The organism is Micromonospora sp. C95 (assembly GCF_018070465.1).
Lineage (GTDB): Bacteria > Actinomycetota > Actinomycetes > Mycobacteriales > Micromonosporaceae > Micromonospora.
This window is the reverse complement of record NZ_JAGPXT010000001.1, coordinates 57672-115342: the sequence shown is the minus strand read 5'-3', so window position 1 is coordinate 115342 and position 57671 is coordinate 57672. Positions and strand designations below refer to the sequence as shown.

The window sequence follows — 57671 nt, the reverse complement described above, 5'->3', positions numbered from 1 at the left end:
GTTGGCGTCCGTCGCCCTGCATCGGTACGAACCCGCATTGCAGTGCGGCGGTGGCGAGGAGATGGTCCTCGTGGCGTCGCAGGGTGAGGCACCGGGTCATGCCGCGTATCCGCAGCGGCACGATGAGAACACCGGCCGGGGTGAGTTGGTCGAGCCAGGCCGGTGGCAGGTCCGGTGTCTCCACGGAGACGATGATGGCGTCATACGGGGCGGCGGGCGGGTGTGCGTACTCGCCGTCGCCGTGTACCACCGTGACCTGCCGGTAGCCGGCCCGGTCCAAGCCGGTGCGGGCGCGGTCGGTGACGTCGGCGTCGATGTCGACGGTGACGACTGTGCCGTCGGTGCCGACGACGTCGGCGATCAGCGCGGCGTTGTAGCCGCCGGAACCCACTTCAAGGACCCGGGCGCCGGGCGCCGGCCTGGCTTGCTCCAGCATGTAGGCCTGCAGCCACGGCGCGGAGATCGAACTCGTCGCGCGTCCGTCCGGGCCGCGTCTGGTGATGACAACGTCGTCGGCGTACGCGGCGTCGATGCCGACGCCGGTCGCGAACAGATGTCGCGGCACCCGACGAAACGCCGCCTCCACCGCCGGAGAGGTGATCCACCGGCCGGCGAGGAGCTGGTCGGCGAGCCGGGCGCGGGCCTCATCGGCGGAGACGGTGTCGAGCGCGGAACCAGCCATGGGTTGACCTCCGTGAGCGGGACGTCGGTGGGATGCGGATGCGCGGCGACAATATCGGGCGCATGTGACAAAACGCTCCTGGCTTGGAGTCGCCCTGTGGGGAGGTCAACGCACCCGCCGCCCTACCAGCGGAGGCGTGAGCGCCTGGCTGCCGCCACCAGCCTTACCGGGCAGGGCGTGAAGTCGACAGGGAACTTCGGCATTCCGTGACTGACCTGAACTTCAGTAGCGCCCCTAGCGATACATGCATCATCTCGGCGGTCTTCTCGGAAGCGGGATTCAACGTTTGGTTTGGCTGTTGCGTAACACGGTTGCGGCCAGGTCGAGTGCCGACGAGAGAGTGCGGTGGGCCGGTTCCGGAAGGTGTCCAAGGCCGAGGCCGCTTGCGTTGATCATCTGCTGTAGCGGGCCGTGGTGTTCGGGACCGATGGCTGGGTGGTTGAGGAGATCGCGCGCCGGGTTGGCGTCCTGCTGCTGGATTACCTCTGTGGCCAGACGATCGATCAGTTCGGCTGCAACGGTTGTGGAAAGGTCGAGGGCGGTGAGGACGAGGCGGGTGCGAAATACCGAGAGTCCGGAGCCTGGCGCCATGGTTGAGGCTCGGTCGATCAGTTCTCGGTCGGCTCGGCTTTGATCGCCGGCGGTGGCTGCGCTCCAGGTATGTAGGAGATCGCGTACCAGTTCCTCCCACGGGTGCTCGATCGTGGTGCGGTTGAGGATGGCGGTAGCTGCGGGGGTGTTTCCCTGGATGAGCTGGGCCACGACGGCGACCTGTCGCCCGTCGCGCAAAGTGTCCCCGATTCCGTCGAAGCGTTGAATATGCGTCATGGCGTCGGTCCATCGGCCGGTGATGGTGAGGGCGCGGGTTCCGTCGGAGAGTAGAACGTTGCGGAGCCAGTGGGTGATCTGTGCGCGTTCTTCGGCCTCCGCAGGGAGCTGCCGGGGATGTATCTCCAACCCGCTGATGACAACGGGGTCGCTGTCGACGACCGCCTGGTAGAGATCGGTGAGCAGGCGGTGCGCACTTTCTCCGTCGCCGGCGCGGATGCGGAGGCGGGCGAGATTGACGACTGGTTCGAGAGCGAACCGGGCGGTGTACCCGTTGAGAGGGGCGCGGCTGAGGTAGAGGTTCGCGTGGCGGTGGCACCAGAGTTCGGCGAGTTCTGCGGCGGCGCAGTCGGAGGCGACGAGAGCGGCTCCGTTGAACACCATCGACGCCTTCTCCGGGTCGTGTTCGCGGTGTGCGAGCCCGGCGAGCCCGGCGAGTCGCGTTACCCGTGCGTCGAGCGGTTTTGCTGGTGGGCGTTTGCGGGCGACGAGGGGGAATCGGGCGGCGATTGTAGGGACGACGGGCATGGTGTCCTCATCTGCTGCGGAAGGGCCGTGCCTCGGGGCGCGAGGAGGTGCGGTGGCCTGCCGTGGTGCACTGCAGGCCGGCCGCGCTCGCATCGGGTCGCCGGGGCGGGGGCTGCGACCCCGGCGGCGCGCGGTCAGAAAGAGATGGTGAGGACCGTGTCGGGTCGGCTGATGTCGCCGGTCTGGACCGGTTCGGTTCCCGCGCGGTGGGCGGTGACGGTGGGCTTGTTGGGGCGGCCTGCCTCGTCCCACTGGTCGAGCAGGTCGGTCAGTTCCGCGGCGAGCTTGTCGGCCTCGGGCCCGTTGGCGATGGCGCCGAGTTCGTGCTGGCCGTCGCCGGTGTCTTGGAAGGCGAGGTAGGCGATGGTGCCGCCGTGGTAGATGGCGGCTCCGGCCCATCGGTAGGCGGGGGTGACAAGTGCGCTGGTGTGGGCGGTGTCGCCTGCGCGGAGACGGCCGAACGGCTTGTTGGCGTTCACGAGGAGCCACAGGTCGAGGTGGCCGACGGGGTCGTCGTCGGTGACCTGGATGCCGGTCCAGCGTTCGTACCGGGGGTGGTTCAGGGTGTGGGCGAGGGCGGCGCGGTCGGGTTGGTCGCCGGCGTCGAGTTTGAGGACCACGTCGGAGGCCAGGCGGGTGTGCTGGTCGGTGTGCTCGGCCGTACCGCGCATGGGTACGAACCCGCAGACCAGCGGTGTCGTGGTGCTGACCAGGGTCGTAGGGCCGGTGCGGTCGAAGGCGAAGCACCGGGTCAGGCCGCTCTCGTGCAGGCGCAGGGGTAGGACGATCCGGCCGTGGTCGGCGAGTTGACTCCACCAGGCTGCCTGGATGTCCCACGCTCCGGCGGTGATGATGGCCCGGTCGTACGGGGCGGATTCGGGGTGACCGAAGGCTCCGTCGCCGCAGATCACCTCGACGGCCTCGTAGCCGGCGCGGTCGAGGCTGGCGCGGGCACCGTCGGCGAGGTCCTGGTCGAGTTCGATCGTCGTGACTGTGCCGCCGGGGTTGGTCAGCTCGGCGAGGAGGGCGGCGTTGATGCCGGTGGCCGCGCCGATCTCCAGGACGTGGTCTCCGGGTTGCGGGTCGAGTTGTTCGAGCATGTCCGCGACGAGGCTGGGGCTCGATGCCGACGACAGCGCCGCGCCGTGGGGGTCGCGTTTGGTGACGATCTGACGGCGGGTGTAGACGGTTTCCAGATCGACGCCGGGAAGGAACTGCTCCCGGGGCACCGTCCGGAATGCCTGCTCGACAGGGGCGGAGCGGATGTGGCCGCGCTGTTTGAGGGTGGTGACGAGCTGTTCGCGTAGCGCGGCTGCGTTGGGGCCGTCAACTTCGGTTTGGGAGGAGTTCACTGCTTTTACCCTACTGTCGGTTGTCCCGGCGGAGCGGTCGCCGGGTGGGATGTCGGACGTGTGGAAGGCGACGTGTATGGCGGCTGTGGCCAGCAGCCAGGTATCGGTGGCCGAGATGCCGAGCCGGTTGAACAGGAACAGGACGTGGTGGGTCAGCACGCCGCGCAGGTCGCGGGTCAGTACGCCGTTCCGGTCGAGGAACTTGAGGTCTCGGCCCGCCTGCTCGTGTGCCCTCGGCCATGCAGGAGTGGTGCTCAACGGGCTGCGTGGCGTGTCGTCGCTGGCGGTGACCAGACGCTGCACGGCGGCGATCAGCGTGGGGCTCGGCGCGGGTGTGTGAGGTTGGTGCCGGCGGGTGGTGATATGCCGCCAGACATCGCCCTGTTCGGAGAATTCGAGGCCGGCGGCGCGCATGAGGCGGGTGGCGAGCAGCACGCCCAGCTCTCGTCGGTGGTCGCCGCCGCCGGCGAGGTGGCCGAGGATGTGGCGGCTGTCGGCGTGGAAGAGGGTGTGGGCGATCGTCATCGCGTCCTCGCCGCCGAAGGCGTACGCCTCCGCCCGGTAGACGGGCTCGGCGACATCGCGGATCCGGTCGTCGGCGGTGATGCCGGCGAGCAGGGCGTAGACCGGGGGGAGCCGACCGCCGGGCAGCAGCCGCAGCCGCCACGTCTCGGACTTGCGGACGAACCAGAACGCACGGATCACGCCGTCGTCTTCGGCGGCGACGAGCGCGGGGGCGAGCCGGTCCGCGGCGTACTTCTCAGCAGTCCGCCAGTTCGTGAAGGTCAGATTCACCTGGCGCCACCGGCTGACCGGCCCTGTGTCCGTTGGTGCCTCGGTGTCGGGATCGAGGTCCATGACGCTCTCCTCGTCTAGTTGATCAGCAGGCTCGTGGACCAGTGGATGTCGGTGCCCGTAGCGAAGGTGTGCAGGGTCAGGGCGATGCCGGCGGGACCTGAGATCAAGCCGGACGGCGCGGGGGTGGGGTTGGTGGCGTGCTGGATCAGCAGGCGCATCAGCTGGGGCACGGCGGCGGACAGGCTGGTGTCGCGGGCATCGGCGGCGGCGTACCAGAGTGTCGCGGCGAGTCCTGCCCAGCCGTGGCACAGCGCCGGGTCGATGATCCGGCTGAGCTGGACGGGGTCGGCCAGGCAGCGGGCCAGCGCGTCTTCTGCCGCCTGCCGCCGGGCAGGGTCGCCGAGGGCGATCCCGGCGAGCTGCTGGGCCCGGGCGATACCGGGGGTGCCGTAGCACCAGGACGGCCGCGCCGGGCCGTTCACCGCGGGCTGCCCGGCATGCAACTCCGCAACCGTGATCTTTTCGGGCCACCATGGGCCCGCCGGGCTCACCTGCTGCCACCTGTCCAGCCACGAGCAGATCCGGCCGATCGCCTCGATCTGGCCCGGCACCCGGATGTCCTGACGCAGTGCCAGAGCCAGCAGGGCCAGGGGACCGGTGATGCCGTGCGCCATGCCGACGTTGGCATGCCCGCCCCGCTCAGGGCCCTCGGCATTGGGTGGGTCTGTGCTCCACCAGCCCGGCGCGAGCCGGCCTGCCTCGTCGTCGGCGTCGACCGGCTCGGTGAGCCGCACCAGGTATGCCAGTACCCGGCGCAGCAGGTCGCCGCCAGGGTGACGGCGCAGCAGGTGGGCTCCCAGGCCGGTCAGCCCGCGGACGAGGTCGAACTCCGACAGCGCGGGCCGGGCGCCGACTCCGAGGCGCGCCTCGGAGTCGGCCAGCCGACGCTCGGCAAGGTCCGCGACGGCGTGGTCCAGGGCGTCCAGGGCAGCTGGTCGGGCGTGTGGCATGGCCGTGGTCAGGGCATGGGTGACAGCGGGTACACCGAACCACAGCCCCGCCCCGGTGCCGTTGTTCAGCGTCTCCGCGCTCGCGCGGCGCAGCCACGCACGGACCGGCTCCCATCCACCGTGCCCCGTCTGCGCGCGTACCCCGTGCAGGATCGCCACGCCGGCGGCCCCTTTGGACAGCGATTGGCCATACCAGCGCGTGCTTCGCGGCCCGTAGTCGACACCGGTGGGTTGGGCAGGCGGCTCGGTCAGGGTGTCGGTGATGCACGAGGCCGTCGTCTCGGCCGCTCGTCGCAGTGGCGTGGCACGCAGGGTGACGGTCATCGGCCAGCTCCTGTAATGCGATCACGGCGACGTACCGCCGCCAGCGCGATGTGGCGGGCGAGCCGATACGTGACCTGCTCGGCAGCCTCGTCCGGGCCGTGCGTGCGAACGAAATGCAGATGCATCAGCGACGTGAGCACCCCTGCGGGAGTCAGAGCACCGGCGGAGGCCGACAACGCGTCGGTGTACCGGGCGGCGGCCCGGGAACGTTCCCGCCACGCGTGCTGAACCGGCTCCGGTAACGACGTCGGATCGAGGGTGACCGCCTGGCGCAGGACGCCTCGGTCGATCGGCGCCCGGCCGGGGTGTTCCGGCCGGGCGACAAACCACTGGCACCCGTCGTCGCGGCTGCCGAGCATCGCGGCGGCCAGGTCGATCATGCTCGCGGCGGTCAGTGCCTGCGGGTCGAGCCGGGATTCGTCCTTCGTCGCCATCTGGGTCACGGCGGCGCGGGAGTCCGCGGCGAACAGCTCCTCGGCGGCAGACATGGCTGGGCCGTCGCCGTACCGGCCGGTCTCGGGACGGTAGGTGTCCAGGCGCAGATCACCCGCGAGTCCCTGCTGCCGAAGCGCGGCAGCCCACCGGCCGACTCTGACTGCCGCCTGACCGTAGTCGTACGTGTGTAGCCGGAGCCGCAGGTGCGGGTATGGGCGGCGCATGCGGATGAACCACCACATCGGCGGCTCGGGCCAGTCAGCGAACAGCGCCGGCAGCCCTCGCCGCAGCACCAACTCCATCATCGACGGCTCGACGGTGAGCGATCCAGACAGCAACCCGCTCTCGCCCGGCGCAACCGGGTCCGCTGGTGCAGGAGGCGGCCACGAGCCTCGGGCAGCGACCGCGGCGGGAGCTGTGGCCGGAGCGGCTGTGGAGGCGACCGGTACGACGATTTCGTGCGCGCGGCCGGACAGCCATCCGAAGTCCTCCAGCCCCGCCGCCTCGACGATGGTGACCGCCGCGTCGCTGTTGGCGTCCAGGTGGGCGCGCAACAGCGACCGGTCCATGGCCTGATCGAGGTCGAGCCGCAGTCGCTGGTCGCCGCTGCCGACCTGCACCCATCTCGGCAGCCGTAGCCTCTCGCGCAGCGCTTCCCATGCCGCCGACCATTCGCCGTCGCTGACAGCTGGGGCGGGCAGCCGCGCCGGGTCGATCCGCCACCGCGCCGCGGACAGGAGAACCCGGCCGTACCGCAGGGCGGGTCGAAACGGCAGACAGGACGCCGCGCCCCAGTCGAACGGCTTGAGTCGAGCGTCCGAGGCTCGCGGTAGCTCGACGAGGAATCGGGCGAGCAGCGGCATGGTGTGTACGGCGGCGGCGTGCGCCACGGTGGGCTCGACCACCCGACGCCGCGACATCGACACCAGAACCAACCGATCGCCGCCGGCTGCCATGCCGAGGTCGTCGAGGCCGATCACGTTGTCGGCAGCAGGGCGGTGCTCGGCAATGCTGACCAGCCACGGGAGTACCTGCGGGGACCTGAGCACGTTCTGGGCATGCAGCTTGCGCGGCGGGAAGCTCACCTGCGCCGGCATGGCCCCTTCCACCGCGGCCGGCAGGCGCGCGAACTCCCGACGCATCCACTCGCGCTCGGCATACGGCAGCACGTCGAGGAAGCGGCCACTCGTCGCCATCGCCGAGCGGCCTATACCCGTCACCGCGACCAGGAACCGGCCTTCCTCCAGCGCGCGTAACGACACCGCGCGCACCTCCGCCGACACGTCAACATGCGGACTGACAAGTCTCTCGCCGTGGGCTGGGCCGGCGAGGGCCCGCACGGCGGCATCATCGAGGACCACCTCACGGACACCGTCGATCAGCGCCTGCTGCGCCAACGCCATCAAGCGCTCATCCCGACCGGACAGTGGCACCGCCGGGGAATCGATGCTGCCGAAGTGCTCCGGGTAGCCCAGACCGGCCACCGGATCGACCACCTCGGCAAGCGGCACCACCGCCGCCATCCCGTACCGATCGACAAACCGGGCCTGGTAAGCGCGCCACTCCGGCCGCCCCGTCGGATGCGGCGTCAACCGACGCAGCACCTCCACCGACGCGATGACCTCCGCGGCGACCTGATGCGGCACCACAACCTGATCCGCGAGCCGGACATCCACCGCCAACGGCTGCCGAGCCACCGCCAACTCCCGCATCCGAGCGGCCAGCCCACGCACGTCTGCCGCCCGGCCTGCGGTGGCACCGAGGCGACCGTGCAGCGCCCGAAGCTCCTGAACCATCTGCCCGCCGGGGTCGGTATGAGGGATGGCGTCAAGCTGGTCCAAGACGTGCTTGATCGGGTCGGCGCAGGTAGACGGCGGCCGCAGGGCAGATATCAACACGCCCTGATCGACCAGGTCGACCACCAGCGCCTCAGCCGACGTACGCGGGAAGTCCGGGTAGCTGGCGGCGACCTTGTCGACCAGGTCAGCCCACAGCACCGGCCCGCAGGCCAGCGACATCGCCAGCCGCACCGCCTCGGTACGCCTCACCGAGAACGCGCCCCCGGTGACTGCGCAGGCATGGGGCCGGCACTCCACGACGATCCGAAGCCCAGACACCCGCGCCAGGTTGTTCGCCTGGACGTACAGGCCACGGCGTACCTTCGGATCGGCCTCAAGCTGCGCGACCAGCGACGCCAGCCACTCCGCGTCCGGGCGTACACGCACCGCCGACCGCTCTGACGACGTCACTGCGGCTACCGTGTCGAAACGCAACGTCGCCACTCCCGAGAACAACCCGAAGGGCGTCGCCCGTCGCCGAGCGCGGACCAGGTACCGCGCCAACGCCAACGCCAACCGCCACCCTTGGCCAGCGTCGAACCTTCCGCCAGCGAGAGCCGCCTCTACACGGTCGGCGAATCCGGGACTCGCCACCCAGACCGCTTCCGCCATCCCGACCTGACGCCAGGTCGCCCGCAGCCAGGCTTCGACACCGGCAGGATCGTGTCGGTGCGACCAGGGCACCCCATGATCCGGCCACACATGAGCTGCGATGCGGACGGTGGCGGCATCAACAGTGCGAAACATGACACCTTCCTGCCGTCAACACTTCCCTGCGAGGCCCTGCCTTCGTGGGACGCCGGTTCCGGCGGGCGCACGGGGGACCGCCCGCCGGAACCGACTGAAGTGCGGCGACTAGCAGTCGCTGCCCTTCACGGTGTCGCAGCCGTCGTCCGTGTCCGCCAACAACGCCGCGGCGACCGGACCCTCCGTGACGATCTCCACGTCGAGCTGGAACGGGTCACCGCTGACGGCGAGCAGGTTGTCCATGACTGGTCCCTCCAACGAGACTTGCGATGGGTGGGCAGGCAGCCCCAGCGGCTACCGACCCGTCGGCTACTTCACGTTCCTCTGTAGCCAGCGTCGAGAAACGGGAGCTGCCGCTGCCGGCCGAACAGCGACGCACGCCTTCCCTGACCTCGGCAAGCAGGCCTGAAGCGGCCGGCTGCCGCCTAAAGCCTCACCGGCTACGCCTTACACGATCACTCATAGTGAATGGTGCGGGAATACCGACTTGCGGTCCGACTTCGCGGTGGCCCGTGTCGCTTCGCGGCGTGACAGCGTGAGAGCTGGATGATCTAGACAACCGGTGGCATAGTCGGCGGAGGTCGGCATGCTGGGTAGAGGGGAAATCGGTGCCTCGTCATCCGGACACCATGATCAGGCCGAACACCGCGCTCAGTGAGGCCCGGCGTCGTCTGTCCTCGCCGATGCGTCCTGGCCAGTGCATGTCCCGCAGCGAGCTGGCCGATGCGGTCAACGCGGCGCTCGACCGCATTTGCTCGGGCCGTGACGTCACCGCCCAGTACGTCGACTTCCGTTGGGTCGGCAAGCTGGAGCGTGGCGAGCATCGCTGGCCCAGCGAAGCGCGGCGAGCAGCGCTGCGTCGGGTACTCGACGCCGCCACCGATGCTGATCTCGACCTCTACAGCCCTCGACGAAGCGATGGAACAGGCGTCGTCGACGAGACGCCCGAGCCACGACCAGGCAGCTGGGACGAGACCATCCACCTGTTGCGTGAACAGTGGCATCTCTTGGTCGAGAACGACAAGATGTTCGGCCCCGAGTACGCGCTGATGGGCGTCACCAGACAACTGACGACGATCGAGGATCTTCCCAGCGAGGTGCCCCAGGCGCTTCGCCCTGCCGTCATCCGCCTCGCCGCGCAATACGCCGAATCCGCGGCCTGGCTGCACCAATCCCTCGACGACCACGCCGCAGGCCACCGCCGGACACGACAGGCTCTCGCCTGGGCAGGCCAGATCGCCGACCCGACCATGACCGCCTGGGCTGCCTACCGCAGCAGCCAACAGTGGTTGACCAGCGGACACCCCGCCCAGGCCGTTGAGCAGGCCGAAGCGGCGCTGCTTTACGACCAGAAGCTCCCCGGACCGATGCGGGCGGCGCTGCGTGTCCAGCACGCGCACTCCCTCGCCGCCACAGGCGAGCACCGCGCGGCGCTGCGCCTGCTGGACGCCGCGCATCGCTGGGCGGCGGACCGCCACCCGGGAAAGCCAGAGGGCGAGCACGGCTCCTACTGCACCAGCGGCTACATCGAAGTGCACCGCGGGGCCTGTCTTCGGCTGGCGCAGCGGCCACAAGAGGCCATCGGCGTCATCGACGAAGCTCTTCCTGCGATTCCACGGCAGCATCGCCAGGACTTCGCCTCCGCCCTGCTGAACAAGGCAATGGCCCATGCCGCAGCGAACCAGCCCGACCAGGCTGCGGTGACGGCACACCACGCCTTGCCGATCGCGCGTCGGGCGGGATCACGACGAATCCTGCATCAACTCGCGTACCTCGGCGCCGCAGTTAACGTGCACCAGCAACTACCAGAGGTCCGCGTCTTTCTAGATGACCTCCGGGAGGTCACCTGATGGCATCCGACGTCGAGTTGACCGCGATGCGGCAAGCGATCACGTTGTCCTCGTTCGGCTTGGGCACCACGAGCCCAAACCCGCCCGTCGGCTGCGTCATCCTCGATCGCCGTGGTGACGTTGTCGGCGCCGGCTATCACCGGCGCAAAGGAGAAGCCCACGCCGAAGTGAACGCGCTCAGCACGGCGGGAGCCGCAGCGCGAGGCGGCACCGCCGTCGTCACGCTCGAACCCTGCAACCACATCGGCGTCACCCCGGCCTGCCGCCAGGAACTCATCAACGCCGGCGTCACCAGAGTCGTCATCAGCGTCCTCGACCCGACCTCCCGAGGCGACGGCGGCGCCGCGATGCTCACCGCCCACGGCATTGAGGTCGAGACCAACGTGCTGCCCGACGAGACCCTCACCGTCCTCGGCCCCTGGCTTGTCGCCACCCGCCGCCGCCGTCCCTACCTGATCTGGACCTACGCCTTCGACACGCAGGACAGCCAGCCTGTCAACGAGCAACTAACCGCGGATCTGCGAAGTGGGACAGACCTCGTGCTCAGCGACAAGACCCTTGAGGAGGGCGTTTCCGGCGGTCACGCGCCCGAACACTTCACGCTGCCCGACGACCTGAGCGGTGATCTCCGACCGTGGCTGTCAGCCTGCTACGCCACCGGCTCGCGAACCATCCTGGCCGTCGGAGCCCATCATTCCGGCGCATTCCACGACAACCTTGACTGCGTCGATGAGATCGTGGTCGCCATCAAAAAAACCCCACCGACGGGGGCCCTCGCGGCAGCCACCGCGGACCTCACGCCGGCGGGTTTCGAGTTGGCTGATATCTCGCCCGACAGCACGGGAGTGCGTGTTCACCTCCGCCGGCCCAAGCCGTCTCCTGAAAGAGCCGACATCGCACAGCCGGGCATGCGCTGATGCGCTGCTGCCGCAGCTGAAATCGAGCGATCACTGCCTGCCATACCTAGAATGCGTGAGCCTAGAACAAGCACGCCGAGTTGATGGCGCCGGCCAGCTCGGCTTGGGACAAGTGCTGGCCGGGCTGTCACGGGCACGCCGCTGACGGGCGTGATGACAGTGGTGTCGGCGTACAGGGCCGGGTGTACAGGCAGGTACGCCAGAGCGTACAGAGATCCACGTCCCTGAAGAGCCGACGACGCCTTGTCGAGCAACCTCCACGCCACAACGGCCGACCCACTGGCCGATTACACTCTGTCACTGCCGGGGTTAGTCGCGCTCGTACCGGATGGCGGCAGATGAGGATGCCGTCGGGCCTGATGGCGACCTCCGCACCACGCTGGAAGACCCACGGCCGACTCATGTCTCGTAGGCGAGCGCCTTCTGGAGGTGGAAGTCCGCAACGTCGAGCATCCACTCCCGGTTCGGGAAGTCACCCTCGGCGATACGGAGCGGGCCGCCGACCAGATCTAGATGCATGACGTACTGGTAGTACTTGACACGCTGCGGGTCGAGGTCTGGGTTGCGGAGCGCCTCGTAGTGCGGGCCGAAGCGCATCCGCATCCAGCAGTGCTCTACTTCGATGTCGGTGTACATCAGGCCCTCGATGTCGATGATGACGGGCTCCCCGTCCGGCCCGACGAGCGTGTGTTCCGCGCAGAGTTCGCCGTGGACCACGCCGTGTTCTGCGCGCGGGCCGAGTGCGGCGTGCAGGGTGCGGAGTTTCCCCTCCAGCATTGCCTCACCTTCAGCCGCGCGGGCATCGCGGGGCACGGCGGTGGCAATGTTCACCAGCGCGCGTTCCAGGTAGGCCTGCTCGCAGGTCTTGTCCGGCGCTGCTCCTCCGCTGTCGATCCACGCGACCCGTCCGAACGCCGGCGCGCGGTAGGCATGCATGCGCCGAAGCATGTCCGAGAGCTGCGCGAGCGTTTGCCGGCCTGCGTCCGGGTCGCGTTCCAGCAGCGCCTCCAGCGTTCCGCCGCGGACGTCCTCAGCGACGGCGATGTCGGCCGGGTAGAAGTCCTTGCTGCGGTCGGCTAGCAACAGCCGCGGCGACCGAACTCCGACCGATTCCAGTCGACGGGTGGCACCCTCGAAGAAGTCGATACCCGAGGCGTGAGCGAACGGGTTCGACGGGTCGTCGTGGCCATCCGGGAGAAGCCCGTCCCAGTAGTCCTCGTCGGCGTTCCAGACGTAGACGATCACGCTCGTGGCGTCGTCCAGCATGATGCGGTAGACACCCTTCTTGGTGCCATTGAGTAGGCGTTCGACGGCGGCGATGCGGCGGTCAGTGCCGAAGACCTCCCGCATCACTGGGGTCAGGGTTTCGGCGTCGGCGAATTTTCGTTCAGCGGTCATTTCCGGTCCCCGTCTGGAGCGCCTGTATCGATCCTCCGCCAGTGGTCCTAGCCTCCGCAGATTCACCCGCCGGTTGAGCCAAGCCCATTAGCTGACGATCTCCAAATCGACCAGCTTAAGGCATCGCGCGCGTGGATGCCTCTCACGGGTATGGTGACGCGCACTGATCTCGGCAGATCCGCACGCCGAGAGAACGGACGGCTCAGCAACATCCCGTAACGCAACGTCACCGACTTGGACCGTCGTCAGAGTAGGCAGCGACTCGCCGGACGCATACCGAACTAGGCATCAGGTTGCACTTGCAGCCGTACGTATCTCTGCACTCGGATCTATACACCGACAGGTGGCGGGACGGCGCGGTTCTCGCCTCCCTTCACAGGATCGGTCGGACTGTTCCCGTCACCCCTGGCTCAGCAGGGCGGCGAGATGATCGTCGAACGACTGCGCGAGGCTTGCCAGCAGGGCTTTGCCCTTGGCTGCGGTGCCTGCTGAGGGGCGGCCGATGACGCCCGTCTTCGTGTACGCGCTCATCCCGTGGAGTAGCAGCATCGGTCGGTCGTCTGCGGCGTGGTCTCCAGCGCTGAAGTCCTCGCCGACCGCGTGGGGCTGTACGTGTAGCAGGATGGAAACTTCCAGCTCACCGGCGTGCATATCGTGGTGGGCGTCGCTGTCCAAGCGCGCTTCTTGCCGGGCTTTTGCCCAGTCGGTGCGGGTTGGGAACAGCGTCATCGAGCCGGGCGTCACGGTATTGGCGGTCTGCACGATGTTGGACAGCACGTAGTTGCCGCCGTGGCCGTTGACGATGGCCAGCCGGGTGATTCCGCTCGCGGCGAGCGAGGACCGGATGTCCTCGATGACCGCTGAGAGGGTTTGGTGGCTGATGCTGACGGTACCGGCCCAGCCGGCGTGCTCGTGCGAGCACGACAGCGTGATCGGCGGCAGGACCAGGACGTTGTGCTGTCGCGCGATGGCCGCAGCGATTGCGGTGGCGACGATCGTGTCGGTGGTCAGCGGTAGAAACGAACCGTGCTGCTCGAAGCTGCCGACGGGTAGAACGGCTACCTCAGGTGCGCTCGCGGCGACGTCGGTGCTGGTGATAAGCGGCAGCAGGTCCATAGGGTCATCTTGTCACTGGGTTGTCACTGCGGTGCGGTGCCTGTCGATGAAGGTCCGGGCTGAGGGCAGTGCGCTGTGCCGGCGCAGCGCTATCGCGAGAGGCTGGGTAGCGCGTATGACACGGTAGGAGGCGGCCTCGTCCGCCAGCCGCAGCGCGCTCATTCCGTGGTCGGCAGCGCGTTCCGGGTCGTAGTGCAGGTAGCACTCGGCGAGGTGTGCGTGCCAGAGTCCGGCGTCGATCGGTGCGATGGCGGCTAGGTCGCTGAGGAGCTCCTCGAAGATCGTGGTGGCGGATGCCGGATCACCGAGCAAGTGCCGGCAGCGGGCGTCAACTGCGGCAACGTAGCGCGGGTCGCAGTGTCGGGCGAAGTCGTCCTCATCGACCGCGTTGGCATCCACGCCGGGCAGCTCATGTTGGGCCGCCATGATTGCGGTACGTGCCTCGTCGTCGCCGCTGGCAGCTAATGCCTCGGCCATGCGGGTAAGGCACAGCGCGCGGGTTCGGGCTGGTACCGAACGGGGTGCCAGGGAGCGGCGTGAGAAGACAATCGCCGCCCGAACGTCGCCGTTGTCGAGGGCACGTTGACTCTGCCGCATGAGCGTGTAGGCGGCAAGCGATGCGTCATCAGCCTCAATCGCGCGACGGTGCGACCGGTCAAGCCACGCCCAACCTTCGGGCGCGGCGGTGTTGTCGGCGATCCAACTCATGAACTCCGACCAGCGGGCATCGACCCGTGCAAGGTGCGGACGACCGTGGCCGCCCTGGAGATCATCGAGAACTTCGAGGTACTCCTGCACACGGCCTCTGAGTTGAGGCCAGGTTCGCATGGGTTGGTTCGTGAACTCGTCGAGTGCATGTAGCCATGCCTCTGGATCGCCGTCGAGAAGTTTGCCACCGACGCGGACGTGGAGTGGCCGGCGCGTAGCCGGTTGGTCCGGGACATGGCCGGATCGGATGGCGTCCGGGGTACGCCGCGGACTGTAGAGGCCGAGTTCGGTGTCGGTGGTGGCGCCGAGCACGTGGCGGAGGGCAGTGCGGCGTTCGCGGCTGGGCCAGCGATGTTCTCCGCGTTCGAGTTTGCCGACCCATCTGTGGTCGACGTAGTGGGCGGTGAGGCTTCGCCCGGGGTAGAGGAGGTCGAGGGCGGTGTTGATGGCGTCGGCCAGCTCGGCTCGGGACATGCGCTGGCCGGGCCGGTGCGGTGACGTCAGGCGTTGGCGGGCCTGGACGAGCAGCCTGTTGGGCGTGATGACGGTGTCGGGGTGGCGCGGCATCTACACCTCCCTCGTGGGGCAGGCAAGTGCCGATCGAGCCGCATGGGTAGTCGATACCCCCGATGGAAAGTAAACACCCTGCCGGTGCCGCACCGGATGGCTCTCCCATAGATGGGAGTGCCGCCCGGAGGCAGCCCTTTAGAGTAGAACGCTGGCCCTTCCCGGAGGTGTCGTACGTGATCAGGTCTGTTGTGTTCGATGTCGGTGAGACGCTGCTGGATGACACTCGGGAGTTCCAGGCGTGGGCTGACTGGCTGCGCGTGCCAAGGCATACCTTGTCGGCTTTGGTGGGGATCGTTGTGGCGCAGGGCCGCAACAACGCCGAAGCGTTTCAGTACCTGCGTCCCGGCATCGATCTCTCGGTCGAACGTGAGCGCCGTGAGCGTGCTGGTCACGGTGAGATGATCAGCGAGGATGATCTGTATCCGGACGTTCGTCCCGCCCTCGCTGAGTTGCGGAGAGTCGGGTTGTGGGTTGGTGTGGCTGGCAACCAGACCAGCCGGGCCGCGGAGCTGCTGCGGCAATTGGCGCTGCCGGTCGATGCTGTCGCGACGTCCGGCGAGTGGGGGGTTGCCAAACCGGATCCACGGTTCTTCACACGGGTTGTCGAGTTCGCCTGCGGCAGCGCGGACGAGATCCTGTACGTCGGTGACCACCGTGACTATGACGTGAGAGCTGCTCAGGCTGCTGGGCTGCGGTCGGCGTTGATCAAGCGTGGCCCTTGGGGGCATCTGTGGGCTGGCGACCCTGTGATGGCCGAGCACGGTGTCTGGGTGCTGGAGTCGTTGGAGCAGTTGCCCGGTCTGGTTCGGCCGGGTTAGCCGACCGCTGCCGTTGCCCATCGCGCGTACTCGGAGAGGCGGTCGTCCGTCGATGCTCGTGAGCGCAGCAGGGCGAGGACCTGACGCACGTGAGGGTGGATGCGGGTGTGTTCGGGCGCTGCTGTCCTTGCGTGCAGCAGCGCATCGACGGCTTGCGCAGGAGTGCCCGTCTGAGCGTGGGCGCGGGCCAGGTCGATGTAGAAGTGGGAGCGACGTTCGCTGGGAACGGTTGTCGGTGGGGCCCAGCCCTCAGCCGCGCGCAGGGCGGCGTCAGGGTCGCCGGAGTCGAGGGCGAAGGTCATTCTGTGTATGCGGACCGAGGAGGGGCCGAAGGCGGTGCCGTGATATTCGCCCTCAGGCACCGCCCGTGCGTGAACCTCGGCCTCTTGTAGATGGTCCCAGGCTCGCGATGGTCGCTGGGCGAGGCCAGCGAGTACTGCGGCGCGCATGTGCAGGGCACCATATGCCGCCCGGCCGGTTTGGCTCGTGCAGGAGCTGATGTTGGCTGCGGCCCGCTCCAGCAGCGCCCGTCCCAGGTCCGGCCGGCCGTTGTGGAAAAACAGCTCCCCGCGTACGTACTGGGCCGTCGCCATGATTGCTGGGTCCGATGTGTCTTGAGCTGTACTGGTCATCATGGTGATGATGCGGGCTGACAGGTCGTGGTGACCGAACTTGTCCGCAAGAGCGTCCGCCGCCCGGTACGCCTGAGTCAACAGGGCGGCGATGCTCTCGTGTCGTGCGCCGGTGCAGGTGAGTCGCGCGCGGTGCAGCTCATCGAGTAGGGCGGGGACAACGGTCGCGAGCTGGTGGTAGTTCGAGGTAAGGCGCAGACGCACGACCTGGTTCACGGCGGCGCGAAGGTCATCCGCAGGCCGGACCGGGCCGTCGGGGGGAACGTCGAATGCGTCGAGGCAGGCACGGAGCCCGGTGAAATCGATGCGCGTCGGAGCAGGAACGAGGCGGCTCACGGCATCTGGACCGGGGTCACCGGGTGGCGTTCGTCGTGGGCTGTAGAGGCCGAGATCAGCGTCAGTGGTGGCGCCGAGAGCACGTCGGAGAGCGGCGCGGCGTTGCTCGCTGGGCCAGCGGTGCTCCCCGCGTTCCAGCTTGCCCACCCATCGGTGGTCGACGTAGTGAGCGACGAGGTCCCTGCCCGGGTAGAGCTGATCCAGAGCGGCGTTGACCACATCGGCAAGTTCGGCCCGGGACATGCGCTGCCCAGGCCGCCGCGGCGATGACAAACTGGCACGTCGCTCGGACATGAGCCTGTTCGGCGTGATCATCGTCTCCGGATGACGAGGCACCAACACCTCCTTTCGAGAACCGACCGGACCGGTACAGATAGGCGAGCGGGCTCGCCGGACGCCGGGAGACGCTGCCGCGTGGCGTGCGGTTTCTGGCTGTCGCCATCGTGGTGGCGAGCACACTCAGAGTCAAGGAAGTCCCGGGCGGCGTCACCGAGACGGGAGCCCGTCTCGGTAACGCTACTTATGGACGCGGTATCGCGAGCCCCCTGAAGCCGGGCGCGTCTTGCCCGGGTCGTGACGCGAGAGGTGCTTGTGCCTCTCTGTCACGATGGGGATGCGAATCCACCATCACGAACGGCTTCGGTGAAGGCGTGCCATTGTTCCGGCTGGAACCGCAGCACCGGTCCGGCGATGTTCTTCGAGTCCCGTACCAGGACCGGTTTGGTGGTGTTGGCAACCTCGACGCAGTTGCCGTCGTCGCTGTAGCTGGACTTGCGCCAGATGTGCTGGTGTGTCATACCGAGACTCCTTCAGTGGGTGCCAGGCGCTCCGCCGCGGCGCGGAGGAGACGAATACTCGATTCAGGTGAGAGCGCGGCGGTCTTGAGCCGGCTGTGCAGGCTCAAATAGGGGTCCAGCTCATCTGGGTCGGTGTGGATCACGTCGTGGGTGAGGGTGTCGACCGCGATGGCCTGTGAGCTCTGCGGGTCGCGATAACGGTAGATCGAGTACGCGGACCGGGGAGCGCTGTGACCCCTGATCGATGCATCTACGGGCAGCACCTGGACGGTCACGGATGGATGGTGCGCGCACACATCGACGATGTGTCGAAGCTGCTCGGCGACGACGACGGGGTCGGCGGCGCAACGTCGGATCGCGATCTCGTCGATGACGGCTTCGTACCGCGGCCCGCCAGCGGCGAGCACCAGGCCCTGGCGGCGAGCGCGGGCGGTGACTGCGGCGGCGGGATCGAATTTGTCACCGTGACGGGCGGGTTCGCTGCGCAGCCGGGCGTCGGCGAACGCTGGTGTCTGGAGGAGGCCGGGGATTAGCGAAATGGCGTACTCGGTGATGGTTTTGGTGCCGCTTTCGAGGTCGGCGTAGATGGCCTGTCGGACGCCCATCCGTTGGGCCTCGGCCACCCACCATCCACGCGCCCATCCGTCGGCCGCCGCATCCATGATCGCGGTCCGCCGTTTCACGCCTACCGATAGGTAGTCACAAATTCCGCTGACGAGATCGATGTCAGGGCCGAGATGTCCGTTCTCCAAAGCACTAATCTGCTGTCGCGGAAATTGCAACGCACGGGCAATGGACTCGCCCGTCACGCCATGCTCCTCCCGTAGGCGACGGATTTCGTGTCCGAGCCAGCGTCGGCGGACGTACGGACTGGGACGGTTCACCGGCAGCCTCCACGGACCACACAAGCCCGGTCGACGGTGCGGTCGGCCGGGTGATGTCACTGTAACCCCCAATTCGTTGGGTGATTCTGACGCGCCCTGAGGATCCGCCGCTTTTTTGGCAGGCCAGACGCTAGTCGGACCGCAAGTCGGTGTGCGAGGTCGGACCGAAGGTCGGTATTCCCAGCGTGAACCTCCGGTCGGCATGATCTCCGTGAATGACTAATGGCTGAGCTTGAGCGTTCGGCTGGCGATCGGGATTGACGGTCACTCAGACAGGCGGTGCTCCCAGTGTTGCTACTGGCGATTGCAGTTTTTATCGGCTGGTTGGCCGGGACGGTCACCTATCGGTCCTCCGAAGGTGGTGTGGCCGGCGCGGGGGGCTTTCTTCGCTGCGCTGCCTGCGAACCGGCTTGACGACGATCAGCTGATTCATGAGGTGCGGCGGCACGTTTGACCACCAGCAGATCCCAGGGCGAAGGTGACGGGGTTGAAAAGCGCTGCGAGACGAGGCATCGCCGCCAGGGTGCGTCCGTTGGCGGACCTTCCTGTTCGGCTCAAGGCGGCGCTGATCGTAGTGCCGACCGTGCTGGCTGCGGTGCTGTCGACGGGGTTCGGCCTTTGGGCGTCAGCTAGAGAGGCTGACGCAGCCCAGCGCGCCGGTGACATGTTCATCGCGAGTGGGGCCGCCGCGGAGGTGACGCAGCGGTTACAGGTCGAGCGGAACGCTGCGGTGGGTCTGCTGCTGCCTGGCTCGACGGTTACTCCTGCGGATTTCGAGCGCGCGGTCCAGGGCACGGATCGGGCAGTTTCGCGGTTCCGCGAGCAGCGTGACCGGCTTGATGGGCCTCCGGAGTCCGTGCGAGTGGTGTTGGCCAGGGTCCACGCCGGTTTGGCGGAGTTGGGAGCGCAGCGGCAGCGGGTGCGTGGTGATGGTCGGGTGTCGTTGTCGGCGGTGGCCTTCGCCTATCGAGGCGTCATCGCTGATCTTGACGACGTGCTGCCCGCCGTGGCTCAGAGCGGGGTTTCTCCGCAGCTCGCCGATGAGATGCGGGCGTCGGCGGCGTTGTCGCGTGCTCGGGAGTCGGTGGGTCAGCAGGAAGTGGCGGTGTTGCAGGCGGTGGCGGCGCGGCGGTTGACTCCGGCGCTGCATGCCGAGATTGTGGCCGCGCGGTCGGTGCAGGACGAGGCGTTGCGCGAGTTTGATGGACTTGCTCGGTCGTCGTGGCAGGCGTTCTTGGGTCGGACGTTGACCGGCCCTGACGTGTTGGCCGCCGTGCGCTTGGACGGGGCGGTGTCGGGCACCGGCGTGTACGAGCCGGTGCGGTTGCCGGGTGGTGCTGAGCAGTGGAGCCGGGTGATGACCGCCCGGGCGGATCTGCTGGCGCAGGTGCAGGCGGCGGTGAACGCCGATGTCGCGGCTGCGGCTGATGACCTGTGGTTGGCGCAGGTCCGCGTGGCGGTGGTCCAGGCCGTGGTGCTGCTGGTGATGTTGCTGGTGGCGGTGGTGACGGCAGTGCGGGTGGCCGGGTCGCTGGTGGCTCAGTTGTCGTCGCTTGAGCAGGGTGCCCGGCGGGTGACGGATGTGGAGTTGCCCGCGTTGGTGCGGCGGTTGCGGGCGACGTCGGATCCGACGGCGGCGCAGAACCTGGCCGGCGGTGCCGGTGGGGTGGCGGTTCCCGTGGTTGGCCGCGACGAGGTGGGTCGGGTCGCGGAGGCCTTCAACCTGGTGTTGAAGGCCGCAGTGGACGCGGCGGTCGGTCAGGCGCGGAGTCGTGCCGTGGTGAGCGCCATGATCACTTCTGTTGGTCGCCGGGTGCAGACGTTGACCGATCAGTTGTTGGGCAGCATCGATTTGCTGGAGCTGGACGAGGAGGATCCGGACCGGCTGGCGAAGGTGTTTACCGCGGATCAGCAGGCGACTCGGCTGCGCCGTTATGGGGCGAACCTGTTGATCGTGGCTGGCGGGGGGCCTGGCCAGTCGCAGCGTGAGCCTGTCGTGCTCAGTGATCTGGTCAACGCGGCGTTGTCGGAGACTGAGGGGTTCGCGCGGATCAGCGTTCGGCGGCTGGTCGAGGTGGAGATCGACGCTCGTGCCGTGGACGCGGTGAAGTCGATTCTGGCGGAGTTGTTGGACAACGCGACCCGGTTCTCCGCCGGTGAGGTGCAGGTGTTCGGGGTGTGGTCCGGACACGATGTGCAGGTCCTCGTGGTCGATTCCGGTCTTGGGTTGCTTCCTGAGCAGTTCGCGCGCGCCAACAGCTTGTTGGCGAGTCCGGAGGTGGAGGTCGCTGTCACCGACCAGATGGGTTTGGTCGTTGTATCCCGCCTGGCGCGCGAGTTCGGGGTGCGGGTACGGCTGAATGCCACCCGGCCCACTGGTCTGACCGCTGAGGTGGTGGTGCCTGCGGTGTACGTGACGCGGGTACGGGTGCGGGAGATCGTCGTGCCGGGCCAGGTCCAGCACACACCGCGGCCTGCCCCCGTAGCGGAGTCGCCTGCCTCTCCATCGATGCCCTGGGCTGGTGTCGGGTGGGCGGGACCCACCGCCCCGGCGCCGGTGGCGTCACCACAGCCGCCACCACCGACACCGGTGGACGCGACGGTGGAGCTGCCGGCGGTGCCTCGCCAGCGACGACCGCTGCCGCCAGGTTCGGCGGAGCCGGGGGAGCCGCCCATGTTTCAGGAGATGGCGGCCCAGTCGCCGTGGCTGTGGCCGGGAACCGACGACGGCGGCGGTTTCCGCACGGCCGCGGACGCGGGCTGGCAGGCGGCGACGTCGGCCGTTGAACCGTCCACCGATGGGCGTACCGCGTCTGGTCTTCCTCGACGACGCCCGCAGGCGCATGTGGTGCCGGGCGGGCTGCCGACAACGCGGCCGTTGCCCGAACCGTCGAGGCGAATCGACCCGGCGGCGATTCGGGCGCAGGTCGCCGGCACGGTGCGTGGCCTGCGGGCCGCGTCTTCTACTCCTCCCCTTTCGACAGGAGAACGCTGATGAGCGTCAGTACCGTTTCCCGCCACCCTCAACTCTCGGTCGTGTTGGATGGCTTGGCCCGGCAGATGCCGGCCGTGGCGCACGTCGTCGCGGTGTCCGGTGATGGGCTGCTGCTGGCCAGCACCGCCGCGCTGGACGCCGACCGGGGTGACCAGCTCGCCGCGATCGTGTCCGGTCTGGTCAGCCTGGCGCGTGGTGCCACGGACCTGCTGCAGACCGGCGGTGTGCAGTTCCAGATGTTGGTGATGCACGACGGCATCTTGGTCGTGCAGCAGGTGCCCGACGGATCGTCGCTGGCGGCGTTGGCGCGCGCCGACTGCGACCCGGCCGCGGTGGCGTACGAGCTGGCGGCGCTGGCCGCGCGCATCGGTGAGGCGGTCAAGCCAGGACCGCGTACGGCCGACTGACCCGTGGCCCGGTGGTGGTGAGTATGTCCACGGACGTCAGCGTGATGGGCGGTCGCCCGTCCGTGCTCACAGTGCTGGTGGCCGGCGGCCCGGGAGTGGGCAAGACCTGCTTCCTACGGGCCGCCAGCCGCGGCCACGCGGTGTTGGCGGGCTATCCGGGCAGTGTGTGGGAGATCGGCTACGCCACGCTGCCGGGCGGTGTCACCGTCGCCTTGCGCACCACTCCGGACCAGCGGCGCTGGTGGTGGTTGTGGGACCGCCTCGCTGCCGGCGCGTGCGGGGCGGTGGTGTTGGTCGACACGACCTGTCTACCGGCGTCGTATCCGGCGCTGGACTTCCTCGACGCCCGCCAGGTGCCGTATCTGGTGGCGGTCAATCGGCCGACCGTGGGTGCCCGTAACCGCCGTGAGATCCGAGAGGCGCTGCGCGTTCCGTCGCGGGTTCCGGTGCTGACCTGCGACGCGGCGGAACCTGCCTCTGTCCTGGCTGTCCTGCACCACCTCATCACTGCCGAGCCTGCCGCCCACCAGCGGCACCGCAGGCCTCTTCCCCTTCCTGATCACAGCGTTCGGACGAAAGGACTTCCGTGACTTCTCCACCAGCTACCCGCCGGTGTCGGCGGCGACTGTCGATCGCCGCCATCGTGGCCGCCGTGTTGCTCGCCGTCTCCGGATGCACCGGGTCGAGCCTCGGTGATTCGACCAGCGGCGGTGATGAGATCCGTATCGGGTTGATCGTGCCGAAGTCCGGCCCCTACAAGGCGATCGGCGATGACCAGGCCGCCGGCTGGCGGCTGGCTCTGGACAAGCTCGGCGGGCGGCTCGGGGGCCGGCCCGTGAAGGTGATCGAGGCCGACGAGGGTGACGGCAAGGCCACCGCGTTGGCGGCGGCGCGCAAGCTCATCGAGCAGGACAAGGTCCTCGCGCTGGTCGGTGGGACGACCGCCGACACGGTGCAAACCCTGTATCCGCTGTTGAACGAAGCGAAGGTGCCGCTGATCGGTATCGGCGGTCGGCCCTCCACCGTCGATGATCCGACTTACCTGTGGTCGACGTCGTGGTTGAGCCAGGAGACCGGCGCGTCGATCGCCGGCTACCTACGCGACAAGGTGGGGCAGGGGCGGGTGTGGGTGATCGGCCCGGACTACATCGGCGGCCACGACCAGATCGCGGGCTTCGTTGACGCGTTCCGTGAGGCCGGCGGTCAGCTCGCCAACCCCGACGGGAAACCGACGTGGACGCCGTGGGCGCCGGCCCCGACCACCGAGTTCTCCCCCTACCTCACGCAGATCAAGCAGGCCGCCCCGGCGGCGGTCTACACCTTCTACGCCGGTGCCAGCGCGATCGAGTTCGTCAAGCAGTACCGGCAGTACGGCGTCGACATCCCGCTGTACGCCTCGGGGTTCCTCACCGAAGGCGCACCACTGGCGGCCTTGGGGGAGAAGGCCAAGGGCATCTACACCGCCCTGAACTACTCCACCACCCTCGACAACGCGGCCAACCGGGACTTCGTGCGCCGCTACACCTCGGCCAACGACGGGAAACTGCCGAACACCTACCACGTCTGCGCCTGGGACGCCGCTCTCGTGCTGGACCGGGCCATCGCCGAAGCGACCGCCCGACCCGACGCCGCACCCGCCCCCACGGCACCAGCCGGCGAGGGCAGCCCGACGGCCAGCGCGGAGGCGACACCGTCGACCGCACCGGACGCGGCGGCGGGCGGGTTGACGTCGCAGTCGGTGACGGCGGCGCTGTCACGGGTCGGAGCCATCGACTCGCCCCGCGGAAGTTGGCAGTTCGGACCCAAGAACCACACCCCGGTGCAGGCGTACTACCTGCGCGAGGTCGCCCAGGACGGGCAGGTGTGGGTCAACCGCACCGTGCAGACCCTGACCACCCTCGGCTCCTGACCAACAGAGAGGCACCTGCGATGAGCACGACCACCACTGACGGACAGACCGGGTACATGTTCGACAACGCCACCGACGAGGCCGCCCACCAGCTTCGCCACCTGGGCGAGATCCTCGACCCGGGCACCCGACAGACCCTGCGGGAGATTGGTGTGGGACCGGGATGCAGGGTCACCGACATCGGCGCCGGGGCGGGCACCCTGACCGCCTGGCTCGCCGACCAGGTCGCCCCGGACGGGCACGTCACCGCCGTGGACCTCGACCCCCGCCACATCACCGCCGGCCCCACCGTCACCGTCCGAGCCGGCGACATCCGGAACATGGAGCTGGAGGGGTCGCAGCAGGTCATCGTGGCCCGGCTGGTCCTGATGCACCTACCCGAACGCGAACAGGTCCTCACCCAGCTGGCGCGAGCCCTCGCCCCTGGCGGGGTGCTGGTGGTGGCGGACTGGGACTGCACCTGGCGGGACATGATCCGCGCCAGCCCCAGCCCTCGCGCCACCCAGCTGATCGAACGCTTCCAGGACGCCCTGCTGTCCTTCGGCGAGTCGCGGGGCGCGGACATGGGCTGGGCCACACGGGCACCCGAGGCGATGCTGCGCGCCGGCCTGATCAACGTGACCAGCCGCATCGAATCCCGGTCCTGGCGCGGCGGCACCGGCATCTGCCTGCTGCACCGCTCCAACTCCATCCAACGCGAGCGGGAACTGCTGGCCGCCGGCATGACGGCTGAGGACCTAGCCGAGTTGCGGGAGGTGCTGATGGACCCGGAGCTGATGCTGTCGGGCTACCTGATGCACACCACCACCGGCCGACGCCCCATCCCCGCCTGACAAACCCCCGAGAAAAGGAAGGGAGGGTGTCGTGGGCCTGGACGGGCTCGTCAACGCCTACACGATCACCGCGCTGGACGGGGTCGCCCACGGGCTGCTGCTGTTCGTCATCGCGGCCGGCCTGACGCTGATCGTCGGCGTGGCCGGGGTGTTCTCCATGGCCCACGGCACCCTCTACCTCGCCGGCGCCTACCTCGCCTGGCACCTCGCCGACGGCGGCTTCACCGGCCTCACCCTCGCCCTCGCCGCCGCCGTGGCGGTGGGCGCTCTCGGCGGTGCGGGGCTCGCCGCCGCCGTGCGCCCTCTCACCGATCGGCCGTTGGATCAGGTGCTGGCCACCCTCGGCGTCGCCTACATCGCCGCCGACCAGTTCAGCACGGTGTTCGGCGCCGAGCCGCGCTCGGTCGACCCACCCCAGGCCGTGGCCGGGTCGGTCAGCCTGGGCGCCTTTCAGTATCCGGTCTACCGGCTGGGGTTCATCGCGGTCGCCGCCGTGCTGGCCGTGGCGCTGTTCTGGCTTGTCGAACGTTCCCGTACCGGGGCGGTCGTGCGTGCGGTGGTCGCCGACGCGGGGATGGCCGCCGCCATCGGCCTGCGCACCGGCATCGTCCGGACCGGGGTGTTGGTCGGTGGGGGAGTCCTCGCGGTGACCGCCGGGGTGCTCGGCGCCCCGGTCATCGGGCCGGCACCGGGGGCGGACACCACGATCCTGGTGTACTCGCTGATCGTCTGCGTCGTCGGGGGACTCGGCAGCATCCGCGGCGCCCTGCTCGCCGCACTCGGCGTCGGACAGACCCTCACCCTCGGCGTCGCCCTCGCCCCCGGCGCCGCCGCGTTCGTTCTCGCCGCCGCCATGCTCGCCGCGCTCACCCTCCGGCAGCGCACCACACTCCCCGGACGGCCCGCATGACCACCACCCTCACCCCCAGCCCCGGTGCAGCCACCACCCCTACGCCGAACAGTCGACGCCGCTCCATACCGGTGTGGTTGCCGGCTGTCGCGGGAGCCGTTGCTCTGGCAGGAGCGGTGGGACTGCCGTGGCTGGTCAACGGGTACGTCATCTCCCTCGCCGCCACCGGCCTGGTTATGGCTGTGCTCGCCATGAGCGCCCAGGTGTTGGTCGGGCTGGCCGGACTGCCGCCGTTGGGCCAGGCCGCCTACCTTGCCGTCGGCGCGTACACCGCCGCCACGATCGCCACTGTGACCAGCCTCGGCCCGATCCAGTTGCTCGCGGCCACCGCTGGCGGGGCGGTCGCCGCCGCCGTGACCGGTCTGCTGGCGGTGCGGGCGCGGGGCACCACCTTCCTCATGGTCACCTTCGGCCTCGGTGAACTCGTGCACGCCGCCGCCAACGCGTGGGCACCGGGCGGCAGCGAAGGCGTCCACACCCCGCCCGTGATCGCGCTGCCCGGCCTGCCGGCGATGGTGCGACCGGGCTGGGTGTACCTGTACGTGCTCGCCTGCACCCTGCTCATCGGCGTCGCCGTCGCGTTGCTCGTCCGCAGCCGCTTCGCCCTGCTGCTGCGGGGCATCGCCGCCCACGAACCCCGGGTCCAGGCCACCGGACACCATCCCGGGCGGCTGCTCCTCGCCGCCTACGTTCTCGCCGGTGGCATCGCCGGCGCGGCGGGTGCCCTGTCGATCGCGGTCACCCGGTACGTCTCACCCGCCGACGCCGCCATGGGCATCTCCGCCCTCGCCCTGGCCGCCGCGCTCATCGGCTCGGGCAGCATGACCGGCGCCTGCGCCGGCGCGATCCTGCTCGTCGCCGCCCGCGACTGGGCCGGTGGACTCCTCGCCGGCCACGGCACCACCCTGCTCGGCCTGTGCTTCCTCCTCCTGGCCTACCTGCCCCGGCACCGCCTCGCCGACCTCACCTGCCGATTCCCGTGGAGGCGGCCATGACCACACCATCACCGCACCCGAACACGAATAGCCCCCTGCTGCGGCTAGAGGGTGTCAGCCGCAGCTACGGTGTCCGCCACGCTGTCGACGAGGTCAGCCTCGACCTGCACGCCGGTGCCCGGCACGCGATCATCGGACCCAACGGCGCCGGGAAATCCACCCTGCTGCACCTCATCGCCGGCACCCTGCGCCCGACCGCGGGCCGCATCCGCTACGCCGGACACGACATCCGCCGCTGGCCGCCACACCGCCGCGCCCGCGCCGGCATCGCCCGCACCTGGCAACACCCCGCCCTGACCCGCCCGCTCACCGCCGCGCAGAACGTGCTGCTCGCCGTGCCCGGGCAACGCCTGGCCGCCCTGCGTACCGATCCTCGGGCGGTGGCCGCCGCGTATCAGGCGTTGACGCAGGTCGGCCTCACCGACCACGCCGACCTGCCCGCCGCGCGGCTCGCCTACGGCGACCAACGCCGACTGGAGATCGCCGTCGCCCTCGCGGGCCGGCCCCGGCTGCTGCTGCTCGACGAACCGTCCGCCGGCCTCACCACCGGCGAGATCACCGGACTCACCCAGCTGATCCGTGCCCTGCCAGCCGACATCAGCGTGCTGCTGGTCGACCACAACCTCGACATGGTCGCCGCCGTCGCCGACACCGTCACCGTCCTGCACCACGGCCGACACATCACCACCGGCACACCCACCGACATCCGCGACCACCCCGACGTACGCCGCGTCTACCTCGGCGCCACCCCCACCAGCCCACCAGCCCCCACCAATGCCGCCAGCGCCTGCCCGCACCCGACCGGGGCGCCTGTCCTGCGGGTACGCGACCTGCGTGCCGGCTACACCGGCGCTGCCGTGCTCACCGACATCACCCTCGACGTGCGTGCCGGGCGAGTGACCGCGGTCGTCGGCCGCAACGGCGCCGGGAAAACCACCCTGATCAACACCATCGCCGGCCTGCACCCGGCCGGGCCCGGCAGCGACATCCACCTGCACGGTCGATCCGTCGCGGGGCTCGACACCCGCGCCCGGGCCCGCGCCGGTCTCGGTCTCGTCCCCCAGGGCCGCCGTCTGTTCGCCGGACTCACCGTCGACGAACACCTCGCCCTACCCACACCACATCCCACCCGTGCCCGCACCGTCACCCCGCGGCAGGTTCTCGACCTGTTCCCGGCCCTGGCCGAGCGGCGCCACCACCGACCCGACCAACTCTCCGGCGGCGAGCAGCAGATGCTCGCCCTCGCCCGCGCGCTCGTCGCCGCACCCGACGTGCTGCTGCTGGACGAACCCTCCGAAGGACTCGCTCCCGCCGTCATCAGCCACCTCGCGGCGATCATCACCAGCCTCGCCAACCGCGGCACCGCCGTCCTGCTCGCCGAGCAGAACCTGCCCCTCGCCCTCCACGTCGCGCACGACATCGCGGTGCTCGACCGTGCCCGCATCGCCCGCCACGTCGCCACCGCCGACCTGCGCGACTGCCCCGATCAGCTCCACGACCTGCTCACCATCCCGGCCACCGCCACAGCATGAACCCGACCCCTGATTCCCACCGAAGCGGCGAGGCGACCTGCGTGCCTGCGCCGTGGTTCACCCGGCCCGCCGGCCCGGCCGTGTCGGGTGGACACCGCCGCCCGCCCAGCAGCCTCCGGCAGGGCGGACGGCAGCGGGTGGTTGGCGACGAGAACCCGAACATCGTCGCCAACCACCCCACCCACCACGATTACGCGCGTACCGGCGGTGGCTTCCCCGACGACGACACCAGCCTGTGGCTGCTCACCGACCTGGCCCGCTGCACCACCTGCTGGCAACTCCTCCAGCCCTACCCCGCCACCACCAGGCGTCGCTTCTACGTCTGCTTCTGCCTCACCCGCCACGACGCCGAGTACCTGGAAGCCCTCGTCGTCGGCTCGGCCGCCGCCCACGACCGCCGCACCTCGGCGGCCCGACCACTGATCACCTACCAACGCTGGCACCGATCCACCCGCGCCGACATCCGCCAGCACCTGATCCGCCTCATCGACCACGTCCTCGTCCATCACCCCGACACCGTCGAGCTTCGCTGACACTGCCACGCCTATCAGTCCTGACCCGCGACGCACGCCCGGAGGGAACCCATGACCCCAACATCACTGCCCGCACGCCTGGGGCCGACGCACCAGCTTCTCGACTCGACCATCCGCACCAACCTGGACCGGCTCGACATCACACCCGGCCAGGCTGTGCTGGAGGTCGGCGCCGGCCCCGGTGAGATCACCGCCCACCTCGCCACGCTCGTCGGCCCGGACGGGTCGGTCACCGCCGTCGACGCCGACACCAGCCACCTCGCCCCCACCCACATCATCGACATCTATCGGCGAGACCCGAACCGCGACTTGCTGCCCGGCACGACCGACAGCTACGACCACATCGTGGCCCGCTGGCACGGTCCTCTCCGCGATCCGGTCGACGTGGTCCAGCAGATGATCGCCCGGCTCCGGCCCGGCGGCACGCTCGCCCTGGCCACCATCACGCCCACCCCGCCTCGGATCTACCGGGCACCCGGCGCCGAGGACGCCGACCTGATCAGCGACGTCATGCACCACGTGCGCAGGGCTCTTGTGGGCTCAGACGGCGCGGGGACCTGGACCAGCGACATCGAGACGCTGCTGCTGGAATCCGGTATGGCGGGGCACTGCGTGCACACCGGCATCGAGACCTGGACCGGGGGCGGTCCCGGATGCCGTCTCCTCGCGGACATCGTCACGCACCTACGCCCCACCCTGACCGGACTCACCGACAGCGACATCGACCGGTTTGGCACGCTCATGGCCGACCCCGGCGTGCTCCTGGCGTCCTACGAGCGCCAGTTCATCCACGCCCACAAGGCCGCCTGAACCGCCGGCCACCATGAACCTGACTCCCATGGCCCGCAATCTGCTCACCACGCTGGTCGGCGGCGCGGTCGTCCTGCTCGCCGCGTGCCAGTCCGGACCTGACGCCGCCGCCACACGACCAGACGCGACCGGCACTGCGGCCACCGCGACGCCGCCAGCCCACCCACAGGCCCAGACCGTCACCGGTGCCGAGCTCACCGCGCCGCGGCGACTCACGGTCCTCGCCGAAACCCTCCGCGGTACACAGGGCGACAGCATCACCAGGCTGCCCTACGAACACCTGCACACCCAGACCTGGAACCGTGCGACCAACACCATCGTCCGCACCGACCTGCGGCGGTGGCGGCACACCGGGAACCACTCCGGTCGAGACGTCATCCGCACCGCACCCGACCTGCGAGGCGTCAACCGCCAGCCCACCCGCGACGAACGGAGTCTGTTCGACAACGCCGAGCCGAGAACCATCCGCTACCGGCCAGGAGAACTGCACCCACCCCTACCCGAGACGTTCCCCACCGACGCGGACACCCTGATCGCACATCTGGTGCCACCCGAGCTGGCCGCCGAACCCGCCTACCCGAGACTGCTCGTCGACAGCGTCGTCAGACTCGCGACCGACTCCTACCTCGACCAGCAGCAGCGCGCCGCCACCCTGAAAGTCCTCGCCGCGGTACCCGGCATCACCTACCGGGGAACGACGACCGACCTCGCCGGCCGCACAGGCATGTCCTTCCAAGCGGTCGCCGACCGCTCCACGTCAACGCTGATCATCGACCCGGTCACGGGCGAACTGCTGTCCGCGGCAGAGCAGGTCGAGGGTCCCCGGCCCGGACTGTTCAAGTTCGTGCTCGTCCTCACCCGAGGCCGCACCGCCACGGACCACGACCTGCCCTCCACAACAGGATCGAAGGTTCGATGAGCACGCCGCAGGCAGCCCGCGTCAGCCGGACGGAGCCACACACCAGTGCTAGAGAGGCAGACAGGGTGGTCCCGGCCGCCGTCCGCGCGCCGGGACACGTCACCGGCGGCACCTCCGGCAGAAGGAGTCCGGCGACCAGCGGCGCAGCGCAGAGGGGACAGACGAGGGCCGGGCAACTCGTACGTCGCCTGACCCGCGCCCGCCGCCTCATCTACGACACCCTGCTCGCCGACACACGACGCCACTGGACCGTCCGAAGCCTCGCGGAAGCTGTCCCCGCCCTGACCACAAGCACCGTGCGTGACAACCTGAACCTGCTCCTGGCCGAAGGAATTCTGGAACAGATCCCGCATCAGCGCGCACTCACCGTCGCGCTCACCGAGCAGGGCGAGCAGACCCTGACGGCAGTAACACGCAGTGGCAGAGCAGCACGATTGCCACCCGGTAAGGCGCAGTAATGCCGCGCTTGGATGGCCCGACGAGCAGCGTGCTGCTTGTGCGTGACCTCACCGTCAGCTACGCGGGGGGCGCTCCAGCCCTGCACGGCGTCACCCTCCACCTGCCCAGCCCCGCAGTGCATGCGGTCATCGGCTCCCCAGGGGCCGGTAAGACGACCCTGCTGCGCACCATCGCCGGCCACCTGCAGCCCACCGCCGGTGCCATCTATCTCGACGGTCGACCGGTGACCGGCTGGCCATCAGATGCTGCCGCCCGCGCCGGCGTCGCGCTCGCCCCACAGCGACACCGGCTGACGCAGTCCCTGACCGTAGCCGAGCATCTCGCCTCGATCCGACCGCAACGCGGCCGGGCGTGGACAGTGGAAGACGTTCTGGAACTGTTCCCACCATTGACCGCGCGCATGAGCCACCGTGCGGCGCAGCTATCCAATGGTGAGCAGCAGATGCTTACCACCGCATGCGCGCTACGCACCGCACCGCGACTGCTGCTGGCGGACGAGCCGATCGAAGGTCTCGCCCCCACCGCGGCCGATCAAATCATCACCGTGCTGCGAGACCTTCCAGCCCGAGGCGTGACTGTCCTCGCCGCGCTCCCGCACGCCGGCGTCGCCGCGAAGATCGCCGACACCCTGCACGTCCTCGCCGCCGGACAACTCCTCGGCTACACCCGAGCCGCCACTGCCAGCCATGCGCTGTGCCGTCGCCTCACACTCACTGAGCCCGGCGACGGATATGCGGAGCGAGAACAGTGACCCGAAGCCCGTCTATGCCCTACTTCGTCGCAAGGCCACCCGCGCTCGGCACTGCGGTGGTGGCGGGTGTTGTGCTGGCCACCGCCACCACCGTGGCTGCGCCGCCGGCCCGGTCGGCACCTGCCGCCACGACGGCGCCCGGCTTCCGGCTCCCCCGACGGGGGGTGCGCTGTGCCTTGTGGGCTATGCCGCGCTGTCGTTGCGGGGGATGAGGTCGGCGGCGGCGTCGGCGGTGCCGCGTTCGAGTTCGATGATGACGCTGGTGTAGGTGTCGGAGGTGAGGCTGATGGTGGAGTGGCCGAGGGTTTCCTGGACTTCTTTCATGTCGGCGCCGCCGTGGCGCAGGTAGGTGGCGGCGCAGTGGCGTAGGTCGTGTAGCCGTACGGGCGGTAGCCCGGCTTTGGCGATGAGGTGGTCGAAGCGGTCGCTGATGGTTTGGGGATGCCACGGCTGGCCATCGGGGCGGACGAAGAACAAGCCGCTGTCGGGCCACTCGTCGCCGCTGACGGCCTGCCAGCGTTGGCGCATCTCGAGGTAGTCGCGTAGAACGGCGATGGTTTTCGGACCGAGGGGGATCACGCGATCCCCGGCGTCGCTTTTGACGTGACGGGTGACGGGTGTGTAGCCGACGGTGGTGATCTGTTGGACGACGGTGAGGTACCCGGCGTCGAGGTCGACGTCGTGGTCGCGTAGCCCGCACGCCTCCCCACGGCGCAGACCTCGATGCAGGATCAGCAGAAACATGGCGTAGAGGACGATGTCGTGGCGCTCCGCGCGGTCGAGGAAGCGTCCGGCCTGTGCGGGCATCCACACCATCACCGGGCTGGGGCGCTGCCCTGTGGCCTGCCAGTGCTCGACCGCTTTGGTGGTCCATACCCGTGCCTTGGGGCGGCGGGCGGCGGGTAGTTCAACGCCGAGGGCGGGGTTGGTGGGGATCAGCTTGGCTCGGACGACCGCGTCGTTGAGGGCCTTGCGCAGGGTGGCGTAGAGGCGTTGGATGCTGGCCGCTTTCATCGGCCGCACGCCCCTGACCTTCGCCCGTGTCGCGGGGTCGGTGCTGCCGCGGGCGGCGCGGATGTCGTCCTGCTGGCGGCCGATCGCGGTGAACATGGCCTCGATGTGGCCGGTGCGCAGGCTCTGGATGGGAACCTTCCCGAGGTGGGGAATCAGGTACTGGCGGATGTGGTCGGAGTAGCCGCGAGTGGTCTTTTCCGCGAGTCCACGCCGTCCCTGCAGCCATCCGGTGAGGTATTCGCCGGTGGTGGTGGGTACGGATGCGGGCACACCGGCGCGGATGCGGGCGGCGATCGTGTCGCGGTCGGGCAGCGGTGTGCCGGGCCGGCAGGCGTGGAGCAGATCTCCGACCTGCACGGCGAGGTGGTGGTCGCCGTCGGCGAGGTCGAGTAGCGCGCGGGCGTGACGCAGTTCGGTGGTGGCGGCGTCGCGGCTGTCGAAGCCGGAGCGGCGTAGCTGTCGGCGGGGCTGCGCGGGCCGGATGGGTAGTTCGACCTGGTAGCCCCACACGCCGTGGGTGGGGTGCCAGCCGCCGCCGGGGCGGCGGAGTTTCGGGCACCGGCTGCCGAGCCGCTTGCCGGTGTCGGGGTCGGTGCAGGTGCAGCGTTTGGTGAGTGCCCCTTCGGGGCTGCGGGCGCGGGTCACGGTTCGGCCTTTCCGTCGCCGCCGCTGTGCGGCGGGTCGATGCTGCTGATTTCCCGCTGGTGATCGACGCTTGGCATGCCGCCCGGCGTCAAGTCGCCCAGGGACGGCTGTAGGCCGAGGGCGGTGAGGATGCCGGCCACGGGCACCTTGTATCGGGTGCCGGCGCGGATGACGGCAACGGGGAAGTCGCCGGTGCGGGCGAGTTCGTAGGACAGGGCCCGGCCGAGGCCGAAGATGCGGCCGGCGGTGGGTAGGTCGGTGATCGCGCCGAGAGCACGGATTCGTTCCTCGGTCCACACCTGCCTACCGCTGCCGGTCGTAGGGAAAGCCCTGCGAGGGTCGCTGTTGTGGCTGGTCACGGTGATTACTCCTGACATGGGTTGTAGAGGGGCGTTGAGCAACTGAGACGAACTGCTGCTCGGTTCACAGGCGTCGTGTCATCGGTAGCGGGCTGTGCTGGCGTCCATTGGCGCGATCGCGTACCGGCACGGTGTGAGTCGACGTCGGAGGTGATGGCTGTCCCGTTCTGGTGGGGCCGAGGTAGTGGTGACGAGGCGAGGTTGTTCGCGCGCCCCGCCGGCTAGTACGGCAGCCGCCGTTTGAGATGTTGCTGGTGAGGTGGGGTGGACGCGAGGCGGCCACCGCGTGATCGTCTGTGCGTTGTGGACACAACATCAGATCTGGCGGTGGCCGCAGGCGACAGCGTAGACCCTGCTTTGTGGGAGCGGGTCATGGCCGGGGTGCTCGGGTGTTTCGCGGGGCGGTTCGGGCGGGTGGAGCCGCGTCGGTGCGCGGCGGCGTTCGTGACGGGGCTGCTGACTGAGCTTGAGGTCAAGACGTGCTGGCAGTTGGCCGAGCAGGCCGGACACGCCCGGCCCGACGGGATGCAGCGGCTGCTGTACCGGGCAGTGTGGGACGCCGATGCCGTGCGTGATGACCTGCGGCAGCTGATCGTCGGCCGGTTCGGTGGCCCGGATGCGGTCCTGGTCGTGGACGAGACCGGTGACCTGAAGAAGGGCGTGCATTCGGTCGGGGTGCAGCGCCAGTACACCGGCACGGCGGGGCGGATCGAGAACAGCCAGGTGGGGGTGTTCCTGGGCTACGCCGGCTCCGACGGGCATACCCTGATCGACCGACGGGTGTATCTGCCGGCGTCATGGACCGACGACCGTACGCGGTGCCAGGCCGCCGGCGTGCCCGACGAGGTCGGATTCGCCACCCGTTCGGAGCTGGCCGCCGACATGATCACCGCCGCCCTCGACGCCGGCGTGCCCGCGGGGTGGGTCGCCGCGGACGAGGCATACGGCAACAGCGCCGCGTTCCGCGCCCACCTGCGCCACCACCAGCTGGGCTACGTCCTGGCCGTGTCGCGCAGTCACCTGGTGCCCCTCGACGGCGGCAGGACCAGAGTCCGCGCCGACCGCATCGCCGTCAACCTGCCCAAGACGGCGTGGCAGCGCCGCAGCGCCGGCTCCGGATCCAAGGGCCCCCGCTACTACGACTGGGCCTGGCTCGACGACGTGTGCACCGACGCCGACCCCGACGACGCAGGCCGGCACAGCCTCCTGATCCGCCGCAACACCACCACCGGCGAGCTGGCCTTCTACCGCTGCTGGACTCCGAAGCCGGCCACCCTCGCCCAACTCGTCCGCGTCGCCGGGATCCGCTGGACCGTCGAAGAGAGCTTTCAAGCCGCCAAAGGCCAGGTCGGCCTGGACCAGCACCAGGTCCGCCGCTGGGACTCCTGGCACCGGTTCACCACCCTCGCGTTAGCCGCCCTCGCCGTCCTGGCGATCTGCGCAGCCGACGCGGCCCGCCACGACCCTGCCGACACCGGACTGATCAAGCTGACGGTCAACGAAGTCCGCCGTCTGATCAACGCCAGCATCATCCGCCCGATCAGCAACCTCGCCCACCGTTTGCGCTGGTCACAGTGGCGGCGCCGGCATCAAGCCCGAGCCCGACGATCCCACTACACACGCCGCCTCAACCTCGAACTTCAGCCATGATCCCGAACGGCGGCTGCCGTACTAGATCGCCGAATGGCGTGGCCCTCAGAGGCGGCGCAACAAAATGCTGCGATGGCTCTGCGAGCCCTTACTCCTGTCAGCCACCACACGCACCGAGGCGCCGGCCTGCAACGGAGAGCAGGGTGTCCGGCCTGTGGTTATGGATGCCGGACAGGCTTCTCCTTTGCACGAGCGGGTGCCGGGGCGGCGGATTGCGCCGCCGCTCCCGGCCGGAAATGGTCATCGGGGATGTTGGGGAACGGCTTAGCTTGGGGCGTGCCACCGCTGGCGGCCGATGTGCCCTGTGCCGTGATCGGTACGAGGCCGGCTCGGTCGGGACCAGCCTGGTGCTGGCGGGCGGGTGGCGACGATGCGCCATCCGGCCGCCCGCAGGCTGGCTCCGGACTCGCCCTGCTGGGTGTAGGTGAGCAGGCGTCGGTAGCCGAGTGCTCGTGCGGCCCGCCACGCCGCCGCGTACAGCAGCGAGTTCGCGTTGCGGCTGCCGTCGGTGGCGACCCTGGTCACCTCCAAGGTCAGGCCGTCGTCGAGCATCCGGGCGACCGGACGCCCGACGACGGCGACGCCGACCAGGACGCCGTCCTCGTTGGCGGCTCCGATGCTGAATTTGTGTCCGCGCGGCGGTCGGTGGTGCCGGTGCCAGTCGTGCACGAACGCGCACGCTTGGGCGAAGGTGACGGGCACGGTCCGTAGGCTCATCCGCTCTCCTCGCTCGACGAGTCGGGCAGGTGCGGATGGAGCCGTTTCAGCGCCTGGTCGTGGAACGAGGCGTTGATGTCGACACCGACGTAGCGGCGGCCGAGCTGGAGCGCGGCGACCCCGGTGGTGCCGGCGCCACCCGTGGTACGCACACGTTCCAGACAGCCCTGACGCCATTTGGCCTGCAGGAATGCGCGAGACCTTGGTTCCGCGACTCTTTCGGTTCTGGCCCGCATCTTTAGGCGGCACCTGGAAGTTCAAAGGGGTGTCGAAGGGATGCACGCGGTGATGAACGGACGTCCGGGACTGCGACTGGTCCAGGGAACTGCGGCGGTCGCGGTGACGGCTTGCGAGACCGAGGAGCCGTTGGCGTTTCAGGCACGGTGTGTCGGTGGCTGGGTGTCCAGCATGGTGGCGCGCAACTTCAGCGCGCTCACGATCGAGAAGGACAATGCCGCTCTGGACCGGTTTCTGGGATTGGCGGGTCGGCCGGCGTGGGAGTTGACCCCTGCCGACGTGGATCGGGTGGTGGAGGCGTTGGTCGCCCGGGGCACCGGGGCGGTGACACGTCGTGACTATGTTGGAACGTTTCGACAGTTCTTCCGCTACCTGCTGGCCCGGCATGCTGCTGAGATCGAGCAACGGTTCGGGGTGCGGCTGCAGGATCCGATCGACGAGTTCCACGCCGGCCGGCATGTGGACGACGCGACCGAGATCGTGCCGCCGACGCCCGAGCGTATGGACGACTTCTTCGCGTTCATCCGTACGCAGATGGGCGTGGTCCGCAAGTGGGCGCCGTGGGCGCGGGACTATGCGCTATACCGGACCTTGTACCACGCCGGTCTGCGGGCGTCCGAGGCCACCAAACTCGAGATCCGCGACGTGCACTTCGACCGCGGCCCCTTCGGGAAGCTGCACGTGCGGTTCGGTAAGGCAGCCAAGGGATCGGGGCCACGCCCGCGCTGGGTGCCGATGCTCGACGACCTGCATCTGATCCTGCGCTGGTACTTGTCCGATGTGCGGCCCCGCTTCCGCAGGAACGAGCCGATGCTGTTCTGCGACGAAGGTGGCGGCCTGCTCAGCAGCGGAACCGTTCGCAATCGGTTGAAGTACCTGCTGAAGGTGGAAGGACGCGAACACGAGGTGGGGTTCAGCCCGCACGCACTCCGCCATGCCTGCGCCACCCGCAACTACGAGCGTGGCGTCGACCTGGTGGCCATCCAGCAGATGCTCGGTCATTGGCATGTCGGAACGACGATGGGTTACGTGACGCCGTCCTCGACGTTCATCGAGGACGCCTACCGCAGCGCGGTCGGCGCCGCGTTGAACGACTTGACCGGCGATCTCGGCACGAGCAAGGAGTAGTGCCATGCGAATTCGGTGGAGACTGCGTATGGCAGCCGCCCAGCGAGAGGTGTGGACAGGAGCCCAGCTACGCCGGCTGCTGATCGACAGGGCCGGCCACGAATTGTCTTCTGCGTCGATCTCCGCGTTGATGACCAAACAGCCCAACCAGGTGAAGCTGGAGACTCTCGCCGCCCTGTGCACCGCGCTGCAATGCACGCCGAACGATCTCATCGAGATCGACACCACGCCCGCGACCCAACCGGTTATGTCGGCGCAGACGCAGCCGGTCGCCCGAGCAGTCGGTGAGCAGGTCAACCCGGCCGGCCGAACCCCGCCGCCGTTCTGACCATGACCAGACCCAGCGACGTCCGGCGTGAGGGTGTGTGCAGCGGCTGCAGCGCGGCCGGCATCTTCGCCGTGCAACGGTGCCGCAGATGCTACGACGCGGCCGACGTCACCATCACCTGTTCGCGTTGCGGCGTCGAGACTCGCACCGTCCCGGGAAGGCTGCGGCTGTGCACCGATTGCCACGATCACGAACCGCAGCGGCTGTGGGGATGGCTGGGCAACCGCGTGTCGGTCCGCAACGGACAGCTGCCGACGTGGTTCTTCACCGCCGCGACGGAATGGGTGGCAATGGCGCACGCCAAAACGGTGATCAGGCACCTGTTGCTCATCGAACGACTGATCCTTACCGGCATCTGCCGCCCAGACGACCTGATCACGACCTTGCGTGTCGAGCCCGGAAGCCGACGCACCGCCGCGATGCTCGGTGACTTTTTCACCCGCCACCGCGTACGCGCCGACAGCACCGACACCGAAGTGCAGTCATGGAGACAAGGGCGGCTTGACCGCTTGCCGCCCAGACTCAGACCCGCCGGCCGGCAGTTCGTCGACTACCTGGTCGTTCAACAGCGCCGCGCCCGGCTCTACGGCGGGGCCAGCCTCAGCGACACCACGATCGCCCACCGCATCAACGTCCTGCTCCAGCTCGCCGATTACCTCGATGCCCGGGTCATCGACGACTGGGCTGCCGTGACCGCCGAGGATCTGGAGGGGTTCCTCACCGCCAACGCCGCCCAGCGCATTCCGGCGCTGCGCGCCTTCTTCGCCTTCGCCCGACGTCGGAAGATCACTCTGATCAACCCGGCCGCCGACCTGCGCCGCAGCCAGCGCAAGGGGTACGCCGGTTTGCTGATCGAACCTGCCCGCCAGCGGCAACTACTAAACCGGTGGCGGCGAGAGGACACCGACCCACGCGAACGCGTGGTCGGCCTGTTGTGCCTGCTCCACGCGGCCACCAACAGCGACCTTCGCATGCTCACCCTCGACGACATCGACCTCGACCAGGCAACTGTTCGACTGCGCAATCGCCGCCATCCGGTGCCGCTCGACCCGCTGACCATCGACGCGATCCGCTCCTGCCTGCAGCAGCGCTCGACCACAGCGCCCGACAACCGGTTTCTGCTCGTGACACACCAGAGCCGGCAGCACAACAAGCCCTGCTCCATCGGCTTTCCCGTGCGGATCCTGACGACGGTCTCCCTCACGCCTCAGGTCCTGCGTCAGACCAGGCTGTCCGATCTCGCCCAGCGCGCCGACCCGCGCATGCTGGCCGCAGCCATCGGAATCACCAGAAAGGCAGCCCTGCACTACACGATCGGCAACGTCCATCGTGCCGAACTCGCCTTTCCAGAAGCCGGCGATCAGACACGGCCGCACGATCTCGACCAAGAACGACAGCATCCGTCGGACCGCCGAGCCCAGTAAAGCGTGCTTTGACACGACGATCTGCAGCCCACCGCGATAGCCCGCCTGGCACGCGCACGCAAAAGACGGCAGGAGAACGCCACAGGGCCCCGCAGCGACATCGTGACCCGGCACTGAACGGACGGCGATCACGAAGCCCGAGGTTCGCACCGTCGCTAATCGCATCTGCGCGCTGCCAGCAACGGAAACCGGGAGCGCTCAGTTGATGGCGACCGTAGCGCCCGACACGAATCGCCATCACCTTACTGTGATGATCCGAACACGCAAAAGCGCAAGTTGCGACCTTCGGAGCAAACCTCGCCTACCCGCCCTACGGGGTCGCGCCAAACACCGCCACGGTCTAGCTTCGGCGGCAGGTTGTCCGTCTCTCCGACGGAACGAGCCGTCGGAGAGACGGACAGTTCGCAGCCCGGGTGCGCCAACACCCCGGCCGCAATCGCCCTCATTCCTATCCAGAGGAGAATCCATGAGGACACGAACCAGACTACTCGCCAGCACAGCGGTCGCCATTCTCGTCGTGACCGCATTGGCGAACCCGGCGAGCGCCAGCCCGTCGCTGCGTGACCCGTCGCTCGCCTCGTTCCAGGGGCGCACCATCGACCTGTCCAAGAGCTGGCAAGGTGCCCAGGTCTGCGCCGTCCTGTCCCGCAGCGAGGTGCGCTGCTACGCCACGAACGAGCAGGCAACCGCCGACTTGGCCCCTCGCATCAGCTCGACCGGCACGACACGGTCCGCCGGTCCCATCGGCACCTTCGCGTGGAATGGTTGCGACAACAGCTGGATCTGCATCTGGGAGCATGCGAGCTTCCAGGGTCGCAAGCTCCAGTTCAACGACGAGTACTGGCACGACCTGGACGAGTGGGGCTTCAAGGACCAGACCTCCTCGTGGACCAACAACCAGGGCGGCAGTTGGACCGGGTGCTCGGGCAGCGACAACGGCACCCTTGGCGACGGGGCGGGCGACAACCGCAATATGGGTGCCTGCACCGCGTCGGCGAACCTCGGCAGCTACAACGACAGGGCCGAGCACATCCACGGCTGACGTGCTGACCTGAGCGGCACCGCCTCGACCCTCGGGTGGGTGGCGTCTTCGGCGCCACCCACCCGAACGCTGTCAACGCGGCATTGCGGCGTACTCGGCGACCAGGTAGGACCGGTAACTGATTACCGCAGGTATGGTCACGTTCAGCTTTCCCGCCGTCGTGGTCAACATCTCCTCATACCCCAGCAGCGCGCCGGTGCCGGAATCGACGATCACGGTGTACTGGGCAGGCAGGCCGTGAGCGTCTGACACGATCGAGAACGCCTCCCCGGGACGCCCAGCCCGGTCCGTGACGCTCCCGCTCACCGTGACGCCCGGAAGGTCAGCGAGCAGCCGGAGTACCGCAGCGCGCTGCGCCGGGTTCAGCAACCGCACACCGGCGAGCTCGGCGACGTCCTCCAGATACTGCACCGGCGCTTCGTGCGCCGAGGCACCCGCCGTCAGCCACTGCCGCAGTACCCCGGCGTCCGTCGGTACCGAACCCTGGAAGCGGCTGTAGAAGCCACCGGTGGTGAAGTCGCGCACCTCCTCTGAGGAGTCGATACGGCCACCTCCCCGCTGCCACTCCCGCCGGTCGGCGTCAGTCCGGAACGTCGGCGGCAGTTCCTTCTTGACCATCCGCCCGGCGTCGTCATCGGTTCGCCAGGACCGCCACTGCTGCGGCACCACAGCAGACGTCGTCCGGCCGCCGGAGATCGACGAGTTCAGGAACCAGTTCGTCGACTCCAGGTACTCCACCGTCCCCGCCGGCTGCTGGGCTGCCGGCTGTGCCGCCGCCAGCGCGGCCAGGCGTCGCAACCGGGCGCTGGCCGGCTCCTCGCTCACGGGCGGCCCGTAGTTCAGGATCGCCGGCGTAGCCGCGAACGCTGGCTGCGGCTGCCGGAACGTCTCCAGCGCCACCCCGCCAGCCGCCACCGCCAGGACCACCGCGCCGGCCGCCGCCAACACGAAACGGCGCCGCGGATGCCCTAGCCTGACGCTGCCCACAGCGCGATCAGAGGCAAGGATGCGGCCCAGATCCCGCACGCGGCTGTTCTCGTCGGCTGGACGGACGTGTCGTGCTGGATCCAGTCCGCCCAGCAGCTGGCGCACCTCATTGACGGCCTTCATCTCATGTACCCCAATTCGACATCGACGGCGTCGCCCGCGTTGCCCGCTGCACCCCGTCACCCACCACGTCCAGTTGCATTCGAAGCCGGCGGCGAGCCCGCATCAGCCGCATCGCACACGTCGCTCGGGACTGGCCGAGAGCGACCGCAGCCTCAGCGACACTCAGCCGTTCCCAAGCCACCAGCCGCAAGATCTCTTGATCCGCGGCGGACAGCCGGCCGAACGCCACCGCGACGTCACGCTGGCTGACCACCTCGTCCGCATGATCCACACTCACCGACCGGCCCGGCTCCGCCGCGACCCTCAGCGCCAGTTCCTGCCACCGCCGCTGGCCCCTGGCCTCGTTCGACAGCACCAGACGAGCCACCCCGTACAGCCACGGCAACGCCGACCCTGCCGGAACGTCACGCAGACGTCGCCACGCGACGAGGAAGACCTCGGCAACAACATCACCGACGTCCGACCCGCCGACCCGCCGAGCGACGTACCGCCACACGTCCCCGTAATGACGCTCGTACAGCTCGGTGAACTGCTTCTCCGCGACGTCCATGGCACCTCCTACCGTGTTTATGTCCGGCACCAGCCACAACGTCACACCCAGCAACGAACGAATCACCCGATAGCGCCTGCCTGGGCGGCCAGCAGGGGCAGCGCCGGTTGCCGACGTCGGCGCTCCGAGGTTTCGATCGGCAATCTCCTGCCGCATCCTGACGTCGACCGGTGGCTGGGAGTTCGGCGCCTTCCTGATGAACCAGGCTGGAGCTGCCGCCTTTCTCCACCTCGATCGAGTAAAGCCGCTGGTGATGCCGCGGCGGCTGCGTCGCCTCAGTCCTCGCACCTGGTCGTGCGGCGAGGCCGCACGATGCCGGGTACTGCAGTAGCGAAGAGTCCGGCCCCAGTGGTTCGTGGTCGATGCCAGCGGGGCGGGCGACGCGCTCCTCCCGGCGCTGGCCGTGGCATCGTCGCGGCGCTCGCCGCTGCCACGGACTGCACGTCGGCAGTCGGGCTGTCCGATTTCACGGGGCACCGGTACCGCACGACACACGCCGTGGCGGCATGTGCGGCCTTAGCATGGCGACATCCCGCCTGCCCCTCTCCACGGGTCCGACACGTCGGGCGTGAGGCCGCGCAGGCCGCGCCCGGTGGCTCGGTCTTGGCCCGCGGTGACCGCATCGCGCTCTACAGGCAACCAGGCCAACAACGCCGATGCCGACGCGAACGAGCGATGCAAGACGTGTCGGCGTTGTCGTAGTGCAGCGGCAGCGGCCACAGGTCGTTGCTGACGCGCTCCCACCACAGGCGGTGGACGGCATCAGCCGCATCGGCTCCAGCAACGAGTCGATGTCGCGGTAGCCGTACTCGAATCCGTGACGCGGGCGTGGTCCCAGTCCTCGCTCGTCGCCGTAACCGAACAGCAGCGCCGCGGAGCGGGCCAACTCCAGCCCTACCGCCCGGATGCGAAGGCGATCCCGGTCGAGCAACGCCGACACCAAATCCTGATCCCACAACACTTTCAGATGTGGAAATCGCCGTACGTGGAGCAGAAGGCTGCACCACCTGTGGACGGAAGGCAGCAACTCGCACACCTTGGGTGGAATGTGTGCGTTTTGGAGAACGGATCCAGGACCAGTCCCTGTCGCGGGCAGCCGGCCGCGATGGCCCGTAGCGGCAGGTCGACGGGAAACGGCGCTACGTGTGACCCGCGGTAGGGGCGTGTCGCGATCCGCCACACGTCTCCGGGATTGCGCCCGCTCGGGTGGGTCGCGGTGTGGGCGTGACCGAGCGGGACGAGGTTGCCTCGCCCGGCCCGTGGCTCGACGCCGACGTCGCCGGCGCGGTACTTGCCGGCGCCGTAGGTGGTGTTGCCCCGGCGACGGGCGGTGGCGTCGACTCCGCCGCTGTGGCCTTTACGCGCGCCGCCGAAGACGCGGGTGCCGTCGGCGGCTTCCGGCCGAGCCAGTGGTACCCGGATCGGGTCCAGGTTGAAGTAGTAGGAGTGGGATTTGGTGAGGAGAAACAGCAGTTCGTAGGTGGTGGATAGGCGGTCGCGCACGGACTCTGGCATCGGGTTGGTCTTGGACCAGATGATCGCGTTGCGTAGCCACCATTGGCGTGACTGCGGGGTGAACGCGACCCGCCAGGGCACCCCGACGAGGTTCTTCGCTGGGAGGGCGTCTTGCGCCCGCGGGCGTGGTGGTCGGAGCCCTCCCGGCTGTGGGCGGCCGGCCATCGGCGCCCCACCGGAGGCGCTGCTGTAGCAGTCGCCGAGGTTCACCCAGCAGGTGCCCGCTGGTGTGAGGATCCGTCTGGCCTGGTCGAAGACCGCGACGAGGTGGTCGAGGTAGTCGTCCAGGGTCGCTTCCAGCCCGTACTGCGGGTCGATCCATCGGGCCCGGCAGGCGGGGCAGGTGCTGCCGTTGACGCGGCGAACGCGCCCGGTCCGGTGCGGACAGGCGGGATCACCGCCAGCCCAGGCGCCGGTGCCGTAGTCGCGCAGACCCCAGAACGGTGGGCTGGTGACGATGCAGTCGACGCTGGAGTCCGGCATTGCTGACATCACCCGGGCGGCGTCGCCGAGATACAGGGTGACGGGACCGGACCGGTGGTACTCGTAGCCGGACAGTCGGCCGGCGGGCATCGTGTCGCTCATGCGGGCACCTGCCATCGGTTCGGGCACAGCAGCAGCCGCAGCGCGGTCGCGGCTTGTTGTGGGAGGACGCCGTTGCCGAGCACCCGTAACGCGGCGGTGCGCGGTAACCCGAGCGTGGGGTCGGTGACGTGACCGGCGTTCAGACCCATGAGCCACTCGACGAACGGTGGCGCGAGGACCGGCTTGCCGTGCGTGCCGACCTGTGTGGGCGTCGGTGCGGGCCGGCCGATGAGCAGTTCCCAGCGGGCGACGGCGGCGGCGTAGACGCCCCACCGCCGCTCATCGAGGCGCCCCAGGCCGCCGGTGAGGTCGGCGACGGTGGTGCGCAGGTCGGCGCCACCGTCGCCGTGCCGTCCGGGACCACGCGCGTCGGACGCGCGTGGGGTCGGCAGGGTACGCCCGGGTACCCGCACCGCCGCCGATGGCAGGGTCAGGTCCCCGTGTGAGCCGCGTTGTCCTGGGCAGCCTTTCGTGCCGTCGGTGGCTTTCGGGGTGGGTAGCAGCACCTGCGACAGTGGCGGGCGGAACCCGGCGCCGGCCCGCCGCCCCGCGGTGCCGGTGTCGCTGGCGCGCGGGGTCGGTAGCAGGGGGCCGGGCACGCCCGCAGCCGAGTGACCGCTGGCCGCCGCCGACGGCGGTGGGGCCTGGGGTTTCGGGGGTTTCCCGCCGTGGTGGGGCCGGTAGCCGTGGACCGCTGATTCGAGGGTTGGTCTCCAGGTGTCGCGGTGGGTGCCGCTCATGTAGCCGGTGCCGCCTGCGGCGGTCGGGGTGGGCAGGAGTTGCCCGGCGACGCCGGCCAGGCTCGGCCGGCGTGCCGCGCCCGCCGACGGGGACCGGTTCGACCCGTAGGGCTGTGCGGTGGGTGTGGGGAGCAGGTGGTGGCGGGTGCCGCCCGGTTCGATGACGTCGGGTAAGCCGTGCTGGTGGCCGGGGCCTTTGCCGTCACGGGCGCAGGGAGTCGGCAACGTCCGCATCCCCTCGTTCGGTGGGGGTTGCCAGCAGGAACAGCCGGTCGCGTCGGTGGGCGGCGCCGATGTCGGATGCGCGTAGGCATAGCCAGCTCGTGTCGTACCCGATCTCGGCCAGGTCACGGTGGACGACGTCGAAGCCGCGCCGCAGGAGTGCGGCGACGTTCTCCACGAACAGCAGGCGCGGTCGAAGAACGCGAACGGCTGCGGCGACGTGTGTCCAGACGCTGGAGTGCTCCCCGGTGATGCCGGCCCTCTTGCCGGCGTTGCTGATGTCCTGACAGGGGAATCCGGCGGTGACGATGTCGACCGGTGCGACTCTGGCCCAGTCGACGGTGCGGATGTCACCGAGGTTCGCGACGTCGGGCCAGTGGTGGCGCAATACGGTGACGGCGTGCCGGTCGGTCTCGGCGTACCAGGCGAGACGGCCGCCGAGCACCAGTTCGACGGCCAGGTCGAGGCCTCCGTAACCCGAACAGACCGATCCGATCCGCGGTCCGTTGGTATGCGCACCGCTCACGCCACCTCCCGCTGTCCCGCGTCGGCCGGAGCCGAGTTCGGGACGTCGTGCGGGCACGTCCACGGCCCGCACCCCGGCGTGTCCGCCGCCTGCGTGCGTGGGCGCAGCACCACCTCGTCGAGAGGCACCCGCTGCCGGTGCAGGAAGAACTGCCCGCGCAGCGGATGCCCGGCCGCGTTGGCCCGCGCGGAGCCGTTACGGATCGCATGGTCGAACGCGACGGCGTCCGCCCACTCGGTCGGACTGTTCTCGCGAAGCGCGAGCCAGAAACCGTCGTCGTGGAACGGGCACCCCACACACGACGAGCGCGGGGTGTCCCCGAGACCCTGCTGGTGGAGGTAACGCAGGCAGTCCTCGCGTCGCCAACCGAGATCGAGCAAAGGGAAGACGTTGCGCATGTAGCCGACATCGGCATCGCGGGCCCGGCCGATCTCGTCCAGGCTGATCCCGATCGCGATGTCCGCCCGTACGCCGGCCGGTACCCGGGCCGGGTGTGGGTAGCCGAGCCGTCGCCGAACCTCGACCTTGATGGGTTTGATCTTGTATTCGCCGGTGCACTGTCGCCGGGCCATGCCACGCTCGCCGTTCGGTCCGAGCGTGTACAGGGGCATGCTGGCGAAGCGGTGCGTCGGGTCGAGAGCGTCAGCCCGGATGTCACCGGTACGGACGCGCACGATCTCGATGCCGACCTGGTCGGCGATCTCCGTCAGCCGGTCCAGATGCCGGTAGACGGCGGCCGGCTCCCACGAGGTGTCGGCGAAGATCGCCGCGTCGAACCCAGTAATGTCGCCCTGGGCTGCCAACAGCAGAAGCGTCGAGCTCTGCACCCCGGCGCCGAGAGACAGCAGTCGAGTCGTCGGTGCGGTCATCGGGCCTCACCCTCCCCCGGGGGCTGGGGGAGCGGCTTGGCCAGGACGATGACGTCTTCGTGGGCGATCAGGTGCATCGGCACCCCGGCGGCCCTCGCCTTGCGTACGGCGGAGAGTTGGAAGAAGCTCGGCCGGGCGATCAGCCGTCCGCCGCGGACGGCGGCGAGCAGCGCCACGCACCGCTCGATCGGGACGAGGCCGGCGGCGGTCCCGGCGCCGATGACCGCGGACGGCAGGTCGACCAGTTCGCCGCGTTTGCGCCAGGGCCGGGCGGTGACTACGACGATCCCGCCGGGGGTGAGCAGGGTGGCGCAGCCGGCGAGGATCTCGGCGAATCCCTCGGCGAGGCCGGGCAGGTCGCGGTAGGCGAGGTTGCCCTTGTCGGTGCCGTCGTTGTAGGTGTTGTCGGACTTGTGCACCCCGGCGCCGGCTTGCGGGCGGACCAGTCCGTGCACGGTCGGCCCGTACGGCGGTGAGGTCACCACCAGGGACACCCGTCCGGCCAGCGCGGCCGGCAACAGGCTGGTGATGCGGGTGGCGTCGCCACGCACCACCGACGCCCGCCCGGTGGCGCCCTGGGTATGGGCGTGGGCGATGTTGGCGTCGGCGATGTCGCTCCACGTGCTCTCGTACTCGACGCCGATGGCGTCCCGGCCGAGATGCGCGGCCTCGACCAGGGTGGTGCCGATGCCGCACATCGGGTCGAGCACGAGGTCGCCGGGTGAGGTGTAGGAGTCGATGGCGTGCGCGGCGATCGCCGGCAGCATCCGCGCCGGGTGCCGGACCGAGTCCGGCACGTACCGGCCGCGGCGCTGCACCGGCCCGGTCAACTGGGCGGTCGCCCACACCGACAGGCCCTGCGGGCCGGGAGCAGCCCGGCGGTGTCCGTGGGGGCTGGCGCTCGTGGCGGAGGCAATCGTGGGCTGGTTGGTGGAGTCGTTGTCGTCCGGGTCGGGTGCGGCGATCGGGGTGATGGGCCTAGGCACGGGCGTCACCACCCCGTCGGCGCCGCGGCGTGGGCGGCTGGGTCTGGCTGAACACGAAACAGTCGGCGTGCACCCGCAGATGCGCGACCGCCCACCGCTGGCCGTCCTCGCCAGCCGTGAGAGCGAGCAGTTCCTCGTCGCTGGCGAAGTAGGTGAACTGGTCGCCGTCGGCCTCGGCGGCGACGGCGACGATGTGCTGCAGGTAGCCGAGCCCGGCGGCGGAAGCCGCCGCGACCAGGGGTCGGAAGTCCTCCGGAGTGGTAGGCGTGCCGGCCCGGGTGCCGACCACCAGGACGAGGCAGCCGCCTGGGCGCAGCAGCCGCGCGCACGCGGCGAGCAGCCAGGCCAGGCGGACACGGTTGGCCGCGTCACCCGAGCGGTCCAGGGGCCAGCAGGCGACCACCAGGCTGGTGACGCCGGCGACGCTGGCGTCCGCGTCCGCGCTCGGGGGCGGGGCGGGGACCGGCGGGCGACCCGGCGGGATGGTCGGGTCGGTGAGGTCGTCGCCGAACCAGGCGGCCAGGTCGGGCGGCTCCGGCCCGTCCGGGTCGGCCCCGGTCGCCTCGTCGAGGCCGGTGTCGGTCTCGCCGTCGGGTTGGGTGCCCCGCGGGGTGGCCGGGCCGATGATCAGCGAGGCCGTGTCGGTGAACCACGCTGTGTGGTGCCGGCGTTGTCCGCGCTGGCAGGCGGCGGTCAGGGTGTGGCCGTCGGTGAGGTCGACGACCGCCTCGCCGGGCCGGCTGTACGCGGATATCAGTCGGTAGGCCAGGCGGGCGGGAACGCTGGTGGTGGGGTCGTCGCCGCGGGCGGTGCGCCACACGGTGATCGGCACCGGCGGGTCGCCGGCAACCAGATCGACCAGGAGAGTCGGGTCGGCGCTGCCGGTCTGGGCCGGGTCGCCGTGGGGCTGCGGGGTGTGCGGTGTGGATCGACTCATGCGATGTCGGCTCCGCGCCGCGCCGTGATGCGCTGACACCCACCAACCGGGGTTTGTCAGACCTGGCGAACACCCCGGACTCTGACAAGCGTCCTCGGTGTCTGACAAGGCGCCCGCAAGGGCATGACAGCTCGGTTTGTGTCCTGATACCTGGCTGACGTGCCGAGCGCACGGCGGGCGACGGCATGGATCTCAGCGACCCGCACTGTCAGATCCGCCGGAGTCTCTCTCGCGGCGCCGGACCGGTCGTCACGCTCTGTATCGCGGTGACGGAGCGGCGGAAGGCGTCGGCAGGCTCGGACACCGTGTGGCCGCCGGATGTCGCGGCGACGCTGGCACCTGCCGATGGGCGGGCGCCGGGTGGCGGGCGCGGCAGTTCGGTATTGCCGCGGCACCTCCGGCAGTTCGGCACCTGGCAGTCTGTCGGCACTTTCCGGCGACTCGACAGCACCGCGGCAGTCCCGGCTGTCCGGCGGTGCCGTGTCGCAGTTCGGCAGTTCGGCAGTTCGCCTCACATCCTCGGCCGGCGCGCTCGGCCACCCGGCCGCGACGCGCCGCTGGCGTCGGTCGCGGCGCTGGAGGCCGGGCTATGTCCATCGCTCCGGTCGCCCGAGCAGCACGTGAACGCCGGCCGCGCGAAGGCGCCGGGCGAGCAGCTCGGCGCCTGTCCGCCGTCCACCTCCACTACGTCCGGAGCAACTACGCCGCGACGGAACCTCGGATGGCAGGACCGTTGTTCTTTCGTTCGGGAAGAGGGTTGTCAGAGCCTTGTCAGATCGCGGTCTCGGATCACGGTGAGCTTCCCGCAGCGTTGTCAGTTTTCCCACGCCCACTGAACGGGTCGGCCCTCCAGGATCGGCGGTGGAGGACGGTCAGGTTACGGCGAGCCTGACAAGGCAGCTCACGACCATCACCCCACTCTGAAAGGATTCCTGACAATCGATTCCTTGTCATATTTCCAATTCTGACAGTGAATGCCTTGTCAGATTGGGTGAGCGTTTCGCGTGGGCAGCGGGCATTCCCGTTGACCTGCTTCGTCAGACCGTTGTGAGGGGGCTGTGGCGCACTGGGTGCTGTTCGCCGTTCCTGCGGCACATCCCTGCTGCCTTTGGTTTGGAGCCCCATCCGATGAGCGAGTCCGACCTTCGTGACGACTGGCCGGCGTCCGCGCTGCGGGCCGCCGACAAGGCGTTCGCGGCGCTGACCGTCGACCCGGCGCCACTGACCCTCGACTGTGCCGTGCTCACCGGTGCCGGCCCGCCCGGCACTACCGGCTCGGCAGGCACCGGCACTACCGTGTCCGGCACTCGCGGCACCGCCGATTCCGGCACTGCCGAATGTGGCACGTCCGTGTTCGCCGGCGGTGCCACAGCCGCTGCCGGATGCGCCGGCAGCACCGCCGGTGATTTCGGCGCGGCGGCACCTACCGGCACTGATCTTGATTTGCCGCCCGGTGAGGTGCCGTTGCCGGTACTGCGGGACTGGTTGATGGCGCATCCGAGCGCTTACGCCGCCCGTGACGCTGTGTGGCGGGAGCTGATCCGCCGCGCCCGGCAGGGCCGACCGGAGTGGGTGATCGCCGCCGTCGGGATGGCCATGCCGGCGCTCGTGGCCATGGCCGGCAGCCTCGCCGCCGGGTACCACGGCGACCCGGCCGACATCGACGCGGAGATTCTCACCGGATTCTTGGAGGGCTTGCGCGGCGGCGTGGACCCGGGCCGCGACGCTCCGCACGCCAGCCTGTGCTTCGCCGCGTGGCGCGCCGGGCGGGACCTTCGCCTGGCCCAGCGGGAGTACCCGCTCGTCGACGACATCGAGCACGCCGTCGCCGAGTCCCGCCTGCCGCGTCACCCGTACGGGCACGTCGACCTGTTGGTGTACCGGGCCGAGGCTCTCGGGGTCATCGACGGCGAGGACGTCGAGCCGTACATCGCGATCCGCCTCGCCCGGCGCACTCCCGCCTTGGTCGCCGAGGGACTGGGTATCGAAGTGGATGTGCTGCGGATGCGCCTCAACCGGGCCGACACCCGGCTGGCGTGGGCGCTCGACGTCGGCCTTCTAACCGGTCCGCTGTCCCCGCGGCTGCGCGACGAGTTGGCCCGACGTCACGACATCCGCGCCAAGATCCGGGCCGGTAAGGCCGGCCCGCGCCACCGTGTGAGCTCCGCCGCTGCGGCGGCCTGACGACGCATTCCCCTGCTCGGGCCCGGCGTGACCATCGCGCCGGGCCCGAACCATGCCCACCACCCGGCGCCGCTCCCACCCCGAAACCCGCTACAGGGCGACAGGCGCCGCGGACGCGGCCGACTGCCCGAGCGGGCCGCCGGACGCGGGATCCGACCAGAGTGACAACGCATTCGACAGGCACGAGCACAGCGCCGGTTCACGCCCGCACCGGGTAGACACCTATCGCCCTCGATACGCCAGTCCGCCTGCCCTGTGAGATCCACGGGTGCCCTGTCAGATCTCTGGGTGTTCGCCATGTCTGACAAAGCCCGGTTGGTGGGTGCAGTGGTTTCCCGCCGGCGCCATCGATGGCCCGGGCCCCGGGGGACGCTGCCCGCCGTCGGGCTAGTGGGAGGCACGCGCGTGTCGTGTGGCCCCGGGTGCCGCGCCCCTTTTGATGCGCTGACACCACATCGAAACCGCCAAACCCATGAGGGAGGACGAGCTCCTCCCGGGGATTTCCCCACGCGGTTCGCCCGTTCACCTCCCGCCACGCCCGGCGGCGGTTCCTACCCGTCTTCCGATATTCGCCCCAGCGCGCACCCTTTGCAGGTGCGGCGCGGGGCGGGAGGTGAGAGTCCCAATGTCACGCACGCGACTTCCGCGCGCCCGCACGTTCCTGTCCCGCCGCGCCGTTACGCGGCGCCGCACTCCGCGCCGGGCCGGCGCCGTCGCCGTTCATGTGGTCACCGTCGCGATCCTGGTCGCCGTGCCCTCCGCCGCGTTGGCGGACCCGGGCACCCCGGTCTATCTCGCGGCCAACTCGTTGCCGCAGGTCATCGCGAACATCCAGACCTGGATCATGGGGATCCTGGGCGCGGTGGCCACGCTGTTCCTGGTCCTTGCCGGGGTCTACTACGCCACCGCGGGCGGTGACCCCGCCCAGGTCGACAAGGCCAAGGGCGCCTTGAAGAACGCGCTGGTGGGCTACGGCCTGGCGGTGCTCGCGCCGGTGCTGCTGCAAATCGTCAGAGGCATCGTCGGGGGCTGAGGCATGGGCTGGCTGTTCCCGGTCGCCGACATCCTCGAGGCGGTCATGCGGTGGGTCGCCGCGGCGATCCTCGCGTGCTTCGACGCGGTCCTCGGCGCGATCGCGAGATTCCTGTTGATCACACCTGACGTGACGGGCCTGCCGCAGGTGCGGGCCCTCACGGGCCGTGCCACCTGGATCGTGGACACGGTCTTCGTCCTCGCGTTCGTCACCGCCGGGATCCTGGTCATGGTTTCCGGCGGCGACGAGCGGTCCCGCTACACGGTCAAGGACCTTGCCCCACGCCTGGTCGTGGGGTTCGTCAGCGCCCACTTCTCCCAGCTGCTGTGCGGCATGGCCATCGGCGTGGCGAACGGTCTGACCGAGGCGTTGTCCGAACCCGGCCACAGCCCCGACGGGGCGTTCACCGCGATCAACACGCACGTCCACGCCGCCGCCGCGGAAGGATCGGGGCTGCCGGCGCTGCTGTTCGCGGTCATCGCGCTGCTCATCACGGTGCTGCTCGCCATGACCGCGTTCAGCCTGATCGTGCGGCTGACCACCCTGCTGGTCCTCACCGCTGCGGCGCCGCTCGCCCTGGCCTGCCACGCGCTGCCGCAGACCGACGGCCTGGCCCGGTTGTGGTGGCGCGGCTATACCGGCTGCCTCGCCACGCCGGTGCTGCAGGCGCTGATGCTGCAGGCCGGGCAGTGGATGCTGCTCGACCCGCGGCACATGCTGCCCGCGCTGGGGCTGCCCGCCGAACCGGGACCGGTGCTGAACCTGTTCGTGGTCATGGTGCTGCTCTGGTACACGGTCAAGATCCCCGGCCTGGTCGGCCGGTACGTGTCCCAGTCCGGGCGCAACACCAGCTTCCTCGGCGCGGTCGTGCGCGTCGTGGTCGTCCAGCAACTGTCCAGGGCCGTTCCCGGCCTCGGCCGAGCGCGGGTGATGGCCCGATGACCGACACCCGCGACGAGGTGGTCCGCGCCCGCATGCCCGCGGACGTGGACGCACCGGACAAAGTCTTGTATGGCCTGACCTTCCGGCAGCTGGCGATCCTCGCCGTCGCCGCCGTGGTCTTCTATGGCGGCTGGCGGTCGCTGCACACCCTGCTGCCCGTCGCGCTGCTGATCGGTGCCGGCGTGGTGCTCGGCGGTCTGGTGTTCGGCCTGGCCGTCGGGCGCCGCGACGGGCTCCCGATGGACCAGTGGCTGCTCGCCTCGATCCGCCACCAGCGGGCGCCGAAGGCGTTGTCGACCACCGACACGACCAGCCGCCTCCCCGACTGGGTGGACGCCACGGCGGGGCGGATGCCGCTGCCCGCCCCGCTGCGGCTGCCGGCGACCGCGATCGCCGACGACGGTGAGATCGCCCTGCCGGGAGCGTCGGCGGCGATCGTCGCGGCCACCACCGTCAACCTCGCCCTGCGCACCCCCGGCGAGCAGCAGGCCCTCGTGGACACGTTCGGCCGCTGGCTCAACAGCCTGTCCACGCCGACGCAGGTGGTGGTCTCCGCGCAGCCGGTCGACCTGGCCAGCCACGCCACCGGCCTGGAGGCGACCGCCCACCGGCTGCCGCACCCAGCGCTGGAGGCCGCCTGCGCCGACCACGCCCGATTCCTCGACGACCTCGCGCACCGACGTGATCCGCTGCGCCGGCAGGTCCTCATCGTCACCCGCGCCCCCGCCGGCGGGCGGGGCGGGCACGCCGCCCGCCGCCGCGCCGACGACACCGTCCGGTCGCTGTCCGGGCTCGGGGTGAGCACCCGAGCCCTGGACGGCGACGCCGCGACCGCCGCGATCGCGGCCTGCGCCGACCCATACCGGCCGCCCCGCACCGGCGGCCTCGCCGCCCCAGACACCGTCATCACCGCGCCTGCGGCGAGCAGGCAGAAACCCCGAAGGGAATCATCATGAACTGGAGACCGCTCGGCCCGACGGCCCGAGGCCGGACGGGCACTGCGGCGCTGCCCCCCACCGGAGGTGTGGCGGGGGTTGTGGCGCCGGCGTCGGTGGAGGTGACTCCCCGCTTCCTGCGGGTTGGCGACGGGTACGCGGCCACGCTGGTGGTGACCGGGTATCCGGCCGAGGTCGGGCCGGGCTGGCTGGAACCTTTGCTGGCCTGGCCGGGCCGGCTCGACCTCGCCCTGCACATCGACCCGCTGCCCGCCCCGGTCGCCGCGTCCCGGCTGCGCACCCAGCGCGCCCGCCTCGAATCGTCCCGCCGGGCCGGCAGCGAGAAGGGCAAGCTGTCCGACCCGTACGTCGAGGCCGCCGCCGAGGACGCCGCCGACCTGGCCCAAAGGTTGGCCCGGGGTGCTGCGAAGCTGTTCCGCGTCGGCCTGTACCTGACGGTGCACGCCCGCACCGAGGCTGAGCTGTTGGAAGCGTGCGCGCAGGTGAAAGCCGCCGCCGCCTCCACGCTGCTGGAGGTGCAGCCGGCGACGTGGCGGCACCTGGCCGGCTGGACCACCACCCTGCCCCTGGCCACCGATTCGCTGCGGATGCCGCGCACCATGGACACCCAGGCCCTCGCCGCCGCGTTCCCCCTTGCCAGCCCGGATCTGCCGGCGCCGCTGCCGGGTGATCCGCCGGTCTGCGGCGGGGTGCTCTACGGCGTCAACCCCGCCTCCAACGGGATCGTCTGGTGGGACCGGTGGAGCCAGGAGAACTACAACAGCGTCGTACTCGCGCGGTCGGGGGCCGGCAAGAGCTACTTCGTGAAGTTGGAGGTCCTGCGCAACCTGTACCAGGGCGTCCAGGTCGCCATCGTGGACCCTGAAGACGAATACTCGCGGCTTGCCGAAGCGGTCGGCGGCACGGTGGTCCGGCTCGGCATGCCCGGCGTGAAGATCAACCCGCTGGATCTGCCGGTCGGGGACCACCGCCCGGATGTGCTCACCCGCCGCGGGCTGTTCTTGCACACCGTCGTCTCCGTGCTGGTCGGGCACCCGCCGCCGGCGGAGCGGGCCGCGCTGGACCGGGCGATCCTGGCCGTGTACCGGCAGGCTGGCATCACGGCTGACCCGCACACCCACACCCGGCCGGCACCGCTATTGAGCGACCTGGTGGGTTGCCTGGAAGCCGACCCGGAGCCGGCCGCCGCGCAGTTGGCCGCCCGACTGGCCCCGTGGGTGCACGGCAGCTTCGCCGACCTGTTCAACGGCCCCACCACCCACACCCCGATCGGACACCTCGTCGTGTGGAGCCTGCGACACCTGCCCGACGAACTCCGCACCATCGGCACCCTGCTCGCCCTGGACCACATCTGGCGTCAGGTCGACCTACCCCGCCAGTCCCGGACGGCGGCGACACCGCCGGTGCGCCGCCTCGTCGTCGTGGACGAGGCGTGGCTGCTCATGCGCGACGGCGAGGGCGCGAGGTTCTTGTTCCGCATGTCGAAGGCCGGCCGTAAACGGTTCGCCGGCCTAACCGTCGTCACGCAGGACGTGGCGGACGTGCTGGGCACCGAACTGGGCCAGGCCGTGGTGTCCAACGCCGCCACGCAGGTGCTGCTCAAGCAGGCCCCGCAGGCCATCGACACGGTCGGTGACGCGTTCGGCCTGACCGGCGGGGAACGGCGGCTCCTGCTCGCCGCCCGCCCCGGACAGGGGCTGCTCATCTGCGGCGTCGCCCGTACCGGATTCGAGTCGATCAGCTCCGAGCAGGAACACGCCGTGTGCACCACCAACCCCGCCGATCTCATCGACGACCGAGAAGACGAGGACGACCTGTGACACCCCTACCCCCGACACCACCACACCCGCGGACCGGCTCGGCGCCCGCCCTGCACCGGGCGGGCGCCGACCTGCTGACCGTGCCCGAACCCGAGCTGTCGCCGCCCGCGCGGTGGGTGTGGCATGCCGGCGCCTGGGCCATCGACCGGCCGTGGCTGGCCGCCGTCGCCGCCGCATGCCTGGTGGCGTGGATCGCCGGCCGCAACCTGCTCGCCTCGTGGCGGCACCGCCGCCACGCCACCGGCGCCAGCCTGGTCACGATCGCCCCACCGCCGGAGGTGGACCCGCACAGCTCGGCGGCGTTCCTGGCCAACCTCGCCGGCACGCTGACCCCGATACGGTGGCGGCGGCTGCTGTACGGGACCCCGCACGTGGCCTGGCAGTACACCTGGTCCGGGCGGCAACTGCTGATCTCGGTGTGGGTCCCCGGCAGCGTCCCGAAAGGCGCCGTCGAGGCCGCCGTGCGCGGCGCCTGGCCCGGCGCCGCCTGCACCACCACCGACGCCGCCGACCCGATCCCCGCCGACGCGGCCGCGGCCACCGGCGGGCACCTCACCCCGACGGCGGCCGAATGGCTGCCACTGCGCACCGACCACGACGCCGACCCGCTGCGCGCGTTGATGGCCGCCGGCGCCGGGCTGCGCGACGGCGAGTACGCCTGCGTGCAGATCCTCGCCCGACCGGCCCGCCCGCGCCGCGCCGCCCGGGCCCGCCGGGCCGCCGGCCGGCTACGCGACGGCAAAACCGCCGTCGCGACGATCAACCCGGCCGCCCCCCTGTTGTGGCTTGTCGAGGCGTTCCTGCCCGGCCGCACCAGCACCACCTCGGCGGCCCCGCGGCGACGCGACCCCACCCTCGAGCGGGACGTGCGGGCCATCCTCGACAAGACCAGCCACGTGCTGTGGGAAACCGGCATCCGCTACTGCGTGGCAACCACCACCAGCCGTCGAGGATCCCCGCCGCGGGCGCGGCTGCGCGGGGTCGCCGACGCGATCGCGTCCAGCTTCGCCGTACACGCCGGCCGCAACCGGCTCGCCCACCGCACCCGCATGCCCCACCCCGTCGCGGTGCTGGCCGCCCGCCGGCTCGGCCCCGGCTTCCTCACCGCCACCCCCGAACTGGCCGCGCTCGCCGCGCTGCCGCAGGACCTGGCCGTGCCCGGCCTCGACCGCGCCCGCGCGAAGTCGATGCCGGCCTCGGTCGCGGTGCCCACCGGCGGCCGCGGCGTCACCGTGCTCGGCGACGCCGAGATCGGCGGACACCCCGTCGCCCTGGCCGTCCCCGACGCCCGCTACCACCTGCACATGGTGGGCTCCACCGGCTCCGGGAAAACCACCCTGCTCGCCAACATGACCATCGACGGGATCCTCGCCGGACGAGGCACCGTGGTGATCGACCCACACGGCGACCTCGTCACCGACATCCTCGACCGGCTACCCGCGTCCGTGGCGCACCGGGTCGTGCTGTTCGACCCCGACCAACCCAACCCACCCACGCTGAACCCCCTCGAAGGCCGCGACCACGACCTCATCACCGACAACCTCGTGTCGATCTTCGGCAGCATCTTCGTCAAGGCCTGGGGACCACGCATGGACGACGTCATGCGGGTGTCCTGCCTGACCCTGCTCAAACACGCCAACGTGACCCTGCAGCACATCCCACCCCTGTTGACCTCCGCGCAGTTCCGGTCGGAGATGACCGTCAACCTCCACGACCCCGAGGGCCTCGACGGGTTCTGGAGCTGGTACGACGAGATGAGCCCAGCCCTGCGGTCCCAGGTCATCGGCCCTGTCCTCGCCCGCCTGCGGGCCTTCCTGCTGCGGGACTTCGTCAAGCGGGCGATGCGCTACCCGCGCTCCAGCTTCGACATGGGTGACATCCTCGACGGCGGTGTCCTGCTCGTCCGGATCCCCAAGGGCACCCTCGGCGAGGACACCAGCCGGCTACTCGGCTCGCTGATCCTGGCCAAGGTGTGGCAGGCCGCCACCGCCCGCGCCAGCATCCCCGTCGACCGGCGCCGCGACGCCCAGATCGTGCTCGACGAGTGCCAGAACTTCCTCACCCTCGCCTCCAGCCTGGACACGATGCTGGCCGAAGCCCGCAAATACCGGCTCTCCATGGTGCTGGCGCACCAGGACCTGGCCCAGTTCCCCCGGGACCTGCTCGCCGCGGTCAGCGCGAACGCCCGCAACAAGGTGTACTTCACCGTCAGCCCCGAGGACGCCCGGGTCCTGGCGCGGCACACCATGCCGGAACTCGCCGAGCACGACCTGTCACACCTCGACGCCTACACCGCCGTCGCCCGCCTCGTCGTCGCCGGCCGCCAGACACCCGCGTTCACCATGCGCACCCGCCCGCCACGCCCGATCGTCGGTGAGGCCACCGCCATCCGGCACACAGTCGCGCGAGCGGTGCCCGAGCAGGACACCAGCGCCGTCGACGACCTCGTCCAACGGCTCACCACGCGGGAAAGGGAGGAACGCGCCCGCCGCCGCAAGCCCGCCGCCCCAGCCGGAGGTGACGACAGCGTG

Annotated in this window: 51 protein-coding genes (2 of these 51 cut by a window edge); 27 read left to right on the top strand and 24 right to left on the bottom strand. The window is 69.9% G+C overall.

All coding sequences use genetic code 11. The features are described 5' to 3' along the window. The 6 genes from fxlM (KBX00_RS00530) to KBX00_RS00505 all read right to left on the bottom strand — a co-directional run. Nucleotides 1-682, bottom strand: the 5' portion of a protein-coding gene (fxlM, locus tag KBX00_RS00530) for a methyltransferase, FxLD system (RefSeq protein WP_210822078.1). The gene continues 560 nt to the left of window position 1, outside the view; 682 of the gene's 1242 nt are visible here — the first part of the coding sequence; the start codon lies at nt 680-682; its stop codon lies off the left edge, out of view. A 279-nt stretch (nt 683-961) separates the two neighbouring features. After that, nucleotides 962-2038, bottom strand: a complete 1077-nt coding sequence (locus KBX00_RS00525; protein ID WP_210822076.1) for a hypothetical protein — start codon at nt 2036-2038, stop codon at nt 962-964. A 134-nt stretch (nt 2039-2172) separates the two neighbouring features. Next, nucleotides 2173-4248, bottom strand: a complete 2076-nt coding sequence (fxlM, locus tag KBX00_RS00520) for a methyltransferase, FxLD system (protein WP_210822074.1) — start codon at nt 4246-4248, stop codon at nt 2173-2175. 14 nt (nt 4249-4262) lie between these two features. Then, nucleotides 4263-5522: a lanthionine synthetase C family protein gene (locus KBX00_RS00515; protein ID WP_210822072.1), complete on the bottom strand. Its 1260-nt coding sequence runs from the start codon at nt 5520-5522 to the stop codon at nt 4263-4265. Beyond that, nucleotides 5519-8542: a lantibiotic dehydratase gene (locus KBX00_RS00510; RefSeq protein ID WP_210822070.1), complete on the bottom strand. Its 3024-nt coding sequence runs from the start codon at nt 8540-8542 to the stop codon at nt 5519-5521. Before KBX00_RS00510 ends, KBX00_RS00515 begins: the two co-directional genes overlap by 4 nt. A 108-nt stretch (nt 8543-8650) precedes the next feature. Then, nucleotides 8651-8785 (bottom strand): FxLD family lanthipeptide, encoded by a 135-nt coding sequence (locus tag KBX00_RS00505; RefSeq protein ID WP_210822068.1) that lies wholly within the window; start codon nt 8783-8785, stop codon nt 8651-8653. Nucleotides 8786-9171: 386 nt separating this feature from the next. On the opposite strand from KBX00_RS00505, the gene KBX00_RS00500 reads away from it, so the two are divergent. Both KBX00_RS00500 and ribD read left to right on the top strand, forming a co-directional pair. Further along, nucleotides 9172-10392 (top strand): hypothetical protein, encoded by a 1221-nt coding sequence (locus tag KBX00_RS00500; protein WP_210822066.1) that lies wholly within the window; start codon nt 9172-9174, stop codon nt 10390-10392. Further along, nucleotides 10392-11309 (top strand): bifunctional diaminohydroxyphosphoribosylaminopyrimidine deaminase/5-amino-6-(5-phosphoribosylamino)uracil reductase RibD, encoded by a 918-nt coding sequence (gene ribD, locus KBX00_RS00495; protein ID WP_210822064.1) that lies wholly within the window; start codon nt 10392-10394, stop codon nt 11307-11309. The genes KBX00_RS00500 and ribD overlap by 1 nt, the downstream gene beginning before the upstream one ends. A gap of 399 nt (nt 11310-11708) precedes the next feature. Here the strand turns inward: ribD and KBX00_RS00490 are convergent, their stop codons facing one another. The 3 genes from KBX00_RS00490 to KBX00_RS00480 form a co-directional block, all read right to left on the bottom strand. Continuing rightward, nucleotides 11709-12707 carry a phosphotransferase gene (locus KBX00_RS00490; protein WP_210822062.1) on the bottom strand — a complete coding sequence of 333 codons (999 nt, stop codon included), beginning with the start codon at nt 12705-12707 and terminating at the stop codon, nt 11709-11711. A gap of 399 nt (nt 12708-13106) precedes the next feature. Continuing rightward, nucleotides 13107-13823 carry a creatininase family protein gene (locus tag KBX00_RS00485; RefSeq protein ID WP_210822060.1) on the bottom strand — a complete coding sequence of 239 codons (717 nt, stop codon included), beginning with the start codon at nt 13821-13823 and terminating at the stop codon, nt 13107-13109. 12 nt (nt 13824-13835) lie between these two features. Further along, on the bottom strand, nt 13836-15098 hold the full coding sequence (locus KBX00_RS00480; RefSeq protein ID WP_210822058.1) for a hypothetical protein: 1263 nt from the start codon (nt 15096-15098) through the stop codon (nt 13836-13838). A gap of 176 nt (nt 15099-15274) precedes the next feature. On the opposite strand from KBX00_RS00480, the gene KBX00_RS00475 reads away from it, so the two are divergent. Next, nucleotides 15275-15919 (top strand): HAD family hydrolase, encoded by a 645-nt coding sequence (locus KBX00_RS00475; RefSeq protein WP_210822056.1) that lies wholly within the window; start codon nt 15275-15277, stop codon nt 15917-15919. Here the strand turns inward: KBX00_RS00475 and KBX00_RS00470 are convergent. The 3 genes from KBX00_RS00470 to KBX00_RS00460 form a co-directional block, all read right to left on the bottom strand. Further along, nucleotides 15916-17223 (bottom strand): hypothetical protein, encoded by a 1308-nt coding sequence (locus tag KBX00_RS00470; protein ID WP_210822054.1) that lies wholly within the window; start codon nt 17221-17223, stop codon nt 15916-15918. The two genes, KBX00_RS00475 and KBX00_RS00470, sit on opposite strands and share 4 nt — an antisense overlap. 266 nt (nt 17224-17489) lie before the next feature. After that, complete coding sequence (locus KBX00_RS00465) at nt 17490-17684, bottom strand: DUF397 domain-containing protein (protein WP_210822044.1); 195 nt, start codon at nt 17682-17684, stop codon at nt 17490-17492. Continuing rightward, a complete protein-coding gene (locus KBX00_RS00460) occupies nt 17681-18568 on the bottom strand; it encodes a helix-turn-helix transcriptional regulator (protein ID WP_210822042.1) in 888 nt (295 codons plus the stop codon). Before KBX00_RS00460 ends, KBX00_RS00465 begins: the two co-directional genes overlap by 4 nt. 487 nt (nt 18569-19055) lie before the next feature. Between KBX00_RS00460 and KBX00_RS00455 the strand changes: the two genes are divergently transcribed. The 13 genes from KBX00_RS00455 (at nt 19056) to KBX00_RS00395 (ending at nt 31621) form a co-directional block, all read left to right on the top strand. Continuing rightward, nucleotides 19056-21563, top strand: coding sequence for a nitrate- and nitrite sensing domain-containing protein (locus KBX00_RS00455; protein ID WP_301547111.1), 2508 nt, complete (start codon nt 19056-19058; stop codon nt 21561-21563). Beyond that, nucleotides 21563-21970, top strand: coding sequence for a roadblock/LC7 domain-containing protein (locus KBX00_RS00450; protein ID WP_210822038.1), 408 nt, complete (start codon nt 21563-21565; stop codon nt 21968-21970). Before KBX00_RS00455 ends, KBX00_RS00450 begins: the two co-directional genes overlap by 1 nt. A gap of 23 nt (nt 21971-21993) precedes the next feature. After that, nucleotides 21994-22560, top strand: a complete 567-nt coding sequence (locus KBX00_RS00445) for a hypothetical protein (protein WP_301547110.1) — start codon at nt 21994-21996, stop codon at nt 22558-22560. After that, a complete protein-coding gene (locus KBX00_RS00440) occupies nt 22557-23879 on the top strand; it encodes an ABC transporter substrate-binding protein (protein WP_210822036.1) in 1323 nt (440 codons plus the stop codon). The genes KBX00_RS00445 and KBX00_RS00440 overlap by 4 nt, the downstream gene beginning before the upstream one ends. A gap of 20 nt (nt 23880-23899) precedes the next feature. Beyond that, nucleotides 23900-24712 (top strand): trans-aconitate 2-methyltransferase, encoded by an 813-nt coding sequence (locus tag KBX00_RS00435; RefSeq protein ID WP_210822034.1) that lies wholly within the window; start codon nt 23900-23902, stop codon nt 24710-24712. 31 nt (nt 24713-24743) lie between these two features. Continuing rightward, complete coding sequence (locus KBX00_RS00430; RefSeq protein ID WP_210822032.1) at nt 24744-25622, top strand: branched-chain amino acid ABC transporter permease; 879 nt, start codon at nt 24744-24746, stop codon at nt 25620-25622. A 116-nt stretch (nt 25623-25738) separates the two neighbouring features. Then, a complete protein-coding gene (locus KBX00_RS00425; RefSeq protein WP_307867910.1) occupies nt 25739-26617 on the top strand; it encodes a branched-chain amino acid ABC transporter permease in 879 nt (292 codons plus the stop codon). Then, on the top strand, nt 26614-28149 hold the full coding sequence (locus KBX00_RS00420) for an ATP-binding cassette domain-containing protein (protein ID WP_210822028.1): 1536 nt from the start codon (nt 26614-26616) through the stop codon (nt 28147-28149). Before KBX00_RS00425 ends, KBX00_RS00420 begins: the two co-directional genes overlap by 4 nt. Before the next feature lie 41 nt (nt 28150-28190). Then, on the top strand, nt 28191-28682 hold the full coding sequence (locus KBX00_RS00415; RefSeq protein WP_210822026.1) for a hypothetical protein: 492 nt from the start codon (nt 28191-28193) through the stop codon (nt 28680-28682). Between the two features lie 51 nt (nt 28683-28733). Next, complete coding sequence (locus KBX00_RS00410; RefSeq protein ID WP_210822024.1) at nt 28734-29492, top strand: class I SAM-dependent methyltransferase; 759 nt, start codon at nt 28734-28736, stop codon at nt 29490-29492. A gap of 28 nt (nt 29493-29520) precedes the next feature. Beyond that, complete coding sequence (locus tag KBX00_RS00405; protein ID WP_301547109.1) at nt 29521-30411, top strand: hypothetical protein; 891 nt, start codon at nt 29521-29523, stop codon at nt 30409-30411. 296 nt (nt 30412-30707) lie between these two features. Further along, nucleotides 30708-30869: a hypothetical protein gene (locus tag KBX00_RS00400; RefSeq protein WP_210822022.1), complete on the top strand. Its 162-nt coding sequence runs from the start codon at nt 30708-30710 to the stop codon at nt 30867-30869. Nucleotides 30870-30907: 38 nt separating this feature from the next. Further along, nucleotides 30908-31621 carry an ATP-binding cassette domain-containing protein gene (locus KBX00_RS00395; RefSeq protein ID WP_210822020.1) on the top strand — a complete coding sequence of 238 codons (714 nt, stop codon included), beginning with the start codon at nt 30908-30910 and terminating at the stop codon, nt 31619-31621. 183 nt (nt 31622-31804) lie between these two features. Here the strand turns inward: KBX00_RS00395 and KBX00_RS00390 are convergent, their stop codons facing one another. Then, entirely contained in the window at nt 31805-33280 is a 1476-nt protein-coding gene (locus KBX00_RS00390) for a tyrosine-type recombinase/integrase (protein WP_210822018.1), read from the bottom strand. After that, nucleotides 33277-33579, bottom strand: coding sequence for a hypothetical protein (locus tag KBX00_RS29000; RefSeq protein ID WP_301547107.1), 303 nt, complete (start codon nt 33577-33579; stop codon nt 33277-33279). The genes KBX00_RS00390 and KBX00_RS29000 overlap by 4 nt, the downstream gene beginning before the upstream one ends. A 432-nt stretch (nt 33580-34011) precedes the next feature. On the opposite strand from KBX00_RS29000, the gene KBX00_RS00380 reads away from it, so the two are divergent. Further along, on the top strand, nt 34012-35289 hold the full coding sequence (locus KBX00_RS00380; protein ID WP_210822016.1) for an IS701 family transposase: 1278 nt from the start codon (nt 34012-34014) through the stop codon (nt 35287-35289). Between the two features lie 264 nt (nt 35290-35553). Here KBX00_RS00380 and KBX00_RS00375 read toward each other — a convergent pair whose 3' ends face one another. Together KBX00_RS00375 and KBX00_RS00370 are read right to left on the bottom strand one after the other, a co-directional pair. Next, complete coding sequence (locus KBX00_RS00375) at nt 35554-36006, bottom strand: XF1762 family protein (protein WP_210822014.1); 453 nt, start codon at nt 36004-36006, stop codon at nt 35554-35556. Further along, nucleotides 36003-36158: a DNA methyltransferase gene (locus KBX00_RS00370; RefSeq protein WP_301547106.1), complete on the bottom strand. Its 156-nt coding sequence runs from the start codon at nt 36156-36158 to the stop codon at nt 36003-36005. The genes KBX00_RS00375 and KBX00_RS00370 overlap by 4 nt, the downstream gene beginning before the upstream one ends. A gap of 256 nt (nt 36159-36414) precedes the next feature. On the opposite strand from KBX00_RS00370, the gene KBX00_RS00365 reads away from it, so the two are divergent. From KBX00_RS00365 to KBX00_RS00350, 4 genes are all read left to right on the top strand, one after another. Continuing rightward, a complete protein-coding gene (locus tag KBX00_RS00365) occupies nt 36415-37371 on the top strand; it encodes a tyrosine-type recombinase/integrase (protein WP_301547164.1) in 957 nt (318 codons plus the stop codon). A gap of 28 nt (nt 37372-37399) precedes the next feature. Beyond that, nucleotides 37400-37699 carry a helix-turn-helix transcriptional regulator gene (locus KBX00_RS00360; RefSeq protein ID WP_210822010.1) on the top strand — a complete coding sequence of 100 codons (300 nt, stop codon included), beginning with the start codon at nt 37400-37402 and terminating at the stop codon, nt 37697-37699. Nucleotides 37700-37701: 2 nt separating this feature from the next. Continuing rightward, nucleotides 37702-39123 (top strand): hypothetical protein, encoded by a 1422-nt coding sequence (locus KBX00_RS00355; RefSeq protein WP_210822008.1) that lies wholly within the window; start codon nt 37702-37704, stop codon nt 39121-39123. 466 nt (nt 39124-39589) lie between these two features. Further along, nucleotides 39590-40165: a peptidase inhibitor family I36 protein gene (locus KBX00_RS00350; protein WP_210822006.1), complete on the top strand. Its 576-nt coding sequence runs from the start codon at nt 39590-39592 to the stop codon at nt 40163-40165. 72 nt (nt 40166-40237) lie between these two features. On the opposite strand, the gene KBX00_RS00345 is transcribed toward KBX00_RS00350, so the two are convergent. The 8 genes from KBX00_RS00345 to KBX00_RS00310 all read right to left on the bottom strand — a co-directional run bounded on the left by KBX00_RS00345 (nt 40238) and on the right by KBX00_RS00310 (nt 48205). Then, entirely contained in the window at nt 40238-41275 is a 1038-nt protein-coding gene (locus tag KBX00_RS00345) for a CU044_5270 family protein (protein ID WP_210822004.1), read from the bottom strand. 1 nt (nt 41276) lies between these two features. Continuing rightward, nucleotides 41277-41825 carry an RNA polymerase sigma factor gene (locus tag KBX00_RS00340; RefSeq protein WP_210822002.1) on the bottom strand — a complete coding sequence of 183 codons (549 nt, stop codon included), beginning with the start codon at nt 41823-41825 and terminating at the stop codon, nt 41277-41279. Nucleotides 41826-42788: 963 nt separating this feature from the next. Beyond that, a complete protein-coding gene (locus KBX00_RS00335; RefSeq protein WP_301547105.1) occupies nt 42789-43925 on the bottom strand; it encodes a site-specific DNA-methyltransferase in 1137 nt (378 codons plus the stop codon). After that, the gene (locus tag KBX00_RS00330; protein ID WP_301547104.1) at nt 43922-44899 is read right to left on the bottom strand and encodes a hypothetical protein; all 978 of its coding nucleotides are present in this window, start codon (nt 44897-44899) and stop codon (nt 43922-43924) included. Before KBX00_RS00330 ends, KBX00_RS00335 begins: the two co-directional genes overlap by 4 nt. Beyond that, nucleotides 44868-45413: a DNA cytosine methyltransferase gene (locus tag KBX00_RS00325; protein ID WP_210822001.1), complete on the bottom strand. Its 546-nt coding sequence runs from the start codon at nt 45411-45413 to the stop codon at nt 44868-44870. Before KBX00_RS00325 ends, KBX00_RS00330 begins: the two co-directional genes overlap by 32 nt. Further along, nucleotides 45410-46282 carry a hypothetical protein gene (locus tag KBX00_RS00320; RefSeq protein ID WP_210821999.1) on the bottom strand — a complete coding sequence of 291 codons (873 nt, stop codon included), beginning with the start codon at nt 46280-46282 and terminating at the stop codon, nt 45410-45412. Before KBX00_RS00320 ends, KBX00_RS00325 begins: the two co-directional genes overlap by 4 nt. Next, nucleotides 46279-47199, bottom strand: coding sequence for a DNA methyltransferase (locus KBX00_RS00315; RefSeq protein ID WP_307867965.1), 921 nt, complete (start codon nt 47197-47199; stop codon nt 46279-46281). Before KBX00_RS00315 ends, KBX00_RS00320 begins: the two co-directional genes overlap by 4 nt. 61 nt (nt 47200-47260) lie before the next feature. Next, nucleotides 47261-48205 (bottom strand): hypothetical protein, encoded by a 945-nt coding sequence (locus KBX00_RS00310; RefSeq protein ID WP_210821997.1) that lies wholly within the window; start codon nt 48203-48205, stop codon nt 47261-47263. A 1128-nt stretch (nt 48206-49333) separates the two neighbouring features. On the opposite strand from KBX00_RS00310, the gene KBX00_RS00305 reads away from it, so the two are divergent. From KBX00_RS00305 to KBX00_RS00280, 6 genes are all read left to right on the top strand, one after another. Then, on the top strand, nt 49334-50389 hold the full coding sequence (locus KBX00_RS00305; protein ID WP_210821995.1) for a hypothetical protein: 1056 nt from the start codon (nt 49334-49336) through the stop codon (nt 50387-50389). A 625-nt stretch (nt 50390-51014) separates the two neighbouring features. Next, nucleotides 51015-51422 carry a pilin gene (locus KBX00_RS00300; RefSeq protein WP_210821993.1) on the top strand — a complete coding sequence of 136 codons (408 nt, stop codon included), beginning with the start codon at nt 51015-51017 and terminating at the stop codon, nt 51420-51422. A gap of 3 nt (nt 51423-51425) precedes the next feature. Beyond that, a complete protein-coding gene (locus tag KBX00_RS00295) occupies nt 51426-52364 on the top strand; it encodes a conjugal transfer protein TrbL family protein (RefSeq protein ID WP_210821991.1) in 939 nt (312 codons plus the stop codon). A 32-nt stretch (nt 52365-52396) separates the two neighbouring features. Beyond that, complete coding sequence (locus KBX00_RS00290) at nt 52397-53320, top strand: PrgI family protein (RefSeq protein ID WP_210822797.1); 924 nt, start codon at nt 52397-52399, stop codon at nt 53318-53320. Then, the gene (locus KBX00_RS00285) at nt 53317-55140 is read left to right on the top strand and encodes a VirB4 family type IV secretion system protein (RefSeq protein ID WP_210821989.1); all 1824 of its coding nucleotides are present in this window, start codon (nt 53317-53319) and stop codon (nt 55138-55140) included. Before KBX00_RS00290 ends, KBX00_RS00285 begins: the two co-directional genes overlap by 4 nt. An 80-nt stretch (nt 55141-55220) precedes the next feature. Next, nucleotides 55221-57671, top strand: the 5' portion of a protein-coding gene (locus KBX00_RS00280; RefSeq protein ID WP_307867964.1) for a helicase HerA domain-containing protein. Its footprint extends 90 nt past the window's final position; 2451 of the gene's 2541 nt are visible here — the first part of the coding sequence; it begins with the start codon at nt 55221-55223; the stop codon falls past the right edge of the window.

Coding starts and splice junctions, on each gene's coding strand:
- KBX00_RS00525 (WP_210822076.1), bottom strand. CDS start 2,038: ATGCCCGTCGTCCCTACAATCGCCGCCCGATTCCCCCTCGTCGCCCGC.
- fxlM (WP_210822074.1), bottom strand. CDS start 4,248: ATGGACCTCGATCCCGACACCGAGGCACCAACGGACACAGGGCCGGTC.
- KBX00_RS00515 (WP_210822072.1), bottom strand. CDS start 5,522: ATGACCGTCACCCTGCGTGCCACGCCACTGCGACGAGCGGCCGAGACG.
- KBX00_RS00510 (WP_210822070.1), bottom strand. CDS start 8,542: ATGTTTCGCACTGTTGATGCCGCCACCGTCCGCATCGCAGCTCATGTG.
- KBX00_RS00505 (WP_210822068.1), bottom strand. CDS start 8,785: ATGGACAACCTGCTCGCCGTCAGCGGTGACCCGTTCCAGCTCGACGTG.
- KBX00_RS00500 (WP_210822066.1), top strand. CDS start 9,172: ATGATCAGGCCGAACACCGCGCTCAGTGAGGCCCGGCGTCGTCTGTCC.
- ribD (WP_210822064.1), top strand. CDS start 10,392: ATGGCATCCGACGTCGAGTTGACCGCGATGCGGCAAGCGATCACGTTG.
- KBX00_RS00490 (WP_210822062.1), bottom strand. CDS start 12,707: ATGACCGCTGAACGAAAATTCGCCGACGCCGAAACCCTGACCCCAGTG.
- KBX00_RS00485 (WP_210822060.1), bottom strand. CDS start 13,823: ATGGACCTGCTGCCGCTTATCACCAGCACCGACGTCGCCGCGAGCGCA.
- KBX00_RS00480 (WP_210822058.1), bottom strand. CDS start 15,098: ATGCCGCGCCACCCCGACACCGTCATCACGCCCAACAGGCTGCTCGTC.
- KBX00_RS00465 (WP_210822044.1), bottom strand. CDS start 17,684: ATGACACACCAGCACATCTGGCGCAAGTCCAGCTACAGCGACGACGGC.
- KBX00_RS00450 (WP_210822038.1), top strand. CDS start 21,563: ATGAGCGTCAGTACCGTTTCCCGCCACCCTCAACTCTCGGTCGTGTTG.
- KBX00_RS00445 (WP_301547110.1), top strand. CDS start 21,994: ATGTCCACGGACGTCAGCGTGATGGGCGGTCGCCCGTCCGTGCTCACA.
- KBX00_RS00435 (WP_210822034.1), top strand. CDS start 23,900: ATGAGCACGACCACCACTGACGGACAGACCGGGTACATGTTCGACAAC.
- KBX00_RS00420 (WP_210822028.1), top strand. CDS start 26,614: ATGACCACACCATCACCGCACCCGAACACGAATAGCCCCCTGCTGCGG.
- KBX00_RS00410 (WP_210822024.1), top strand. CDS start 28,734: ATGACCCCAACATCACTGCCCGCACGCCTGGGGCCGACGCACCAGCTT.
- KBX00_RS00405 (WP_301547109.1), top strand. CDS start 29,521: ATGGCCCGCAATCTGCTCACCACGCTGGTCGGCGGCGCGGTCGTCCTG.
- KBX00_RS00380 (WP_210822016.1), top strand. CDS start 34,012: ATGGCCGGGGTGCTCGGGTGTTTCGCGGGGCGGTTCGGGCGGGTGGAG.
- KBX00_RS00375 (WP_210822014.1), bottom strand. CDS start 36,006: ATGAGCCTACGGACCGTGCCCGTCACCTTCGCCCAAGCGTGCGCGTTC.
- KBX00_RS00365 (WP_301547164.1), top strand. CDS start 36,415: ATGGTGGCGCGCAACTTCAGCGCGCTCACGATCGAGAAGGACAATGCC.
- KBX00_RS00360 (WP_210822010.1), top strand. CDS start 37,400: ATGGCAGCCGCCCAGCGAGAGGTGTGGACAGGAGCCCAGCTACGCCGG.
- KBX00_RS00355 (WP_210822008.1), top strand. CDS start 37,702: ATGACCAGACCCAGCGACGTCCGGCGTGAGGGTGTGTGCAGCGGCTGC.
- KBX00_RS00350 (WP_210822006.1), top strand. CDS start 39,590: ATGAGGACACGAACCAGACTACTCGCCAGCACAGCGGTCGCCATTCTC.
- KBX00_RS00345 (WP_210822004.1), bottom strand. CDS start 41,275: ATGAAGGCCGTCAATGAGGTGCGCCAGCTGCTGGGCGGACTGGATCCA.
- KBX00_RS00340 (WP_210822002.1), bottom strand. CDS start 41,825: ATGGACGTCGCGGAGAAGCAGTTCACCGAGCTGTACGAGCGTCATTAC.
- KBX00_RS00335 (WP_301547105.1), bottom strand. CDS start 43,925: ATGAGCGACACGATGCCCGCCGGCCGACTGTCCGGCTACGAGTACCAC.
- KBX00_RS00330 (WP_301547104.1), bottom strand. CDS start 44,899: ATGCGGACGTTGCCGACTCCCTGCGCCCGTGACGGCAAAGGCCCCGGC.
- KBX00_RS00320 (WP_210821999.1), bottom strand. CDS start 46,282: ATGACCGCACCGACGACTCGACTGCTGTCTCTCGGCGCCGGGGTGCAG.
- KBX00_RS00310 (WP_210821997.1), bottom strand. CDS start 48,205: ATGAGTCGATCCACACCGCACACCCCGCAGCCCCACGGCGACCCGGCC.
- KBX00_RS00305 (WP_210821995.1), top strand. CDS start 49,334: ATGAGCGAGTCCGACCTTCGTGACGACTGGCCGGCGTCCGCGCTGCGG.
- KBX00_RS00300 (WP_210821993.1), top strand. CDS start 51,015: ATGTCACGCACGCGACTTCCGCGCGCCCGCACGTTCCTGTCCCGCCGC.
- KBX00_RS00295 (WP_210821991.1), top strand. CDS start 51,426: ATGGGCTGGCTGTTCCCGGTCGCCGACATCCTCGAGGCGGTCATGCGG.
- KBX00_RS00290 (WP_210822797.1), top strand. CDS start 52,397: ATGCCCGCGGACGTGGACGCACCGGACAAAGTCTTGTATGGCCTGACC.
- KBX00_RS00285 (WP_210821989.1), top strand. CDS start 53,317: ATGAACTGGAGACCGCTCGGCCCGACGGCCCGAGGCCGGACGGGCACT.